At 64.3% G+C, this 56,110-nt stretch carries 54 protein-coding genes and 1 tRNA gene (2 of these 55 only partly in view); 23 read left to right on the top strand and 32 right to left on the bottom strand.

Annotated features, from left to right (window positions below):
• From CJU94_RS08655 to CJU94_RS08630, 6 genes are all read right to left on the bottom strand, one after another.
• Positions 1-142, bottom strand: partial view of an SRPBCC family protein gene (locus tag CJU94_RS08655; protein WP_095418332.1) — the start only. Its footprint begins 608 nt before the window's first position; the window shows 142 of its 750 coding nt (coding positions 1-142); it begins with the start codon at positions 140-142; the stop codon falls past the left edge of the window.
• A gap of 33 nt (positions 143-175) precedes the next feature.
• Complete coding sequence (locus CJU94_RS08650) at positions 176-568, bottom strand: DUF427 domain-containing protein (protein WP_095418331.1); 393 nt, start codon at positions 566-568, stop codon at positions 176-178.
• Positions 569-719: 151 nt separating this feature from the next.
• Positions 720-1,217: a hypothetical protein gene (locus CJU94_RS08645; protein ID WP_095418330.1), complete on the bottom strand. Its 498-nt coding sequence runs from the start codon at positions 1,215-1,217 to the stop codon at positions 720-722.
• Positions 1,218-1,530: 313 nt separating this feature from the next.
• Positions 1,531-3,042, bottom strand: a complete 1,512-nt coding sequence (locus CJU94_RS08640; protein ID WP_095418329.1) for a DegQ family serine endoprotease — start codon at positions 3,040-3,042, stop codon at positions 1,531-1,533.
• Positions 3,043-3,197: 155 nt separating this feature from the next.
• On the bottom strand, positions 3,198-4,499 hold the full coding sequence (locus CJU94_RS08635) for an ATP-binding protein (RefSeq protein WP_095418328.1): 1,302 nt from the start codon (positions 4,497-4,499) through the stop codon (positions 3,198-3,200).
• A gap of 4 nt (positions 4,500-4,503) precedes the next feature.
• Positions 4,504-5,166 (bottom strand): response regulator, encoded by a 663-nt coding sequence (locus tag CJU94_RS08630; protein ID WP_095418327.1) that lies wholly within the window; start codon positions 5,164-5,166, stop codon positions 4,504-4,506.
• Between the two features lie 225 nt (positions 5,167-5,391).
• On the opposite strand from CJU94_RS08630, the gene dacB reads away from it, so the two are divergent.
• From dacB to CJU94_RS08615, 3 genes are all read left to right on the top strand, one after another.
• The gene (gene dacB, locus CJU94_RS08625) at positions 5,392-7,071 is read left to right on the top strand and encodes a D-alanyl-D-alanine carboxypeptidase/D-alanyl-D-alanine endopeptidase (RefSeq protein WP_095418326.1); all 1,680 of its coding nucleotides are present in this window, start codon (positions 5,392-5,394) and stop codon (positions 7,069-7,071) included.
• Between the two features lie 188 nt (positions 7,072-7,259).
• Complete coding sequence (locus tag CJU94_RS08620) at positions 7,260-8,222, top strand: sterol desaturase family protein (RefSeq protein WP_095418325.1); 963 nt, start codon at positions 7,260-7,262, stop codon at positions 8,220-8,222.
• 94 nt (positions 8,223-8,316) lie between these two features.
• Positions 8,317-9,564, top strand: a complete 1,248-nt coding sequence (locus CJU94_RS08615) for an SGNH/GDSL hydrolase family protein (protein WP_095418324.1) — start codon at positions 8,317-8,319, stop codon at positions 9,562-9,564.
• Between the two features lie 85 nt (positions 9,565-9,649).
• Here CJU94_RS08615 and CJU94_RS08610 read toward each other — a convergent pair whose 3' ends face one another.
• From CJU94_RS08610 to CJU94_RS08570, 9 genes are all read right to left on the bottom strand, one after another.
• The gene (locus tag CJU94_RS08610; protein ID WP_095418323.1) at positions 9,650-10,690 is read right to left on the bottom strand and encodes an L-threonylcarbamoyladenylate synthase; all 1,041 of its coding nucleotides are present in this window, start codon (positions 10,688-10,690) and stop codon (positions 9,650-9,652) included.
• 10 nt (positions 10,691-10,700) lie between these two features.
• Positions 10,701-11,897, bottom strand: coding sequence for a 5-(carboxyamino)imidazole ribonucleotide synthase (locus CJU94_RS08605; RefSeq protein WP_095418322.1), 1,197 nt, complete (start codon positions 11,895-11,897; stop codon positions 10,701-10,703).
• Positions 11,898-12,013: 116 nt separating this feature from the next.
• Positions 12,014-12,532: a 5-(carboxyamino)imidazole ribonucleotide mutase gene (purE, locus tag CJU94_RS08600; protein ID WP_095418321.1), complete on the bottom strand. Its 519-nt coding sequence runs from the start codon at positions 12,530-12,532 to the stop codon at positions 12,014-12,016.
• Between the two features lie 220 nt (positions 12,533-12,752).
• The gene (locus CJU94_RS08595; protein ID WP_042321200.1) at positions 12,753-13,643 is read right to left on the bottom strand and encodes a phosphoribosylaminoimidazolesuccinocarboxamide synthase; all 891 of its coding nucleotides are present in this window, start codon (positions 13,641-13,643) and stop codon (positions 12,753-12,755) included.
• Between the two features lie 132 nt (positions 13,644-13,775).
• Positions 13,776-14,840, bottom strand: coding sequence for a class II fructose-bisphosphate aldolase (gene fba, locus CJU94_RS08590; protein ID WP_095418320.1), 1,065 nt, complete (start codon positions 14,838-14,840; stop codon positions 13,776-13,778).
• A 315-nt stretch (positions 14,841-15,155) separates the two neighbouring features.
• Positions 15,156-16,592 carry a pyruvate kinase gene (gene pyk, locus CJU94_RS08585; RefSeq protein ID WP_095418319.1) on the bottom strand — a complete coding sequence of 479 codons (1,437 nt, stop codon included), beginning with the start codon at positions 16,590-16,592 and terminating at the stop codon, positions 15,156-15,158.
• A gap of 454 nt (positions 16,593-17,046) precedes the next feature.
• Positions 17,047-18,240, bottom strand: coding sequence for a phosphoglycerate kinase (locus CJU94_RS08580; protein WP_095418318.1), 1,194 nt, complete (start codon positions 18,238-18,240; stop codon positions 17,047-17,049).
• A 273-nt stretch (positions 18,241-18,513) separates the two neighbouring features.
• Positions 18,514-18,837, bottom strand: coding sequence for an AzlD domain-containing protein (locus CJU94_RS08575; RefSeq protein ID WP_095418317.1), 324 nt, complete (start codon positions 18,835-18,837; stop codon positions 18,514-18,516).
• On the bottom strand, positions 18,834-19,580 hold the full coding sequence (locus CJU94_RS08570; protein WP_095420268.1) for an AzlC family ABC transporter permease: 747 nt from the start codon (positions 19,578-19,580) through the stop codon (positions 18,834-18,836). The genes CJU94_RS08575 and CJU94_RS08570 overlap by 4 nt, the downstream gene beginning before the upstream one ends.
• A gap of 218 nt (positions 19,581-19,798) precedes the next feature.
• Between CJU94_RS08570 and CJU94_RS08565 the strand changes: the two genes are divergently transcribed.
• The 6 genes from CJU94_RS08565 (at position 19,799) to CJU94_RS08540 (ending at position 24,739) form a co-directional block, all read left to right on the top strand.
• The gene (locus CJU94_RS08565) at positions 19,799-20,722 is read left to right on the top strand and encodes a branched-chain amino acid transaminase (protein WP_095418316.1); all 924 of its coding nucleotides are present in this window, start codon (positions 19,799-19,801) and stop codon (positions 20,720-20,722) included.
• A gap of 62 nt (positions 20,723-20,784) precedes the next feature.
• Entirely contained in the window at positions 20,785-20,979 is a 195-nt protein-coding gene (locus CJU94_RS08560) for a zinc-finger domain-containing protein (protein ID WP_064268765.1), read from the top strand.
• 369 nt (positions 20,980-21,348) lie between these two features.
• Entirely contained in the window at positions 21,349-22,374 is a 1,026-nt protein-coding gene (gene waaF, locus CJU94_RS08555) for a lipopolysaccharide heptosyltransferase II (RefSeq protein ID WP_095418315.1), read from the top strand.
• 166 nt (positions 22,375-22,540) lie between these two features.
• The gene (locus tag CJU94_RS08550) at positions 22,541-22,987 is read left to right on the top strand and encodes a nuclear transport factor 2 family protein (protein WP_095418314.1); all 447 of its coding nucleotides are present in this window, start codon (positions 22,541-22,543) and stop codon (positions 22,985-22,987) included.
• A 38-nt stretch (positions 22,988-23,025) separates the two neighbouring features.
• Positions 23,026-24,165: a YheT family hydrolase gene (locus CJU94_RS08545; RefSeq protein ID WP_208645354.1), complete on the top strand. Its 1,140-nt coding sequence runs from the start codon at positions 23,026-23,028 to the stop codon at positions 24,163-24,165.
• Positions 24,158-24,739: a DUF2946 family protein gene (locus CJU94_RS08540; protein ID WP_095418313.1), complete on the top strand. Its 582-nt coding sequence runs from the start codon at positions 24,158-24,160 to the stop codon at positions 24,737-24,739. Before CJU94_RS08545 ends, CJU94_RS08540 begins: the two co-directional genes overlap by 8 nt.
• 74 nt (positions 24,740-24,813) lie before the next feature.
• Here the strand turns inward: CJU94_RS08540 and CJU94_RS08535 are convergent, their stop codons facing one another.
• Complete coding sequence (locus tag CJU94_RS08535) at positions 24,814-26,523, bottom strand: M48 family metalloprotease (RefSeq protein WP_095418312.1); 1,710 nt, start codon at positions 26,521-26,523, stop codon at positions 24,814-24,816.
• Positions 26,524-26,795: 272 nt separating this feature from the next.
• On the opposite strand from CJU94_RS08535, the gene moaC reads away from it, so the two are divergent.
• Entirely contained in the window at positions 26,796-27,269 is a 474-nt protein-coding gene (gene moaC / locus CJU94_RS08530; protein WP_095418311.1) for a cyclic pyranopterin monophosphate synthase MoaC, read from the top strand.
• Between the two features lie 68 nt (positions 27,270-27,337).
• On the opposite strand, the gene CJU94_RS08525 is transcribed toward moaC, so the two are convergent.
• The 8 genes from CJU94_RS08525 to recA all read right to left on the bottom strand — a co-directional run bounded on the left by CJU94_RS08525 (position 27,338) and on the right by recA (position 35,784).
• Entirely contained in the window at positions 27,338-29,122 is a 1,785-nt protein-coding gene (locus CJU94_RS08525) for a PglL family O-oligosaccharyltransferase (protein WP_095420266.1), read from the bottom strand.
• A gap of 147 nt (positions 29,123-29,269) precedes the next feature.
• Positions 29,270-29,905, bottom strand: a complete 636-nt coding sequence (locus tag CJU94_RS08520) for a pilin (protein WP_095418310.1) — start codon at positions 29,903-29,905, stop codon at positions 29,270-29,272.
• 173 nt (positions 29,906-30,078) lie between these two features.
• Complete coding sequence (locus CJU94_RS08515; protein ID WP_095418309.1) at positions 30,079-30,783, bottom strand: TerC family protein; 705 nt, start codon at positions 30,781-30,783, stop codon at positions 30,079-30,081.
• Between the two features lie 143 nt (positions 30,784-30,926).
• Positions 30,927-31,808 (bottom strand): succinate--CoA ligase subunit alpha, encoded by an 882-nt coding sequence (sucD, locus tag CJU94_RS08510; RefSeq protein WP_091799342.1) that lies wholly within the window; start codon positions 31,806-31,808, stop codon positions 30,927-30,929.
• Between the two features lie 127 nt (positions 31,809-31,935).
• On the bottom strand, positions 31,936-33,105 hold the full coding sequence (sucC, locus tag CJU94_RS08505; RefSeq protein WP_095418308.1) for an ADP-forming succinate--CoA ligase subunit beta: 1,170 nt from the start codon (positions 33,103-33,105) through the stop codon (positions 31,936-31,938).
• The gene (locus CJU94_RS08500; protein WP_095418307.1) at positions 33,102-33,842 is read right to left on the bottom strand and encodes a DUF2889 domain-containing protein; all 741 of its coding nucleotides are present in this window, start codon (positions 33,840-33,842) and stop codon (positions 33,102-33,104) included. Before CJU94_RS08500 ends, sucC begins: the two co-directional genes overlap by 4 nt.
• A gap of 150 nt (positions 33,843-33,992) precedes the next feature.
• Positions 33,993-34,700: a recombination regulator RecX gene (gene recX / locus CJU94_RS08495; protein ID WP_095418306.1), complete on the bottom strand. Its 708-nt coding sequence runs from the start codon at positions 34,698-34,700 to the stop codon at positions 33,993-33,995.
• Between the two features lie 7 nt (positions 34,701-34,707).
• Positions 34,708-35,784 carry a recombinase RecA gene (recA, locus tag CJU94_RS08490; protein WP_042321135.1) on the bottom strand — a complete coding sequence of 359 codons (1,077 nt, stop codon included), beginning with the start codon at positions 35,782-35,784 and terminating at the stop codon, positions 34,708-34,710.
• Positions 35,785-36,031: 247 nt separating this feature from the next.
• On the opposite strand from recA, the gene CJU94_RS08485 reads away from it, so the two are divergent.
• The 4 genes from CJU94_RS08485 to CJU94_RS08470 all read left to right on the top strand — a co-directional run bounded on the left by CJU94_RS08485 (position 36,032) and on the right by CJU94_RS08470 (position 40,410).
• Positions 36,032-36,814 (top strand): response regulator transcription factor, encoded by a 783-nt coding sequence (locus CJU94_RS08485; RefSeq protein WP_095418305.1) that lies wholly within the window; start codon positions 36,032-36,034, stop codon positions 36,812-36,814.
• Positions 36,815-36,823: 9 nt separating this feature from the next.
• Entirely contained in the window at positions 36,824-38,371 is a 1,548-nt protein-coding gene (locus CJU94_RS08480; RefSeq protein WP_095418304.1) for a sensor histidine kinase, read from the top strand.
• Between the two features lie 217 nt (positions 38,372-38,588).
• Entirely contained in the window at positions 38,589-40,247 is a 1,659-nt protein-coding gene (locus tag CJU94_RS08475) for an MFS transporter (RefSeq protein WP_095418303.1), read from the top strand.
• An 86-nt stretch (positions 40,248-40,333) separates the two neighbouring features.
• A tRNA-Met gene (locus CJU94_RS08470) sits at positions 40,334-40,410 on the top strand.
• 102 nt (positions 40,411-40,512) lie between these two features.
• Here CJU94_RS08470 and CJU94_RS42395 read toward each other — a convergent pair.
• A complete protein-coding gene (locus CJU94_RS42395; RefSeq protein ID WP_095418302.1) occupies positions 40,513-40,974 on the bottom strand; it encodes a LysR substrate-binding domain-containing protein in 462 nt (153 codons plus the stop codon).
• Between the two features lie 418 nt (positions 40,975-41,392).
• Between CJU94_RS42395 and CJU94_RS08460 the strand changes: the two genes are divergently transcribed.
• Entirely contained in the window at positions 41,393-41,743 is a 351-nt protein-coding gene (locus tag CJU94_RS08460; protein WP_095418301.1) for a hypothetical protein, read from the top strand.
• A gap of 219 nt (positions 41,744-41,962) precedes the next feature.
• Here the strand turns inward: CJU94_RS08460 and CJU94_RS08455 are convergent, their stop codons facing one another.
• Positions 41,963-42,406 carry a MarR family winged helix-turn-helix transcriptional regulator gene (locus CJU94_RS08455; protein WP_095418300.1) on the bottom strand — a complete coding sequence of 148 codons (444 nt, stop codon included), beginning with the start codon at positions 42,404-42,406 and terminating at the stop codon, positions 41,963-41,965.
• 137 nt (positions 42,407-42,543) lie between these two features.
• Here CJU94_RS08455 and CJU94_RS08450 point away from each other — a divergent pair, with 137 nt between their 5' ends.
• Complete coding sequence (locus CJU94_RS08450; protein WP_095418299.1) at positions 42,544-44,082, top strand: DHA2 family efflux MFS transporter permease subunit; 1,539 nt, start codon at positions 42,544-42,546, stop codon at positions 44,080-44,082.
• A 7-nt stretch (positions 44,083-44,089) separates the two neighbouring features.
• Here the strand turns inward: CJU94_RS08450 and CJU94_RS08445 are convergent, their stop codons facing one another.
• Positions 44,090-44,821 carry a FadR/GntR family transcriptional regulator gene (locus tag CJU94_RS08445; protein ID WP_425272185.1) on the bottom strand — a complete coding sequence of 244 codons (732 nt, stop codon included), beginning with the start codon at positions 44,819-44,821 and terminating at the stop codon, positions 44,090-44,092.
• 251 nt (positions 44,822-45,072) lie between these two features.
• On the opposite strand from CJU94_RS08445, the gene dgoD reads away from it, so the two are divergent.
• The 3 genes from dgoD (at position 45,073) to CJU94_RS42495 (ending at position 47,083) form a co-directional block, all read left to right on the top strand.
• Positions 45,073-46,221: a galactonate dehydratase gene (gene dgoD / locus CJU94_RS08440; RefSeq protein WP_095418298.1), complete on the top strand. Its 1,149-nt coding sequence runs from the start codon at positions 45,073-45,075 to the stop codon at positions 46,219-46,221.
• 315 nt (positions 46,222-46,536) lie between these two features.
• Positions 46,537-46,839, top strand: coding sequence for a hypothetical protein (locus CJU94_RS08435; protein WP_095418297.1), 303 nt, complete (start codon positions 46,537-46,539; stop codon positions 46,837-46,839).
• Between the two features lie 13 nt (positions 46,840-46,852).
• Positions 46,853-47,083, top strand: coding sequence for a YodC family protein (locus CJU94_RS42495; RefSeq protein WP_095418296.1), 231 nt, complete (start codon positions 46,853-46,855; stop codon positions 47,081-47,083).
• A gap of 217 nt (positions 47,084-47,300) precedes the next feature.
• Here CJU94_RS42495 and CJU94_RS08425 read toward each other — a convergent pair whose 3' ends face one another.
• Complete coding sequence (locus CJU94_RS08425; RefSeq protein WP_095418295.1) at positions 47,301-48,230, bottom strand: CopD family protein; 930 nt, start codon at positions 48,228-48,230, stop codon at positions 47,301-47,303.
• Entirely contained in the window at positions 48,227-48,604 is a 378-nt protein-coding gene (gene copC, locus CJU94_RS08420) for a copper homeostasis periplasmic binding protein CopC (RefSeq protein WP_095420264.1), read from the bottom strand. Before copC ends, CJU94_RS08425 begins: the two co-directional genes overlap by 4 nt.
• Positions 48,605-48,971: 367 nt before the next feature.
• Between copC and CJU94_RS08415 the strand changes: the two genes are divergently transcribed.
• The 4 genes from CJU94_RS08415 to CJU94_RS08400 all read left to right on the top strand — a co-directional run bounded on the left by CJU94_RS08415 (position 48,972) and on the right by CJU94_RS08400 (position 53,534).
• Positions 48,972-49,703, top strand: a complete 732-nt coding sequence (locus CJU94_RS08415) for a c-type cytochrome (protein ID WP_095418294.1) — start codon at positions 48,972-48,974, stop codon at positions 49,701-49,703.
• 21 nt (positions 49,704-49,724) lie between these two features.
• Positions 49,725-51,023 (top strand): c-type cytochrome, encoded by a 1,299-nt coding sequence (locus CJU94_RS08410; protein ID WP_095418293.1) that lies wholly within the window; start codon positions 49,725-49,727, stop codon positions 51,021-51,023.
• A gap of 120 nt (positions 51,024-51,143) precedes the next feature.
• A complete protein-coding gene (gene trhA, locus CJU94_RS08405) occupies positions 51,144-51,764 on the top strand; it encodes a PAQR family membrane homeostasis protein TrhA (RefSeq protein ID WP_095418292.1) in 621 nt (206 codons plus the stop codon).
• A gap of 213 nt (positions 51,765-51,977) precedes the next feature.
• Complete coding sequence (locus CJU94_RS08400; protein ID WP_095418291.1) at positions 51,978-53,534, top strand: DEAD/DEAH box helicase; 1,557 nt, start codon at positions 51,978-51,980, stop codon at positions 53,532-53,534.
• A gap of 152 nt (positions 53,535-53,686) precedes the next feature.
• Here CJU94_RS08400 and CJU94_RS08395 read toward each other — a convergent pair whose 3' ends face one another.
• The 3 genes from CJU94_RS08395 to ggt form a co-directional block, all read right to left on the bottom strand.
• The gene (locus CJU94_RS08395) at positions 53,687-54,211 is read right to left on the bottom strand and encodes a hypothetical protein (RefSeq protein WP_095420263.1); all 525 of its coding nucleotides are present in this window, start codon (positions 54,209-54,211) and stop codon (positions 53,687-53,689) included.
• A 113-nt stretch (positions 54,212-54,324) separates the two neighbouring features.
• Positions 54,325-55,152 (bottom strand): ferritin-like domain-containing protein, encoded by an 828-nt coding sequence (locus CJU94_RS08390; protein WP_095420262.1) that lies wholly within the window; start codon positions 55,150-55,152, stop codon positions 54,325-54,327.
• Positions 55,153-55,552: 400 nt separating this feature from the next.
• A protein-coding gene (ggt, locus tag CJU94_RS08385; RefSeq protein WP_095418290.1) for a gamma-glutamyltransferase crosses the window boundary here: on the bottom strand, positions 55,553-56,110 show its 3' end. Its footprint extends 1,080 nt past the window's final position; only the last 558 of its 1,638 coding nucleotides appear in the window; its start codon lies beyond the right edge, outside the window; it ends in the stop codon at positions 55,553-55,555.

Genomic DNA, 56,110 nt, shown 5'->3' with positions numbered 1-56,110 from the left:
TGATCAGCTCGTATTCACCATGCGCGAGGCGCGTGAACGACTCACAGTTATCGAGGCTGGCGCGTAATAGCGCGAGGTCTTGCAACGCCTCCCAGACGTCGGACGGCGCAAGCGGAATCCGTAACGCGTCGTTCAGTTCCATGGCAGCCTCCCCGATGAACGCGCGACAGCGGGATCAGGACGTCTGATCGATGCGGTCGACGCGCGATGCGTAAAACGCGAGATACCCTTTGATCTGGACCGCCGACTCGAGCGGCGTTTCATAACTCCACACAGCGTTCTCGATCAAGCCGTCTTCGGTGCGCAGATGGAAGTACGACGCCTCGCCTTTGAACGGACAATGCGACGTGTGCGCCGAGCGTTCGAGGCGGGCCATGTTCACATCCGAACGGGGAAAATAGAACACGTCCGGCAAACCGGTTTCCGCCAGTGTCAGTCCCGCCTGCGTATCGGCCATGGTCACCCCGCCGTGTATCACCCGCACCCGGTGATTGTTCCCGGTGATTACGATGGTGTGTCCGCCCGCACTCGCGCCGGGGCTTTGGTGAGGTGTCAAGGCATCGCTCATGTCTCGGCTCCGTGATGGTGTGCGGTCCCGCAAACAAAAAAGCCACGGGGTGTGCCCGTGGCTTCATTATCGGCCAAAGTCCGGCTGATTGCGCGACGTTCCTGCACGGGGCGCGAAGCTCGTCGCGACGCCGCCTAAAACGGCACCGGGCTTACTGCGTGTTCCAGTAGAAAGCGGCCTTGGCCGTGCCCTTGGCCGGGATCGTCACCGCTTTGGACTGGTCGCGGTCCTTGTATTGCGCATGCACCGTGTAGTGGCCCGGGCGCAGCTTGACCAGCATGTAGGGGCCACGCGACGTGGTGCTGAGCACCTCGCCGTTGTGCGCATCGACCACGCGCACATGCACGTCGGCGAGAAAGTCGGCGCCGGGACCGGTGAAGCGCAGCGACAGCGGCCACTGGCTCTGCGCCTGCTGCAACGCCTTCGATTCGTCGAGGCCGACGCCGCCCGATACGAACGAGACGTCGCCTTGCTGCTGGATTTGCGGCAGGCCGCCACCATTGGCGTTGCCCGCGCTGGTTTGATCGGCGGTCGTGCCGCCGGTCGTATCGCTTGCCTGCTGTGCATACGCGCCACCCGCCAGACCGAGCGTGAGCGCTGCGCATACCGCAGCGGCTACGATCCTTCGCTGATTGCGTTGGGTTTTCATCGGTTCGCTCCTTGTTGAGGTCTTATCCCTGCTTCTCCGGCATCCCGAGTCGGACCCGGACCAAGGCTGACGCAACCTGCGTGCCAAGCTGCCGGCGCGTCGTCGGGGAAATCGCTGCGCGCCAAGCCCGGTGGCGCGCCAGACCCGTCGCCGAGAATCGGCTGCAAATGAAAATTGCCGGTCCGTTGGCAGTAAATGCAACGGGACCGGCAAGCATTACTTCAATTCCCGGACGAAGCAGCCGGGCAGTCGGTCAAACCGCCAACCGGACGCCGCCTGGCCGCCGCCCGCTTCGTCCGCCCCGCCAGCCGGATCAGCCGAGATCCACCGGCACGAAGATCTGCGCGTTGTCGCGCTGAATCAGCAAGGCGATGCTGTTGCCGGCACCGGCGATCATCTGCTTCAACTGCTCCACACTCGAGATGGGCCGGCCGTTGACGGCCAGAATCACGTCGCCTGGCTGGATGCCGGCGCTTTCCGCCGCGCCGCCCGACTGCTGCACCAGCAGACCGTGAGAGACCGACGCACCGCTTTTCTCTTCCGGCGTCAGCGGCCGAACCGCCACGCCGAGGCGGCCTTGCAGCTGGGTCGGCTGATCGGCCTTGTCCGAGGCCACCTTCGCATCCGACAGCGAGCCGATGGTCACCTTCAGGTCCTTGGTGGCCTTGTCGCGCCACACCTGCACCGTCGCCGAGCTGCCCGGCGCCAGACCCGCGACCTGCGACGGCAGATCGGACGAGTCGCTGACCGGTTCGCCGTTCACCGACAGAATCACGTCGCCCGGCTCCAAACCGCCCTTGGCCGCCGGACCGCCCGGATCGACCGAGCTGACCAGCGCGCCTTGCGGCTTCTGCATGCCGAACGAATCGGCAAGCGTCTGGTTCATGCCCTGCACCGCCACGCCGAGACGGCCGCGGCTCACGTGGCCGGTCTTGACGATGTCGTCCTTGACCTTGATCGCCTCATTGATCGGGATAGCGAACGAAAGGCCCTGGAAGCCGCCCGTCTGCGAATAGATCATCGAGTTGATACCGATCACTTCGCCTTGCAGATTAAAGAGCGGGCCGCCCGAGTTGCCGGGGTTCACCGGCACGTCGGTCTGAATGAACGGCGTGTAGTTTTCGTTAGGCAGCGAGCGCGACTTGGCGCTGATGATGCCCGAGGTCACCGTATTGTCGAATCCATACGGCGAGCCGATCGCGACCACCCACTGGCCGACCTTGCTCTGGCGCGGGTCGCCGATCTTCACGGTCGGCAGATTGCTTGCGTCGATCTTCAGCACCGCGACGTCGGACTGCTTGTCGGCGCCGACCACCTTCGCGCGGAATTCGCGCTTGTCGGTCAGCTTCACCGTGACGACGTTCGCGCCATCCACCACATGGGCGTTGGTCAGGATGTAGCCATCATTGCTAACGATGAATCCCGAGCCGAGGCTCGCGCTCGGCTGATCGGGCGCATCGCCGCCGTCGCCGCCCTGCATGCCCGGCGCGCCGCCGAAGAAGTGCTTGTAGAACTGGTAGAACGGATCGCTCGGATCGATCGGCAACTGGTTGCCGCCGCCATTGCCGGGATTGCCGCGCAGCGCCGCCTGCTTCACGACGTGCTTCGCGCTGATGTTGACGACGGCCGGACCATAGGTCTCGACGAGGCCGGAGAAGTCGGGAATGCCGGTTTTGGCGGCGGCTTCGGCGGGCATCATCGCGGCTTGCGCCGGCGTGATCACCTGCGGCGCGGGCACGTCGCGATGCCCCGCCACATAGCCGGCGGAGAGCGCTACGGCGACAGCCACTGCAACAGCGCTGCGGGACAAGGTTTTCGCGTTCATCGTGTACTCCTGACTGGGAGAAAGAGACTTTGGATGTCTCGAAGCGTACGTGGCATCGCTTAAAAGAGTCTTAAGCAGCGACCGATCGCTTCCATCCTGTTTTTGAGGCCTTTTAAGCCGCGTTTAAGTCTCTTTACGAACCGAAAACCCCGCCTTCAAAAGCGCACGCCGACCTGCAAGCCGCCCGCCGGCGATTCGTCGAGCGACACGGCGGCATGATGCTGCACGGCGATGCGCCGCACGATCGCGAGACCCAGGCCGCTGCCTGCCACGTCGGTCCGCGTGCGGTTCACGCCGGCGCCGGCGCGGTAGAAACGATCGAACACGCGATCGCGTTCAGCCGGATCGATCCCCGGCCCACTGTCGGCGATCCGCACGACCGGGTGTCCCTCTTCCACACGCAGGCTGACATCCACTCGTCCGCCGCGCGGCGTGTACTTGGTTGCGTTGTCCACGAGATTGTTGAACATCACGCGCAGCGCGTCGGCGTCGCCGATCACGGTGGCGGAGTGCGCCGCCTCGATGCCGAGATCGACGCCGCGATTCTGCGCGAGCGGCGCGTAAGCCAACACGCACTCCTCGAGCAGCGCGCGCAGATCGATCGCATTGGTGGCGGCGAGTCCGTCCGGTTCGGAGCGCGCGAGCGCCAGCAGTTGCTCGGCAAGACGCGTGGCGCGGGTCACGCCCGCTTGCAGGTCGGCGAGCGCCTCGCCGCGGCCGGCTTCGTCTTTCGCGCGCGCCACCAGTTGCGCCTGGATCTGCACGGCGGCCAGCGGCGTGCGCAATTCGTGCGCCGCGTCGGCGACGAATGCTTTCTGAATATCGAGCGCGGTGGCGAGCCGTTCGAGCAGGCCGTTCAGTGCGCGCACGAGCGGCTGCACTTCGAGCGGCAGACGCTGGTCGGGCAGAGGATCGAGCGCCTCGGGATGGCGCGCGTCGAGTGCGCTCGTCACGCGCCGCAGCGGCCTGAGCCCGCGGCCGACGATCACCCACACCGCGAGCCCGAGCAACGGCAGCAGCACGATCAACGGCCACAGCGTGCGCAGCGCGACGTTCGCGGCGAGCCGGTTGCGCACGGACACCGGCTGGGCCAGCTGCACCACGTTATCGCCGACGATCGCGCCATACACGCGCCATTCGCCACGATCCGTGTGCTCGGTCGAAAAGCCGAGTTCGGCGCGCGGCGCGAGCGGCGCGCGCGGACGCGAGTAGTACATCAGCACGCCGTTGCGATTCCAGATCTGCAGCACGATGCCCTCGTCGCCGGTGTCGCGTGAACCGAGCACCTGCGAGAACGGTTCCGACGGCAGCGCCGCGGCGATCTGCTCCAGCTGGTAATCGAACAGTTCGTTGGCTTCGGCAAGGGCTTGCCGGTAGATCAGCCAGCCCGCAATGCCGACGCCGAGCAGCACCAGCGCGAGCAGCCAGACCAGCAATTGACGGCGGATCGAACGCATCGGCTCAGGCGTCCTTCGCGATCATGTAGCCCAGACCGCGCACGTTGCGGATCAGCTCCGCGCCGAGTTTCTTGCGCAGCGCGTGAATATAGACCTCGACGGTATTGCTGCCGATCTCCTCGCCCCAGCCGTACATTTTTTCCTCGAGCTGGCTCTTCGAGAGCACGGCGCCGGGGCGCGCGAGCAGCGCCTCGAGCAGCGCGAATTCACGCGCCGACAACGCGACCGGCGCGCCGTCGAGCGTGACCTGATGCGAGGCGGGATCGAGCGTCAGGTTGCCGAGGCGGATGGTCGAATCGCTGCGCCCGGATTGACGCCGGATCAGCGCGCGCATGCGGGCGCCGAGTTCGTCGAGGTCGAAAGGTTTGACGAGGTAATCGTCGGCGCCGGCGTCGAGGCCTTTGACGCGATCCGCCACGGCGTCGCGCGCGGTGACGATCAGCACCGGCAGCGCGTGGCCGCGCGCGCGCAGCGTGCGCAGCACGTCGAGGCCGTCGCGCTTGGGCAGGCCCAGGTCCAGCAGTACGAGATCGTAAGGCTGGCTGGCCGCCGCGCTGAGCGCGGCTTCGCCGTCCTCCACCCAGTCGACCGCGAAGCCTTCGCCGCGCAGCGCCTTGCGCACGCCTTCGGCGATCATCCGGTCGTCTTCGACTAGCAAGATGCGCATGGTTATCCGTTCCGAATCGTTCGATGATGCCGCATTCTAGCGCCCGCCCCCGGCATGTGCGGCGCGTGGCGCATTTTCCACCGCAGCCTCGCGGCATGTCTCTACAATGGGCGCTTTGCGTCGGCGCCGCGCGGCCGGCGATTTGTCCGCGCACGAGGCGACGCACTGCCGCAGCCCGGATTACCGCGTGCCCCACGCACTGACATTCTGCATTTTTGCCCGTCCATGACGCACGCTTTTCTGTCTTCTCTCGCACGCCGCGTGCAACTTGCCGCGCGGCGTCCGGGTTTCCCGTCTGCTTTCACCTCCTCCTCCGCCTGCGCACCTGTCCTGCGTCGCCGGTTCGCGCCGCGCGCGAGCGCATGGCTGCTCGCCTGCGTCGCGCTCGGCTGCGGTGCGACGTTGCCGCTTGCCGCGCAGGCTCGCGTCAAGGCCGCTCATCCGAGCGTCAACGTCACTACCGTATTGCCGCCGCAGGTGATGGCCGGCTTGCAGCGCGCACACGTGCCGTTGACGTCGATCAGCGTGGTCGTGGAGAAAGTCGGCGACCGTACGCCGATCGTCGCGCTCAACGCGGGCAAGCCGATGATGCCCGCCTCGACGATGAAGCTCGTCACCACGTACTCGGGCCTGTCGATACTCGGCCCCGAGTACCGCTGGCGCACCAGCGCCTACACGGAAGGCACTGTCGACGCCAACGGCGTGCTGCACGGCAATCTCTACATCCAGGGCACGGGCGATCCGAAGCTCGTGCCGGAGGAACTGATCGACCTCGTGCAGAAGATCCACAAGGCGGGCATCAATGGCATCGACGGCGCGCTGGTGCTCGACAAGCGCTACTTCGATCCGTCCACGCGCGACCTGCCGCCGTTCGACGACGACGCCACCGCGCCGTACAACGTCGGCCCCGATCCGCTGCTCTATGCGTTCAAATCGCTGTCCTTCACGCTGACGCCGTCGCCCGACGGCAGCGTCGCGATCGACGTGCTACCCGCGCTCGCGCAATTGCAGATGGACAACCACCTGCACGCTGTCAACGGCCCGTGCCGCGGCGACGCGGCCTCCGCGTCGCCCACCGTCACGCCGCAGCCGAACGGTACCGTCGTCGCCTCGTTCGACGGCGACTATGCGGTGCGCTGCGGCCCGCGCACGATCAACGTCGCGGTACTCGATCACTCGGCGTTTTTCGCGGGCGGGTTTCTCGCGCTGTGGCAGCAGACCGGCGGCACGTTCAGCGGCGCGACACGCGAAGGCGCGGTGCCGGTGGGCGCCAGACTGGTGGCGACACACCAGGGGCCGATGCTGTCCGACATCGTTCGCGACATCAACAAATTCAGCAACAACACGATGGCGCGCAACCTGTTCCTGACGATCGGCGCGACCGAGGAAAAGGGACCCGCCACGCCCGCCAAATCGGCGCGCGCGATCGAAGCGTTTCTGCGCCGCGACAGCATCAACATGGAGTATCTGACGCTCGACAACGGCTCGGGCCTCTCGCGCGACGAGCACATCACCGCGCTCGCGCTCGCCGATCTGCTGCAGCGGGCCAACGCGAGTCCGGTCGCGCAGGTGTTCGTGGAGTCGCTGCCGATCGCGGGTGTCGACGGCACCATGCGCAACCGGTTGACCAACCAGGGCGCGGGCGGCAATGCGCACATCAAGACCGGCACCTTGCGCGACGTGCGGGCAATCGCGGGGTATGTCGCCTCGGCGGACGGCAATAGTTACGTGGTCGTCAGCCTGATCAACGATCCGCATTCGGAAGCCGCGCGCGCCGCGCACGATGCGCTGCTCGAATGGGTGTATCAGGGTCCGTCTCAGGGCTTGACCAAGGTTTCGGATCCCGTCGACCAACCGCGCAGCAGCAAGCCCAGGAAAAACCCGCACCAGCGCGGCGCTCACTGAGTGTTCCTTCTAGCGAAGCCGCGCGCGGCAACGGCCTAAGCGTGTACGCTGTCGGGCAGTGTTCGAGGCGCGCGTAAAACGCTGGACGTTGCGCCGGGACCGCGCACCGCCTACGGTCCCGCTCGAACCATAACGACAACACCCGCTCGCGCACGGCGCGGCGGCCAGGGACCACGGAGGAAGACACGATGCAATTCGATGCCGAATTGCTGCTGCTCGCCATGGCGCCAGTCTTTCTCGCATGCATCGGCTGGGAGGCGTGGCACCTGAAACGCACGCGCCCGGGCGCGCAACTCTATAGCTGGCGCGACACGCTCTGCAACACAGCGCTCGCGCTGATGCACCAGGCCGCCGACAAGCTCGCGTGGCTCGCCATCATCCCCGTCTACACGTTCTTTTACGATCACTACCGCATCACCACGTGGCCGCCGAGCTGGGGCTCGTTCGTCGTCCTGTTCGTCGCTCAGGATCTGCTCTACTACGTGTTCCACCGCTGTAGCCACCGCGTGCGCTGGCTGTGGGCCGCGCATGTCGTGCACCATTCGTCGGAGCGCATGAATTTTTCGACCGCGTTCCGTCAGAGCCTGATGTATCCGGTTGCGGGCATGTGGCTGTTCTGGATTCCGCTTGCCGTGCTCGGCTTTGCGCCGAAGGTGATCGTCGCGATCGTGCTGATCAATCTCGGCTTTCAGTTCTTCGTGCATACGCAGGCCATCGGCAAACTCGGCTGGCTCGAATACGTGTTCAACACGCCGTCGATCCATCGCGTGCATCACGCGCGCAACGACCGCTATATCGACCGCAACTATGCCGGCGTGCTGGTGATCTGGGATCGCCTGTTCGGCAGCTATGTCGAGGAAGACCTGGGCGAAGCGCCGGTCTACGGCATCGTCGAGTCGCTGCACACGTATAACCCGCTGAAGGCGACGTTTCATGAATGGGCGTCGCTGGCCGCCGACTTCGCAAGCGTGTCCGGCTGGCGCAACAAGCTGCGCGCGCTGTTTGCGCCGCCCGCGTGGGCTGCGGATTATCATGCGCGGCGCGCCGCCGGTTCATCGGTGCCGCGCGCGGGTTCAACCGAAGATTCAAGCGAAGCGATTCGCGCGAAGCAAGACCATACGGCCGCGTTTCAAACACCGCGCAGGCCGTAGAAGATTCTGTAAGCTGTCGTCACGCCGCTTAAGCGGCGGGCGCTGCCTGCAACACATGGCATAAGGGCCACACATACGAGGAGATGTAGTCAACATGAAGCAAACAGCATCGAGGAAACAACATTGGCTGCGCGTGACGCAGATCGCCGTTGCCAGCACGGCATTCGCCCTGCTCGCGGCCTGCGGCGGGGGTAGCGACAATAACAACACCAGCAGCACGCCCGCGGGCGGCGTCAAATTGCAGGTCGTGTCGTTCGGCGACAGCCTCTCGGACGTCGGCACATACGCGCCGGTGATTCAGGGAAGCTTCGGCGGTGGCCGCTTCACGACCAATCCGGGTGAAGTGTGGACGCAGAAAGTCGCGGAGTACTACGGCGACACGCTGAAGCCGGCGTACCTCGGCGGCTTCGGCCAGCCGCTGGTCGCGGCGGGCGGCTACGGTTACGCGCAAGGTGGCTCGGATGTCGTCAACGCTCAAGGTCAAGGTTGGGCGCCCAACAACATGGCCGCGACCACTGTGCCGGTCGTCACGCAAGTGGCCAACTACCTGGGCGCGCATACGAGCTTCAACGCCAACCAACTCGTGCTGATCAACGGCGGCGCGAACGACATCTTCCAGTTCGCGGGGAGTTCCGCCAATCTGACGGCACTCGGCGCGGCGCTTCAGACGCAATACCCGCAACTCGTGCAGGCCGGCAAACTGCCGAACTCGCAGGCGGGCCAGGTGGCGTTTATCGTCGGCTACCTGCAGCAACTGGCCAACCCGCAGATCGCGCAGGCCGCCACGCAACTTGCCGCGCAGGTCCAGACTATCGTCAACTCCGGCGCGACGCACGTGGTGGTGTCGACGGTGCCGGACATCGGCAATACGCCGCTGGGTGTCGCAGCAAACGCGAGCACGCCCGGCACGGCCGCACTGCTGTCCGGGATTACCGCGGCGTACAACTATATGCTGGTCCAGAACCTGACGACCCGCGGCCTGGTGGGGACGGGCAAGGTCATCGTGGCCGATGCCTTCACGTGGCTGGATCAACAGCTGCCGAACTATCAGGCGCTGGGCTTCACGGTGTCCAACACCGGCACGGCGTGTAACCTGACGTCGATGCAGAACAACGCAACCGCCTACGCCACCGCCAATCCGAGCGCAACGAACGGGCTGACTCCGGCCCAATATGGCGCCCAATTCGGCTCGTCGTTGTTCTGCTCGCCGCAGACTTACACAGTGGCTGGCGCCGACCAGACCTACATGTTCGCGGATACGGTTCACCCGAGCACGCACCTGCACGCCTTGTTCGCGCAGTACGTGCAGCTTCAGATCGCGGCAACGGGGTTGGGCAAGTAATCAGGCGACGCAGCGGACCCAGCGGTCCGCCGCTTCACCTTTGGTGATGCAAGGCCCGGCTGGGTCCAGCCGGGCGCTCTGGACGCTATCCCTGAGCTTCGAACGCCGCAGCCGCCCGGCCGAGCCGGTCATTCACCGCGATCCACTCGATGGTATCCGGCAGCTTCTCGATGAGAATTCGCGAGACGTTCGCGCGATCGAGAGCCCTCAGCAACCCATACAGTTCACGCGCGTAGACATGCGGATCTTCAGGCGCCGCAATGAAATGCACACCCTCGGTATCGGCCCAATGTCCCGCACGGGAAACGCGCGCCACCAACGCCACGCGCTCACCCGCTTGCCGCGCGGCGAGCAACGGTTCCAGCGCGCCGAACGGCAATAGCGACAACGGCGTGCGCGGCGCGTAGTGCGCCTTCAACGTGCCCGAAGCGCGCGGCGCCGTCGCATCCGAGCCGTCGGGCAAGCGCGGCGCCTCGCCCAGCACCTCGGCGATATCTTGCGGCGTGACGCGCCCCGGCCTCAACAATGCCGGAAAGCCGCGCGACAAATCCAGAATGGTCGATTCGATACCGACGTCCGACGCGCCGCCGTCCAGCACATGAACTGCGTCGCCGAACTCGTCTCGCACATGTTGCGCCGTGGTCGGGCTCACATGACCGAAGCGGTTCGCCGACGGCGCCGCGACACCACCGTGTCCGTCGCGCAATGCACTGAACGCCTCGAGCAAAGCTTGCGCGACGGGATGCGACGGGCAGCGCAGCCCCACGGAATCCTGGCCGCCGCTCACCGCCGCCGGAATGCGCGCGGCGCGCTTCAGGATCAACGTGAGCGGGCCCGGCCAGAACGCGTCGATGAGCCGTTGTGCCTCGGCGGGCAAATGCTCGACCCAATAGTTCGGATCGCCTTGCGGCGCGAGATGCACGATGACCGGATGATTCGCCGGCCGGCCCTTCGCCGCATAAATGCGCGCGACCGCGTCAGGATTTTCCGCGTCGCCGCCGAGACCGTACACCGTCTCGGTCGGAAACGCGACCAGCTCGCCCACGTCGAGTAGGGCCGCCGCGTGTTCGATCTGCGCCGCGCTCACCGGCAATGCGCCTTCGGCGGGTTTCTGTATATCCGGCATGGTGCTCGTATCAGCCCGTGACGATGTGCAGGAGCCGCGCGCAATCGCGCGCAGCCGTGCGGGCTTCGTCGAGCGTGGGCGCCGTGAAGTTAACATGGCCCATCTTCCGGCCGCAACGCGCCTCCTCCTTGCCGTACAGATGCAAACGCGCCGCCGGCATGGCGGCGACCTCCTGCCAGGGCGGGGTGACCGACGGGCGCTTCGGGCCGTCCGGAAACCACACGTCGCCAAGAATGTTCAGCATCACCGCCGGCGAGTGCTGACGCGTGTCGCCCAGCGGCATGCCGGTCATGGCGCGGACCTGTTGCTCGAACTGACTGGTCGCGCAGGCGTCCACGGTGTAATGGCCGGAATTGTGCGGACGCGGCGCCATTTCATTGGCCACCAGCGAACCGTCTTCGAGAATGAAGAATTCGACGCACAGCACGCCCACGTAGCCGAGCTTGTCGGCGATTTGCAGCGCGGCCTGTTGCGCTTGCTGGACCAGTGTCGGGCTCGCGTCCGGCGCCGGGACGATAGTGTGCGACAACACACCGTCGCGATGCGTGTTCTGCGCGAGCGGATAGACCACCGAGGCGCCGCTCGCCGCTCGCGCGATCAGCGCGGACACTTCGAACTTCAACGGCAAGCGCTTTTCCAGCACGCAGGGCACGCCGGCGAGCGAAGCGTGCGCTTCGCGCACTTCCTCGGCGTTGCGCACGCGAATCTGGCCTTTGCCGTCGTAGCCCATGCGGGCCGTCTTGAGAATGCCCGGCAGCACGGCTTCGAGTTTGGCGTCTTCGAGCGCGGCCAGCGCATCCGACGATTCGATCACCACATGCGGCGCGACCGTCACGCCCGACGACGCGATGAAGCGCTTCTCGGCAATGCGGTCCTGGGCCACGGCGACGCAGCGGCCAGCCGGACTCACGAAGGTGGTCCGCGCGAGGAAATCGAGGCTCGCGGCCGGCACGTTCTCGAACTCCGTGGACACCGCCGCGCACAGCCGCGCGAGCTCGGTCAGCGACGCTTCGTCGTTGTACGCGGCGCGCAGATGGCGATCGGCGACGGCGCCCGCCGGACTGTTTTCGTCCGGATCGAGCACGGCAACGCGATAGCCCATGGCCTGAGCGGCAAAACAGAACATGCGGCCGAGCTGGCCGCCACCGACCATGCCAAGCCATGCGCCGGGCAGAATCGGTGAAACCGGTGTGTTGTCTGGGTTCATCTTAGTGGTCGGTCGCGGCCCGGTGCTGTCTGCAATGCGTGCGTGCAATGCGATGGCAGGCACCCGGCCGGGGGTCGGACAGGGGACATCTTCAAGCAATCAAACAGTCCGCGCGTTTACAGCGCCGGCAGCACCATAGCGTGGGCCGCTTCATTCTGGCGCACGCGGAACGCAGCCAGCTTCTCCGCGTATTCGGCGCTCGTGCCGCTCAGGAGCGACACCGCGAACAGCGCCGCGTTCGCCGCGCCGGCTTCGCCGATCGCAAAGGTGGCGACCGGCACGCCCTTGGGCATCTGCACGATCGAATGCAACGAATCGACGCCCTTCAGGTACTTGCTCGCCACCGGCACGCCGAGCACCGGCACCGTGGTCTTGGCGGCCAGCATGCCCGGCAGATGGGCCGCGCCGCCCGCGCCGGCGATGATCGCGCGAATGCCGCGCTCACGCGCGCTTTCAGCATAGGCGAACATTTCGTCGGGCATGCGGTGCGCGGACACGACCTTGGCTTCGTAGGGTACGCCGAACTCCTGCAGAATGGCCACGGCGTTCTTCATGACTTCCCAGTCGGAACTGGAGCCCATCAGCACGCCGACAACCGGCGCGCCATGCGTATGGGCGGTTTGAACTTCACTCATCTTACGGCTTCCTTGTTTCTTGAGAGCGCCCCCGGACCTGCGGCTCGCGCCAGGTCCCGAGAGGATGATTCCCCAACCCTTGACGGACTTCCTTCGGGGCGAGGGGTTTTTCCTCGCGAAGGAAATCCTGCGAGGGAACCCCTTCCTGCGGAGCGGAACCCTTCAGGCGGCCTTTTCAAGCGGCCTTCTCAGGCGACGCGAATCCAACCGGTGCGCGTAATCAGGCGAGCTTATGCCCGGTCAGGCGTTCGAGCGCTTCCTGGTACTTCTCGCCTGTCTTCGTGACCACGTCGTCCGGCAGCTTCGGCGCCGGCGGCTCTTTCTTCCACGGCTGGGTTTCGAGCCAGTCGCGCACGAACTGCTTGTCGAACGACGGCGGGTTGGTGCCGACCTGATACTGGTCGGCCGGCCAGAAGCGCGACGAATCCGCGGTCAGCGCCTCGTCCATCAAATACAGCTTGCCGTGGTTGTCCAGCCCGAACTCGAACTTCGTATCCGCGATGATGATGCCGCGCGTGGCCGCGTAGTCAGCGGCTTCCTTGTACAGCTTGATCGAGATGTCGCGGATCGTGGCCGACAGTTCGGTGCCGATGCGGCGCTCCATCTCGTCGTAGGTGATGTTTTCGTCGTGGTGGCCCATTTCGGCCTTGGCCGCCGGCGTGAAAATCGGCTCGGGCAGTTTCTGCGCGTTCTGCAGACCCGGCGGCAGTTCGACGCCGCACACCGAACCGGTTGCCTGGTAGTCTTTCCAGCCGCTGCCGGCCAGATAGCCGCGCACCACCGCTTCGACAAGGATCGGCTCGAGGCGCTTCACGACGACCGCACGGCCCTTGACCTGCTCGACTTCGTCTGCCGCCACCACGGATTCGGGCGCGACGCCCGTAAGGTGGTTCGGCACCACGTGCTTCAGTTTTTCGAACCAGAAGTTCGCCATTTCGTTGAGCACGCGGCCCTTATTCGGAATCGGCTCGCCCATGATGACGTCGAACGCCGACAGACGGTCGGTCGTGACGATCAGCAACTGGTCGTTGCCCACCGCATAATTGTCGCGGACTTTACCGCGGCCGAGCAGCGGCAGCGAGCGGAGCGTGGATTCGTAAAGGGTAGACATCGTCGTGGTTCGCTAAAAATGGGGCAAAAAAGTGTGACCGGAACAAAAGGGAAACGCCGTTCCCCGGATGATGCGGGAACGGCGATCTAACGACAACCTGGCCAAACGGCCAGGCGCAGACATAGTGATAGCTTAGCGGACGACTTGCGCGAGCTCGCCCGATTTGTACTTCTCCGCGATTTTATCAAGCGTGACCGGCTTGATCTTGCCGGCCTGGCCTTCGCAGCCGAACTGCGTGTAGCGCTCGATACAGATCTTCATCGCCGCTTCGCGCGCCGGCTTCAGGTAATCGCGCGGGTTGAACTTGCCCGGGTTGGTCGCCATGTAGCGGCGAATCGCGCCGGTAATCGCCAGACGCAGGTCGGTGTCGATATTGACCTTGCGCACGCCGTTCTTGATGCCTTCCTGGATTTCCTCGACCGGCACGCCGTAGGTTTCCTTCATGTCGCCGCCGAATTCGCGGATTTCAGCCAGCAGTTCCTGCGGCACCGACGACGAACCATGCATCACCAGGTGGGTGTTCGGAATGCGCTGGTGGATTTCCTTGATGCGCTGGATCGACAGAATGTCCCCCGTGGGCTTCTTGCTGAACTTGTACGCGCCGTGCGAGGTGCCAATCGCGATGGCGAGCGCGTCGCACTGGGTCAGCTTGACGAAGTCGGCAGCCTGCTCCGGATCGGTCAGCAGCTGCTCGCGCGTCATCGTGCCTTCCGCGCCGTGGCCGTCTTCCTTGTCGCCCTTCATGGTTTCCAGCGAACCCAGCACGCCCAGTTCCGCTTCCACCGTGATGCCGATCGAATGCGCCGCTTCCACGACCTTGCGCGACACGTCGACGTTGTACTCGTACGACGCGACCGTCTTGCCGTCGGCTTCGAGCGAACCGTCCATCATCACGCTGGTGAAGCCGCTGCGGATGGCCGCCATGCAGACCGCCGGCGACTGGCCGTGATCCTGGTGCATCACCACCGGAATATGCGGATACGACTCGACCGCGGCTTCGATCAGGTGGCGCAGGAACGCCTCGCCCGCGTACTTACGCGCGCCGGCCGATGCCTGCATGATCACCGGTGCGTTGACCTTGTCGGCCGCCGCCATGATCGCCTGCACCTGCTCCAGGTTGTTCACGTTGAATGCCGGAAGGCCGTAGCCGTTTTCAGCGGCATGGTCCAGCAGTTGACGCATTGATACGAGAGGCATGCTTAACTCCTTAGATTGAAACGAATTCTTGTGCCGTCGGCATCTTTTGGGCGATTTTATCGCGAAGCAAACCACATACCCGTTCATACCTTCCCTAACACGCGGAGCGGTCCTGTCCGCTGCAACGCGCGTGGAGCCTGTGCGCCGCCTCTCGCGGGGCATGGGCGGCCTGCTTCGCTCAATCCGGCCTGTGTCGACCGGTGTTAGCGCTTGAGTGCTTACTCCGGTTCCACGCAGGGCGTGCCGATCGAGCCGTTTGCCGACCGGAGCGAGTGCTTCAGCACCGACTCCGGTCCTACGCAGAGCGCTACGCGATCAATACGGTTCGCCCACCCGCACGATCTTCAGCGTATTCGTGCCGCCAGCCTGCCCCATCGGCTCGCCGACGGTCAGCACCACCATATCGCCGCGCGACGCGTAACCCTTGCTCACCACGGTTTCCAACGCCTGCTGCAACGCCGTGTCGCGGTCGGTGTTGGTGTCGAGGTGCAGCGACGTCACGTTACGATACAGCGCCATCGCCCGTTCACTGCCGACGCGCGGCGTGAGCGCGAAGATCGGCACGTGGGTCCAGTGACGCGACATCCACAACGCGGTCGAACCGGATTCCGTCAACGCCACGATCGCCTTCGCGCCGAGATGAAACGCGGTGAAGAGCGCGCCCATGGCGATCGACTGGTCGATCCGCGTGAACGTGCGGTCGAGGAAATCCTTGTCCAGCTCCGACTGCTCCGACTTCTCGGCTTCGATACAGATCGCCGCCATGGTCTCGATGGTCTGCACCGGATACTTGCCCGCCGCCGATTCCGCTGACAGCATCACCGCGTCCGTGCCGTCCAGCACGGCGTTAGCCACGTCCGACACCTCGGCGCGGGTCGGCACCGGCGCGTGGATCATTGATTCCATCATCTGCGTGGCGGTGATCACGAACTTGTTCGACTCGCGCGCCATACGAATCATGCGCTTTTGCAGCGCCGGAACTGCGGCATTCCCCACTTCCACGGCCAAATCGCCGCGCGCCACCATGATGCCGTCCGATGCGTCGAGAATCCCTTGCAGCGCCGGAATGGCTTCCGCACGCTCGATTTTGGCGATCATCTTCGGCTTGATGCCGAACGGCGCGCCGGCGATGTTCGCCAGCTGGCGGGCCATTTCCATGTCGGTGGCGTTCTTCGGGAACGATACTGCGACATAATCCACGCCGAGCGACATGGCGGTGCGAATGTCTTCCATGTCCTTGGCGGTCAGCGCGGGCGCGGACAAACCGCCGCCCTGGCGGTTGATGCCCTTGTTGTTCGACAGTTCGCCGCCGATCTTGACGACCGTGTGGATCTCGTTGCCGATCACGCGCGAGACGTTCAGCACGATCAGGCCGTCGTTGAGCAACAGCACGTCGCCCGGTTTCAGGTCGCGCGGCAGGTCCTTGTAGTCGAGACCGGCGCGTTGCTCGTTGCCGAGTTCGCAGTCGGCGTCGAGCACGAACGGTTCGCCGGCAACCAGCATGATCTTGCCGTTTTCAAATTTGCCGACCCGGATCTTCGGGCCTTGCAGGTCCGCCATGATGGCGACCTCGCGGCCGGCCTGGCGGGCCGCCTCGCGCACGAATTCGGCGCGCTGGCGGTGGTCGTCGGCGGTGCCGTGCGAGAAATTGAGCCGCACCACGTCCAACCCTGCCTGAATCATTTGCAGCAGGATTTCCGGCGTATTGGAAGCCGGTCCGATGGTGGCGACAATCTTGGTGGCGCGATGCATGAGTCTCCTCGTCTGGGTGAGATCGCTGGAAAGAGCGCTGCGAGTCGGATGCGGAGGCTGCGCACCGAAGGATGCTGCCGGGGGCTGCGCGCCGGTTGAAACCAGCGTCGCTTTATGGGGTGAAGCGGTGTTCGACACCAGCACGGGGGGTGCCGGTGGAGGGGCGAGTTCTTCGTCGGGGAGTTCTGCGGATGGCGAGGCGGTCTGCACAGCATCTGCGCTGGACGACTTCCCTGCCTCACTGACAGTGGTCAACTCCGCGAGCGCGAGGGACGCCCCGGATACTTCTTGCTGCCGGCTAGCTGAACCGACCGTGGCATCGACTGCGGATTCGAGCGCTGCCGGCGTGGCGGCGGAGCGCGCCGCGCGCTCCCCTGCCGTTGCTGCTGCCCCGCTGCGCGGCTTGCCGCCGCGCGCTTTTGCAGACTTTGCCGTGGGGGAGCGCGTCGCCACGTTAAGCCCGCGATTCCAGAATTTCGACCGCCGGCAGCTTCTTGCCTTCGAGGAATTCGAGGAAGGCGCCGCCACCTGTCGAGATATAGCTGACCTTGTCGTGGATGCCGTACTTGGCGATCGCCGCGAGCGTATCGCCGCCACCGGCAATCGAAAATGCCGACGATTTGGCGATGGCGTCCGCCAACGTCTTCGTGCCGTTGCCGAACTGGTCGAATTCGAACACGCCGACCGGACCGTTCCACACGATCGTGCCGGCCTTTTCCAGTTGTGCGGCGAGCACCTTGGCGGTTTCCGGCCCGATGTCGAGGATCAGGTCGTCGTCTTGAACGTCGGCGACGGCCTTCACTTCGGCCTTGGCGGTCGGCGAAAACTCCTTGGCCGTGACCACGTCGGTCGGGATCGGCACGGACGCGCCGCGCGCTTTCGCGGCGTCGATGATGGCTTTGGCTTCGTTCACCAGATCGGCTTCGGCGAGCGACTTGCCGATCTTAAGGCCCGCGGCCAGCATGAACGTGTTGGCGATGCCGCCGCCCACGATCAGCTGATCGACCTTGTCGGCGAGCGACTTCAGAATGGTCAGCTTGGTCGATACCTTGGAGCCGGCGACGATCGCCACCAGCGGACGCTTCGGCGCGCCCAGCGCCTTGCCGAGCGCTTCGAGCTCGGCCGCCAGCAGCGGGCCGGCGCACGCCACGGGCGCGTATCTGGCGATGCCGTGCGTGGTGGCTTCGGCGCGGTGCGCGGTGCCGAACGCGTCGTTCACGTAGATGTCGCAGAGCTTCGCCATTTTTTGCGCGAGCTCGTCGGAATCTTTCTTTTCGCCCTTGTTGACGCGGCAGTTTTCCAGCAGCACGACCGAGCCCGGCGCGACGTTCACGCCGTTTTCGACCCAGTTCGCCACCAGCGGCACGTCGCGGCCGAGCAGTTCGGCCAGACGCTTCGCGACCGGCGCGAGCGAATCTTCCGGCTTGAATGCGCCTTCGGTCGGACGGCCCAGGTGCGACGTGACCATCACGGCGGCGCCTGCGTCGAGCGCGGCCTTGATGGCCGGCACGGAGGCGCGGATGCGGGTGTCTTCGGTGATGTTGCCTTGATCGTCCTGCGGCACGTTCAGATCGGCGCGGATGAACACGCGTTTGCCGGAAAGCTTGCCTTCGGCGATCAGATCGGAGAGACGCAATACCTTGTTCATGGGCGTGTGTGTGCGAGTTGATGGGAAGGCGGTGGCGGACGACGCGCGGCACGCGAGCGCGGTGAACTCCAGCGCTCAGGCACGGTAGCGGCTCCGCAGAATCGGGTGCCGGCGGCCGGGCCGCGGCTTCGCGCGCCTTGCACCGGCGCGCTCATCCCGGAAACAACCATTTTAACTGATCCACACTGCCTTCTGACCCGCGGCCGGGCGAATGTCCCGTATTTGAAGGATGCGGCGCGCATGCCGCAATGCACCATTTCTCCTCTCATCCCGTCACATGAAGAGGCGCAACAGGGTGAACACGACCATTCCGACGACAATCGTGCCGAGCATGGTGCGCCGCCACAAAAACCATCCGAGACCCGCGAGCGTGGCGTAGAACTCATGGTTCGAGAGCGCGAACGAGAGCCCTTCCGGGGTCGCCAGCACGTCCGGCAACACCACGGCGGCGAGCGCCGCGGCCGGCGCGTAGCGCAGCATTCGCTGCACGCGGGCCGGCAAAACGGTGCGCTCGCCGCCGATCAGAAACATGGCGCGTGTCACGGCGGTGACGAAGGTCATGCCGAAAATGGCCAGCCAGATCTGCGTGGACGTCATCGCGAACCTCCGGCGCTGTTGCGGATGCGGCGCAAGTCGGCACGTTCGACCATCAGGTCGGCCGCGCTGCCGGCGACGATTGCCGCGATCACCGCGAGCGGCAGCGCGAGCCGGTACGGCAGGTCGAAGGCGAGCAGCGAGACCACGCCGGCGATCGTGACCGCGACCAGCGTGGAGCGCGTCGCGATCGCCGACACCATGATAGGCAGCAAGGCCAGCGTGCCCGCGAGCGCGAGGCCCCAGTTGTCCGGAATCAGGCTCGCCAGCAGAATCCCGGCGATCGACGACACCTGCCACGACAGCCAGCTGCACACCGCCATGCCCCAGTAGTACGCCTCCTTGCCCGGCACATAGCCGGTCGGGAAGCTCTTCTTCTGGAACAGCAGGTAGATCACGTCGCCGTTGAAATAGCCGAGCACGATGCGCCGCCACATCGACAGATAGGAAAAGTGCGGCGCCAGACCGACGCTAAATATCACGAAACGCGTATTGACCATCGCGGCGGTTAGCAGCACGGTCCAGACCGGCAGCTTGGCGGCGAGCAGCGGCAGCACCGCCAGTTGCGACGAACCGGCGTAGCACAGCAGCGACATGGTGAGCGCCTGCGGCAACGTGAGCACCGATTTGCTCATGGCGATGCCGGTGACGAGCCCCCAGGAGAAAATCGCCATTAGCGTGGGCGAATAGTCACGCGCGCCCTCGCGGAAGGCACGGCGATCAGTAGCGGACAGACGAGCGAGCATGCAGCGAAACGCGGGCGCCAAGGGCGTCGCAATGAAGGGAAGTCGGCGCCAGGTCGTCAAGCACCCGCTGGCGCATCCGGATTTGATTTATGCGTGTGCCGGATTATAGCGTCCGGAATGCGGCCAAATGCCCGTTCCGCGTGCAAAAGACGCTAAAATGCCGGTCTTGGCTATGCCTGTCATAGCTATGCCTAACAACGCACCTGCTGGAGAATCGTATGTCAATGGCCGACCGCGACGGCAAGATCTGGATGGATGGCAAGCTCATCGACTGGCGCGATGCCAAGATCCATGTGCTCACCCATACGCTGCATTACGGCATGGGCGTCTTCGAAGGCGTACGCGCCTACAAGACGGTGGACGGCAGCACCGCCATCTTCCGCTTGCAGGAACACACCAAGCGTTTGCTGAACTCGGCCAAGATTTTCCAGATGGACGTGCCATTCGACCACGAAACGCTCGCCGCCGCGCAATGCGAAGTGGTGCGCGAAAACAAGCTCGAGTCCTGCTACCTGCGCCCGATCATCTGGGTCGGCTCGGAAAAGCTCGGTGTGTCGGCCAAGGGCAACACCATTCACGTGGCGATCGCCGCCTGGCCGTGGGGCGCTTACCTCGGCGAAGAAGGCATCACCAAGGGTATCCGCGTGAAGACCTCGTCGTTCACGCGCCATCACGTGAACGTGTCGATGGTCCGCGCCAAGGCGTCGGGCTGGTACGTGAACTCGATCCTCGCCAATCAGGAAGCCGTCGCCGACGGTTACGACGAAGCGCTGCTGCTCGACGTGGACGGCTATGTGTCGGAAGGCTCCGGCGAGAACTTCTTCCTCGTGAACAACGGCAAGCTGTACACGCCGGATCTGGCCTCGTGCCTCGACGGCATTACGCGCGACACCGTCATCACACTGGCGCGCGACGCCGGCATCCAGGTGATCGAAAAGCGCATCACGCGCGACGAGGTCTATACCTGCGACGAAGCGTTCTTCACCGGCACCGCCGCCGAAGTCACGCCGATCCGTGAACTCGACAACCGCACGATCGGCTCGGGCGCACGCGGCCCGATCACCGAGAAGCTGCAATCGGGCTTCTTCGACATCGTGAACGGCAAGAGCGAAAAGTACGCGCACTGGCTGACCAAGATTTAACGCGCGCCGCGCCGGGGTGTCCCGGCGCAACGCACGCCCCCTGCATACAAAGAGAACCCCTCATGAGCGAAATCAAGGAAATGCCGCTGGTCGAACTGTCGGCAAAAGACCTGCCGGCTTACTGCCCGAACCCGGCCATGCCGCGCTGGAGCGCCCATCCGCGCGTCTTTATCGACGTCACGCACGGCGAAGCCAGGTGCCCGTATTGCAGCACGCGTTACAAGCTGCGCGACGGCGAAGTGGTCAAGGGTCATTGAACACAGCGCACTGAGCATCGATTGCCGGTGGCACCGCTTGCGGAACGCCTGCCCGCCTGGTTGCGGGTTGGCTCCGGAGAAACCGTTGCCAGGTTCGCTGCGTGAGCGGCTACGTGAGCGCCTGCCCGCCGCGCGGCCTGGTTCGTCGCTCCACGGGCCGGCGCCGCGCACGCAGCAGACGGTGATCAGGCCGGCAAGAACGCGCAGTCCGGCCCGCGCGCAGGCACGCCACAGCAGGGCCGCCAGCGCGGCGCATCCGGCCACGCCGGAATCGCGCCACGCGGCTTGCGGCTGTTCCCTTTTTACCTATCCGAACGCCACGTGCATGACTCGCGCGGGGCTTCGTTTCGACACCGGACACTCATTCTGATGCGTCGCGCGTTGGTTATCGCACCGAACTGGATCGGTGACGCATTGATGGCGCAGCCGCTGTTTGCGCGCCTCGTGAAATTGCATCCGCGCATCGTCATCGACGCGGTCGCGCCCTCGTGGGTCGCGCCCGTGCTCGAACGCATGCCGGAAATCCGCGACGTCTACGCCACGGATCTCGCGCACGGCAAGCTGCAGATGCTGCGCCGCTGGCAGTTGGCGAGCGACCTGCGCGACGTCGGCTACGACGCCGCCTACGTGCTGCCGAACTCGCTCAAGTCGGCGCTGATTCCATGGATGGCGGGCATCCGGCTGCGCATCGGCTACACCGGCGAAAGCCGCTACGGCTTGTTGAACGTGCGTCACGCGAATCCGCGCAAGGACGAGCGCCCGCCGATGGTCGGCCAGTACGCCGCCCTCGCCTACGCGCCCGGCGCCAAGGTGCCCGACGACCTGCCGATGCCGCGCCTCGACGCGGACCTGAACGAAGCGTCGCGGGTCTCGGCGCGCTTCAATCTGGACACGCGCGTGCCGCTGCTGGTGTTCTGTCCGGGCGCCGAATACGGCCCCGCCAAGCGCTGGCCGCCCGAGCACTTCGCGGCGCTCGCCCAGATGGTCGGCCAGTCGTTCCCGTACACGCAGATCGTCGCGCTCGGTTCGCCCAAAGATGCGCCGCTCGCGCAGGCCATTGCCGAGAAAGCGCCGAACGTGCGCAACCTGTGCGGCCAGACCGCGCTGGGCGAGGCATGTGCGCTGATCTCGCGCGCCAATGCGGTCGTCACCAACGACTCCGGGCTGATGCACGTGGCCGCCGCGCTGCGCCGGCCGCTGGTGGCGGTGTACGGTTCGACCGATCCGCGCCACACGCCGCCCTTGTCCGAGCTGGCGAAGGTACAATGGCTTCATCTCGAATGCAGCCCCTGTTTTGAGCGCGAGTGTCCTCTCGGTCATCTGAACTGCCTGAAGCAGTTGAGCGCCGAGCAGGTATTCGGCGATTTGCGCGGCATGTTGCTCGCGCAACGCTGAAGCCGCTGATACACGCACGCAACACCGCACGCCCCTGAGCGCGTCGCGTCATGTTCGCGCCTTGCGGCGCGGGCATTCTGGCGCTCGGGTGCGATTGTCCGGTTCCGGGCTGTCCCGCTGACCGCTGCCTTGCAACCGCGCGCCGCGCACAAGAGACTGACGAGCCATGCCACGTTTTGCCCATATCTTCGAAGCCGCCGCCGATACCCTGAACGCCTATTACCAGGCCGTCGCCGAGGTCAATATCGACAGCTTGATGGGCCTGTGGATCGATGAAGAGTTCGTGAGTTGCATCTGCGCCGACGGCTCCCACCTGCACGGCCTCGACAGCATTCGCGCCGGCTTGCAGATCCAGCTCGAAACCGCGCCTGTGTCCATCGAACCGCTCGACATCCGCGTCTACGACAGTCTCGGCACCGTGGTCTACGCGATTGCCGAGGCGCACCGGCCGGCCGATCCGAAGGCCACGCCCGCCATGGTGTTCACCACCTACGTGATGGTCCACGAACGCGGCGAATGGCGCATTGCGCACATTCACGCGAGTCCGATGCCCAACGAGGCCGCCAGCCAGTTCGCCACGAAAATGCGGCATGGCCAGGGGTCGTTGCACTGACGCGCGCCGCGCGTCTCATTTTTGGTTGTGAAGCAGGCATGAGCACGCCCCACAGGCAGTCCCCCAACGCGAAGGAAATCCTCTCGCCGAATTCCGGGACGACGCACGCTACATCCGCCTCCTCCGGCACGGCACGCGCCGCGGCCGCCGTCGACGCCACCGTCGAGCTGCTCTACCGTGCGCCGCTGTGGTTGCCGAACCGCCATGTGCAGACCATCGTCCCGTCGCTGTTCGCACGCCGCCCCGCGGTCTCGTTTCGCCGCGAACGCTGGGATACGCCCGACGGCGACTTCATCGATCTCGACTGGGTCGAGCACGACGGCGAGGCCCAATCAGCACTCACGCCCGACGCCGCGCCCCGGGTGCCCGCCGACACCGCTCCGCTCTTCGTGCTGTTTCACGGCCTGGAAGGCAGTTCGGGCTCGCACTACGCCGCCTCGTTGATGGCTGCCGCGCGCGAGTACGGCTGGCACGGTGTCGTGCCGCACTTTCGCAGTTGCAGCGGACCGTTGAACCGGATGCCGCGCTTCTATCATCTCGCCGACAGTAACGAGGTCGACTGGATCCTGCGGCGTTTGCGCGCCGCGCATCGCGGGCCGATCGTCGCGGCCGGCGTATCGCTCGGCGGCAATGTGCTGCTGCGCTGGCTGGGTGAGCGGCGCGAGGGCGCGGCGTCGGTGGTCTCGGCCGCCGCGGCGATCTCGACCCCCATCGACGTGCATGCAGGCGGCCGCGCTTTGTCGCAAGGCTTCGGACTCGTCTACACGCGCAGCTTTCTCAAGACACTCAAGCAGAAGGCCGAGCAGAAGCTGACTCAGTTTCCAGGCCTGTTCGACCGGGAGGCGATGCTGGCGAGCCGCACCATGTACGAGTTCGACAACGTGGTGACCGCACCGCTGCACGGCTTTCGCGATACCGACGAATACTGGAGCACGGCGACCACGCGCCCGCTGCTGCCGCACATTCAGGTGCCGACGCTGGTGCTGAACGCGCGCAATGACCCGTTCCTCCCGGCTGAAGCCTTGCCCTCGCGGCATGAAGTTTCGGCGGCGGTGGAGCTCGACCAACCCAGGCACGGCGGCCACGCCGGCTTTATGACCGGGCCGTTCCCGGGCCGCATCGACTGGCTGTCGCGGCGCGTGTTCGGCTATCTGGAGCGGCACGTCGATCATGGATGACATCGTCAAGCAGGCCCTGGCCAAGTGGCCGAACGTACCGAGTTGCACGGGTTGGCTGATGCTGGACAGGCGCGGCAACTGGCGCATGCGCGACGAGGCCGCGCAGGCAGGCGGAACGCCGGGCACGCCGATTCGCCACGAAGCGTTGCTCGGGTTCATCAACCGGAATTACGACGCCGACGAGCGCGGGCAGTGGTATTTCCAGAACGGCCCGCAGCGCGTGTACGTCGAACTGGGCTATACGCCGTGGGTCGTGAGGCTGTCGGCCAATGCCGATGCCGGCGGCACGCTCGCTTTGCAGGACCAGGCCGGCGGCGCGTTCGAGCCCGCAGCCGTGTTCGTGGATGAAGAAGGCGGGATTCTGCTGACCGACGGCTCGGCGCCGCCGAGAGTCGCGGTCTTGCACGATCACGATCTGGAGGTCTTCTCCGATCATGCAACGCTGGCGGAGGATTCGATGAGCGGCGAGTTTCGCTGGAACAATCAGGTCGTGTTGCCGCTGCAGGCTATCCGGCGAAGCGATGTGGCAAGGCGCTTCGGGTTCGTGCCGAGTCCCGCGGCCGCGGGCGCTTAAACCCTGCACCTGCCCGCGCCGCGGCATATTCCTTCGAAGCCATGCCGGCCAACGCAGCCAAGCGCGAGCAAGACCTAACTCTTTTCGTCCAGCCGCTCCTCCTTATAGCGGTTTTCCATCTCATGCAGCCTCGCGTCGACGGTCGCGAGGTCGTAGTAGCCAATCGCCTTCAGATCGCGCGCGTCCTTTAGCTGCCGGATCGCCGACGGCCACGCTCCTTCCAGCGCGAACTTCTCAGCCATCGCCCGATGCTGCGTCAACGCATCGCCCGTGCCGGCGCTGGCCTGCGCGAGATACAGCCACCAGGCAGGCTGATCGGGCTGGGCACGCGTTTCCTTCTGCGCGAGCGCCTGGGCATCGGCAAAGCGGTGCAGAGTCAGCAAGGTGCGGATATGCATGTCGATTGCGGCGTTCGACTGCGGCCAGCGCTTCTGCGCGAACTCGGCGAGCCGCGCGGCCTCGTCGTCGCGGCCGGCGCGCCGCGCGATGTCGGCGGCCAACACGTCGAGGCTCGGCGAACTCCGCGCGGCTCCTCGTTCGGCCTGCTCGCCGGCTGCGAATGCCGCGCGACACGACGCCAACGACGCCGCCGCATCGTCGTAACGCTCGAGCAGCATCTGCCCGTAAGCAATGCCATACCAGTTCGCCGCGACGTTGACCGCCGTGCGGTCCTCGATCTCGGAGCGCAGGCGCGAAATCTCATCCCCATACTCGCTGCGCGACTGGTCCTGCAGCAGGCGAGCGCGGGCGCGCACAAACCCATATTCGGCCGATTGATGCGGTTGCCGGTAAGGGGCGCGGCGCGCGCGGTCCTCCATGTCGGCGATCCGTTCGCCGGTCAGCGGATGGGTCCGCGCGTAAGCCGGCACGCCCGTGTCGCTCATCGCGGCGCGATCGAGGCGGCCGAAGAAGGTCGTCATCGCGTAGGGATCGTAGCCGGCGCCGGCGAGCAGCAGAAAACCGACGCGGTCCGCCTCGTGCTCGGCCGAACGCGAGAAACGCAACTGGTTGTCCACCGCATAGGCCTGGCCGCCGATCGCAATCGCGCTGCCCAGATCGCCGCTATGCGCGAGCACGCCGGCGAGCACGCCGAACAACATGCCGGCGAGCGCCGCATAGGTGCTGCGCTCGCCGGCCGTGATCATGCGTGAGATGTGGCGCTGCAAGACGTGTCCCATTTCGTGACCGAGCACCGACGCCAGTTCGGATTCCGTCTGCGTCGCCACGATGAGGCCGGTGTTCACGCCGATAAAACCGCCCGGCAGCGAGAAGGCGTTGATCTGCGTATCGCGCACCGCGAACAGATCGAAGTCCGGACGGTAGCCGCCGATGTAGAGCGCGCTCGCCGCCGCGGCAAGTTTCGCGGCGACCGAGTTCAGATAATCGCGCACCAGCCAGTCGTCGAGATAGTCGGGGTCGTGGCGCAGTTCGCGCATGACGCGCTCGCCGAGCTTGCGCTCGGCCTGCGGCGTAAGCGAGCCTGAACCGCCGTTGCCGAGATCGGGCAATTGTTGCGTGACGATCGGCGCCCGCCAACCGGTGTTCGCACCGGAATTGCCGGACAAGCGGCTCTGTGCCCCGCCGTACACGCCGAACACGCCTTGTGCGATATCGGAAGGGATCAGCGGATCGGCGTAGGCATCGGCCGGACCGCTGACCAGCGGCGGCTCCGCGGATAGTGTGCTGGGCGCCGTGCCCGACACACCCTGCGCTTGCGCGAACGGGCCTGGCGCCGTCGCCAGCGCGACAGACAGCAACGCAGCAAGGAACCGTTTCGGACGCATCGCGAGGTCGATATGACGATGTCGAAAAGCGAAGCCCGCCGCCCGGACTAAGATAGCGGGGATAGGGCAATTGTAATCAGTCGTCGCGCGAATTCGTGTGATTCACGTCAGGGCGATTCGGGTGTCTGAGGCGAGCGCCGCGCCGCAGACGCCGCAGGGCCCCGCGTCGCCGCCAGCCGGCAACGCACTCGCGAACGGTCCGCGCAAACGCACGGCTGCCGCCGTCCGGCTGCGCCGCTGCTATGATAGGCGCCCTCTTAAGGAGCCCAACCATGCCTGAACTCACTCATTTCGACGCCGCCGGCCAGGCGCATATGGTGGACGTTGGCGACAAGCAGGAGACCAAGCGCATTGCGGTGGCGCGCGGCTCGATTCGCATGCTGCCGGAGACGTTCGCGCTGATCCGCGACGGCAACGCCAAGAAGGGTGACGTGATCGGCATCGCGCGGATTGCCGCGATTCAAGGTTCGAAGCGCACCGCGGATCTGATCCCGCTATGTCATCCGCTCGCGCTCACGCGCGTCAAGGTGGATTTTGAACTCGACGAAGCGCTGCCGGGCGTGCATTGCACCGTTCAGGTCGAAACGCTCGGTCGCACGGGCGTGGAGATGGAAGCGCTGACCGCCGTGCAGGTCGGGCTGCTGACCGTGTACGACATGTGCAAGGCCGTGGATCGCGGCATGACCATCACCGATGTAAAGGTGATGGAGAAGCACGGCGGGAAGTCGGGGGATTGGGTGGCTTGATGACCGCCTGAATCATCGCCCCTCTTCACGATTAAAGCCTCGAAGCGAACACAGCGACTCCCTTCGGTTCATTCCTCGTCGCTGTCATCGTCCTCATTGACGTCGCCCGCTGGCATACCGTAGCGCTTGACCAGTTCCGCCTTGAAGCCGGTCAGCGTCTTCTGCTCATCGCAGAGCTGGTAGAGATAGCCCAATTGCGACGGCCAGTCCTTCAACTCCGTGGCGAAGATCTTCAGGCGTTCGACGGTGTCGAACGCCGCCGCCTGATCTCCGTTCAGCGCCTGCAGCACCGCATAGCGACGCAACACGGTCTCGCCGGGCAGCAACGCGATCGCCTGTTTATGCATGGCGAGCTTGTGTTGCAAGTCCATCGAATTCATCGGCAAGAGCGTCGCCATTCCGTACTCGCCCCACGCCTGGAACAGGAACGACGGGTCAGCACGATACTGCTCGGCAGGACGCGATCCGTAGTAGAGCACCTCGGCGCGCGCGTAATCGCGATACACCGGATACAGTGCGGCCAGCCCGCCGAACACCACCACGGCAAACGCGCCGAACGACACGCGTGCCGGCACGAGGCGCAGCGGCCGCGTCTCCAGCAGGCCGAACACGAACATGGCCGGCAACAGGAAGAACATGTACTGCTGCGGGTATTCGACCAGCGCGTGCATGACCAGCACACCGATCAGCGCAATGCCGAACACGCGCGCCGAGCTTTGCGGTGCGCGCACCACGCGCACGAGCCACGTGATCAGACCGAACAGCACGATCGCCAGACCGATCAGGCCGGTCTTCGCGAGCAGGTCGATAAAGATGTCGTGCGAATTGTTGGCGATTTCGACGGCGCCGAGCGACTTCACAAACTCGTACTGGTGGCTCGGAAATTCGCCCCAGCCGACACCCAGCAACGGATGCGTCTTGAACATCGTCCAGCCGTACTTCCATAACGCGAGACGCGGCGCGATCTGGCCGGCGTCCTTGAAGCGTTCCGCCGCGGACTGTCCGAGCTCCAGGTGATAGCGCACATTGGCCCAGCGAATCAGCGCGTTGACCACGAAAAACAGCACGGCCAGCACGATTGGAATGACCCACTCGCGATTGCTGCGACGGAACTGCACCTGATTGCGGGTCTGCGCGAACGCCATCCAGAAACCCGCCACCACGATTACGCCCATCTGCAGCCACGGGCCGCGCGAGACAGTCAGCGCGAGGCCGACCGCGAAAATCGTCGACACGAGAAACCAGATGCTCACGGCAATGCGCCGCGTCTGCACGAGGAACAGTGCGCCCGCCATCGCGAACGCAATATAGGTGGCGAGGTGATTGGCCTGCGCCATATTGCCGAACGGCCGGCGCTCGACGGTCACGTTATAGGCGACGACGAGCGGCGACACGCGCGTTTCTAGGTGAAACAGCTGGATGACCTGACAGAACACCGCAAACAGCCCGCCGACGACCAACGCGCCGGCCGCCCAGCGCAACGCGGTCTCGTTGAGCTTGGCGCGCGCGAAACCATAACCGGCATGCGTCGCCATGAAGGCCGCCAGCAGATAGCCGCCGCCGAGCCAATTCATCGACGGCTGCGAGACCGGCAACACCACCGACTGCGCCACCAGCAGCAGCCCGAACAGCAACGGCACCAGCGCGACCACCGGCGAGGCGAACGTCACGCGCGGCCTTGCGCTCGCCACCAGCAGCACGACGCCCGCGCCGGTCAGCAGATACAGCGCGAGTGCGGTGAATTCAGCGTAAAAGGTCGGAATCGGATACGTATGGTTGACAACTGCATAAGGCAGCACCAACGCGAGAGCCAACAGAATGAAAGACAGGTAGCGCGCAAAAGGGGTGGGCATCGAGTAACCGGTGGGCGTCAGCAACCGGCGCACTATACAAAAAAATTCTCCTGCTGTGCGCCGGCCGGGCTGAAATATCCCGAAAATCAGCGTTTTACGTGTGGACGACTACGACTTGCCCCGCTCTAGCGGTCATCTCGCCATCCTTCACGAACGGCACTCCGGCGGGGCGAGATTCGACGCCAGGCTGGGGGCTTCCGCGGGTGCCGGCCCGGCGCCAGGCGCCGGCAGCGAGGACGCCGTTTTGCCACCGGCGAAACATTCCCACGTGAGCGCGCCCGCCTGCACCGCGCCCTTGCTCAACGCCACGCGCGCAGTCGGCGCGTCCACGTTGTCAGGAACCGACGGCACGAGCGTGAGCGTGTTCGAACCCGCGGGCGCGACGCGCGTCGTAAAGGCGACGGTGATCTGGCCGGTGTCGTCGTCGACACGAATGGACTCGACGTTGCGGGTAGCGGGCGGCGACGCATAGCCGCCACTGAACGCATTGCCGCTGGCCGCGTTTTCAGACACGGCCAGCCGCGCGGAAGCCGCCAGCGACAGCCCTTCGCCGACGCGGCTGCGCGCCAGATAGTCCTGATAAGCGGGGATCGCATAGGCGGCGATCACGCCGACGATCGCCAGCACGATCATCAGTTCGATCAGCGTGAAACCGGAACCGAGCCTACGACAGGCGCGCGCTAGCTGCGCGGACCAGGCCGCGCGGCTGAATCTCGTTCGTGAGGACGGCAAGGACTGGGAGTAAGCGGAGTACGGCAGGAAATACGGCAAAGTAACGATCATCGACAGCCTCCTGAAACGAAAAACGCCTGTCCCGCGAATCGGGAACAGGCGTTTCCATCGTAGCCAGCAGCGCTCGCGTCACACAGTCAGCCGAACGGCTAACGTTGCAGCGTGGGTTCGCTCAGATCGACGCCGAGGCTGGACACGCAAGTATGTCGACGCCGGATGCAAGCTCAAGCCGCCGCACGACTGGCATTGCGGCGCTTGAGCAGATAACCGAGTACCACCACGAACAATGCGCCCGCAATGCTCATGCCGTATTCGGCCAACGGCGTATCGAGGATCGGCCAACGGTCGCCGGCCGGGTCGTTGATGATCAGGCCGCCCGCGATCCAACCCAGCAACGCGGCGCCGAGCGTGATGACGATCGGAAAGCGATCGAGCAGCTTGAGAACCAGCTGGCTGCCCCACACGATCAGCGGAATGCTCACCACCAGACCGAAAATCACCAGCGCGAGCCGGTGTTGGGGATCGGCGGCTTCAGCCGCGCCCGCAATCGCGATCACGTTGTCGAGGCTCATCACCGCATCCGCGACGATGATGGTCTTGATCGCCGCCATCAGCTTGTCGGCCGGCTTGACGTTCTCATGCGCGTCGTGCGCCGGCGCCATCAGACGCACACCGATCCACAGCAGCAGCAGGCCGCCCGCGAACTTCAGCAGCGGCACATCGAGCAGCACGACTGCGAACGCGATCAGCGCCACGCGCAGCACGATCGCGCCCGCCGTGCCCCACAACACGCCCTTCGTGCGCTGCGACGGCGGCAAATTGCGGCACGCCAGCGCGATCACGACGGCATTATCGCCACCCAGCAGGATGTCGATAACGATGATCTGAATGACTGCGCCCCAATGGAGCGTGGCGAAGAACTCGAGCATGTTTGAAAGAATAAGAAGAAGTCCGGCGCACGGCCAATAAAAAAGCGGAGGAGTCTGCACTCCCCCGCTTTTTGAACCGCATGCTCACGAAAGGGTTTCGTAAGCGTATCAAAAACACGCGCTGACTGCGCGCGAAATTCGATTTACAGCATCGCCTTCAGAAGACGCGCCATTTCCGACGGGTTCTTCGTGACCTTGATGCCGCACGCGTCCATGATTTCCAGCTTCGCTTCAGCGGTGTCAGCACCGCCCGAGATCAGCGCGCCAGCGTGGCCCATGCGCTTGCCCGGAGGCGCCGTCACGCCAGCGATGAAGCCGACCACCGGCTTCTTCATGTTGTCCTTGATCCACTCAGCCGCGTTGGCTTCGTCCGGACCGCCGATCTCGCCGATCATGATGACGGCGTCCGTTTCCGGATCGTCGTTGAACATCTTCATCACGTCGATGTGCTTCAGACCGTTGATCGGGTCGCCGCCGATACCGACTGCCGACGACTGGCCGAGACCGATCGCCGTCAATTGGCCGACTGCTTCGTACGTCAGCGTGCCCGAACGCGACACGACGCCGATGCGGCCCTTGCGATGGATGTGACCCGGCATGATGCCGATCTTCAGCTCGTCCGGCGTGATCGTGCCCGGGCAGTTCGGACCGAGCAGCAGCGTCTTGCGGTTTTCGGCACGCATGCGAGCCTTCAGCTCGATCATGTCACGCACAGGAATGCCTTCCGTGATACAGATCGCCAGATCCAGGTCGGCTTCGACCGCTTCCCAGATCGCGGCAGCAGCGCCTGCCGGCGGCACGTAGATCACCGACACGGTCGCGCCCGTTTCAGCCTTGGCTTCAGCGACGCTAGCGTAGATAGGAATGCCTTCGAAGTCTTCGCCGGCACGCTTCGGGTTCACGCCCGCAACGTACGCTTCGCGGCCGTTTGCATATTCACGGCAAGCACGCGTATGGAACTGACCGGTCTTGCCGGTGATGCCCTGCGTGATGACCTTGGTGTCTTTGTTAATCAGAATCGACATGTATTGACCTCTGTTCGTTTGGCGTCATGCAGTGGCGCCGCGAGGCGGAATGTTCCTCGCCCGCGTCGCGCTTGCGCCGCTGTCCCGCCGCCATTCGTAATTCTGGTAAACGCGCTCGGGGTCTGGCTTACGCCTTGCCCGAAGCAGCCGCGACGACCTTCTGAGCCGCTTCTTCCATGCTGTCAGCCGCGATGATCGGCAGACCGGATTCAGCGAGCATCTTCTTGCCGAGGTCTTCGTTCGTGCCCTTCATGCGGACCACGAGCGGCACCTTCAGCGAGACGGCCTTCGACGCCGCGATCACGCCTTCCGCGATCACGTCGCAGCGCATGATGCCGCCGAAAATGTTGACCAGAATCGCGGTCAGGTTCGGGTTCTTCAGCATGATCTTGAACGCTTCCGTGACCTTCTCGGTCGTGGCGCCACCGCCCACGTCCAGGAAGTTCGCCGGTTCGCCGCCGAACAGCTTGATGGTGTCCATCGTTGCCATGGCGAGGCCTGCGCCGTTCACGAGGCAGCCGATGTTGCCGTCGAGCGAGATGTACGCGAGGTCGAACTTCGAGGCTTCGACTTCAGCCGGATCTTCTTCGTCCAGATCGCGATACGCGACGATTTCCGGGTGGCGGAACAGTGCGTTCGAATCGAAGTTGAACTTGGCGTCCAGCGCGATGACCTTGCCGTCGCCGGTCAGGATCAGCGGGTTGATTTCGGCCAGCGATGCGTCGGTTTCCCAGAATGCCTTGTACAGGCCTTGCAGGATCGCGCGCGCTTGCGGGATCGATGCGTCGGGCACGCCGATTTTCTTCGCGAGGTCGTCAGCTTCGGCGTCCTTCAGGCCGGTCGACGGGTCGACAGCAACCTTGTGGATCAGCTCAGGCGTCTTTTCCGCGACTTCTTCGACGTCCATGCCGCCTTCGCTCGATGCCATCACGACGATCTTCTGCGACACGCGATCGATCACGAGGCCGACATACAGTTCCTTCTTGATGTCAGCGCCTTCTTCGATCAGCAGACGATTCACCTTCTGGCCTTCCGGGCCGGTCTGGTGCGTGACGAGCTGCATGCCGAGGATCTGGTTCGAGTACTCGCGAACCTGATCCAGCGACTTGGCGACTTTCACGCCGCCGCCCTTGCCACGGCCACCCGCGTGGATCTGAGCCTTCACGACCCATACCGGGCCGCCGAGCTCTTCCGCGGCCTTGACCGCATCATCCACCGAGAAGACCGGCTTGCCGCGCGGTACCGCGACGCCGAATTTCCGCAGGATTTCCTTACCCTGGTACTCGTGAATCTTCATGCGTGATTCCCTTCAGTCTGAGAGTTGGATTGAACTTCGTTTCCGCTGCCGTCATTCATGCCGGACGGGTTGCCGCCCTCGCCTGTCTGGCGGACTGCCCCGTCGGCTGACGATGCCGCGCGATCCGCTGTATACGGAGCGCGGCCATACCAGCGCGGATAAAACTGCTGCACCGCCTCGCCGTCGAAACGCAGCGCGTGGCAGCGTCCGAGCTGGAATGGCGGTTTGTCGTTGGAATGCTCGCCTGTGCTGTTAGACGATTCGTCTCCCGAACCCGCGTTCGCGCCCGGCGTGCTGTCACCGGTGTTCCACACGTCGCCGGCGAATGCCTGAATCGCGGCGGTCGGCAGGATGGCGCACAGCTCGGTGAGATGCGTGCAACCCACCGTGCCGCCGAGCAAACGGGCAGATTCACGACGGAAGTTTTGGCGGAGATTGAGCCCGATGAGGGCACGGTAGGCGGGATTGCTGGCTTGGCACAACCCAGGATAGGGCACCCAGTCGGACGACGCCTCGGCGTCGACGACATTGAGCTTGCGATCGATGGTGATGCGAAGCCAGAGTTCATGGATCGGCTGACCATTGGACCGGACGCCCGACGCAAGCACCACATCACGCGGCTTTTCGTCGGTCAAGCACGCTTCCACGTCCCACAGGCCATCGGCTCGCTCATAGGCTTCCGCTCTGATTGCGCGGCGATGGCGCAACTGACGGGACACTGGCGGGGAGAGCGGCATGCGGGAAGGAAAGGCCGGATTGGAAAACCGACGAATTTTAGCATACTGGGTATTTGAGACAGGTCGGAATGCGCGGCGCCACGCCACAGGCGGCTGAGCGCGCCAGACGCCGTCCCGACGGGCTTGTGCGCGCGGCACAGGACGACGCGGCTAGTTGCCGGCCCACTCCTCGTCGATGCCCTTGAGGATTTTGCCGATCGTGGCGCCCGAAAATCCGCGTGAGGCCAGAAAACGGGCCTGCTTGGCCCGTTCGGCAGGCGTTTCGGGAAGGTGGCCGAATTTTTTGCGCCAGACGGCTTGCGCACGCGCGAGTTCGGTTTCGCGCAATTGCGCGCTCGCTTCTTCAACGAGGGTCCGGTCAACCGCATGCTGCTTCAGTTCGCCGACGATCCGGCTCGCGCCCAGCCGCGACGAGCGGCGATGAATCAGGCTTTCCGCGAAACGCGAATCGGACAGCCAGTTTTCCGCTTCGAGCGAATCGAGCAAGGTGTCGAGCGAATCGGTTTCCTCGACGAACGGCTTCAGCTTGCGCGCGAGTTCGGTGCGGCTGTATTCACGGCGGGACAGATAGCCGAGCGCTCGCCCTTTCAGCGACCGTGCCGGGCGTTGGGATTTTTTGGTTTCGTCTTGCCCCGGTTTCGCTTCGCCAGGGACGCGACGCGAGCGGGTGTAGGTGGTTTCTGAAGGATCCGAATCGGACAGCGGGGAGGATTCAAACTGCGCGCGCTGCGGGCTCCGGCCCGCAGCGCGATCGTGAGCGTCGAACGATTCGAATGGATCGAACGATTCGTCGTCTTCATCACGCGGGCCGTCCGCGTGGCGTCCGGTATCGGACAACGGCCGGCCCTTGCGTATCACGTGATGGTTACTCTTCTTCGTCCGCGACTTCTGCGCCTGCGCCGGTCACGGCTTCAGCCATGGCATTCACGCCCAGCGATTCGCGGATGCGGTTTTCGATCTCGCGAGCGATATCCGGATTTTCGCGCAGGAATTCACGCGCGTTGTCCTTGCCCTGACCGATACGTTCGCCGCTGTAGCTGTACCACGCGCCGGCCTTGTCGACGATCTTGGCCTGCACGCCCAAGTCGATGATTTCGCCCTGACGCGAAATACCTTCGCCATACAGGATGTCGAAAATCGCTTCCCGGAACGGTGGCGACACCTTGTTCTTGACGACCTTCACGCGCGTTTCGTTGCCGATCACTTCGTCGTTCTTCTTGATCGAACCGATACGGCGAATGTCCAGACGCACCGACGCGTAGAATTTCAGCGCGTTACCGCCCGTGGTGGTTTCCGGATTGCCGAACATCACGCCGATCTTCATGCGGATCTGGTTGATGAAGATCACGAGGCAGTTCGTGCGCTTGATCGTGCCGGTGAGCTTGCGCAGCGCCTGCGACATGAGACGCGCTTGCAGACCCGGCAGCGAGTCGCCCATTTCGCCTTCGATTTCAGCCTTCGGCACGAGTGCCGCGACCGAATCGATCACGATCATGTCGATCGAACCCGAACGCACCAGTGCGTCGGCGATTTCGAGCGCCTGCTCGCCGGTGTCCGGCTGCGACACCAGCAGGTCGTTCACGTTCACGCCGAGCTTGCCCGCGTACTGGATGTCCAGCGCGTGTTCCGCGTCGATAAACGCCGCCGTGCCGCCGATCTTCTGCATTTCGGCGATGACTTGCAGCGTCAGCGTGGTTTTACCGGACGATTCCGGGCCATAGATTTCGACCACACGGCCACGCGGCAAACCGCCGACGCCCAACGCGATGTCGAGGCCGAGTGATCCGGTTGAAACCACCTGGATGTCTTCGACTACCTCACCTGCGCCGAGCCGCATGACCGACCCTTTGCCGAACTGCTTTTCGATCTGCGCGAGTGCGGCAGCGAGTGCCTTGCTCTTTTCAGCAGTCAGTCCAGCCGAGCCTTTCTTGCTTTCTTCCATGAATCGTCCTTTGCTATGATGAACGGCGTCTGAGGCAGATGTGCAGCCCCGAGTTTCAACCTACTCGTAAAGGACAGCACACGAAACCCAGACACTGTATAAAAAAACAGTAGTTTTGGCAAGCGCGATTCTTATGCGAACACGCATTTTTACCGTCGCGCCCGCCCAACTACCCACAATAATTTTCGGAGACCGCTGTGCGCCGGGGGCACACCCCGCGGTGCCGGCAAGGCCAGGCTTGCGCACCATGCGAATTCTGATTGCCGAAGACGACAGCATACTCGCGGACGGTCTGGTTCGATCACTCCGCCAATCGGCCTATGCCGTCGATCACGTGAAGACCGGCGTCGAGGCCGATACGGCGCTGTCGATGCAGACTTTCGACCTGCTGATCCTCGATCTGGGCCTGCCGCGCATGTCCGGCCTGGAAGTGTTGCGCCGCCTGCGCGCCCGCAATTCCAACCTGCCGGTGCTGATCCTCACCGCCGCGGACAGCGTCGACGAACGCGTCAAGGGTCTCGACCTCGGCGCCGACGATTACATGGCCAAGCCCTTCGCACTGAACGAACTCGAAGCGCGCGTGCGCGCGCTCACGCGGCGCGGCGCCGGCGGCGGTCCGACGGTCGTGCGGCACGGCTCGCTGTCGTTCGATCAGGTCGGCCGGATCGCCTATGTTAACGAGCAGGTCATCGACCTGTCCGCGCGCGAGCTGGGATTGCTCGAAGTGCTGCTGCAACGGATCGGCCGGCTGGTCTCGAAGGAACAGCTCGTCGATCACCTGTGCGAATGGGGCGAGGAAGTCAGCAACAACGCGATCGAGGTCTACGTGCACCGGCTGCGCAAGAAAATCGAACCGAGCGGCGTGCGCATCATCACCGTGCGCGGTCTGGGCTATTGCCTCGAGAAAGCGGCGGCGCCGGCCAACGCGGGCACGAATGCGAATACCGTGGCGGCGCCCCCGCCCGCCGAGCCCGAGCCGCCCGCCTCGCCGCCGTCCGGCGCGATGCCGGCGAGCCACCACTACAAATAGAGGCCGCCCATGTCCGCGCGCGCAGACCGCGCCCCGGCGCACGCGGCGGACCTCGACGAGGCGCGCGACGAGCGCTACGCCAACCCGTTCGCCCCGCCCGACGAAACCGAGGCCGCCGCCGCGGCGCGCCCGCGTTCGCTGTTCGGCGAGATTCTCGACTGGATGCTCGCGCCGCTGCTGCTGCTCTGGCCGATGAGCCTCGCCGTCACGTATCTGGTCGCCAAATCGATCGCGAACGGTCCGTTCGACCGCGCGCTGGAAACCGACGCCTACGTGCTCGCCCGGCAAATTCATCCGGTCAACGGCGTGGCGGAGTTGTCGCTGCCCGATTCCACCCGCGACTTTCTGCGCGCCGACAATGTGGACAGCGTGTTTTACCAGGTGCTCGGCACGCGCGGCGAACTGGTGGGCGGCGAACGCGACATGCCGCTGCCGCACGAGGAAGACCGCCCGCAACCGGGTCTCGTCGAATTCCGTGACGACGTGCTGCGCGGCAATGACATCCGCGTTGCCTACACGACCGTCGAGTTTCCGCAGACGCCCGGCGCGCAGCCCGTGCTGGTGCAGGTCGCCGAAACGCTCGACAAGCGCAGCCAGCTTGCCAACGACATCATCAAAGGCGTGATCCTGCCGCAGTTCGTGATCCTGCCGCTCGCGATCCTGCTCGTATGGTTCGGCCTCTCGCGCGGCCTCGCGCCGCTGCACGCGCTGCAGGCGCACATCCGTGCACGCCGCCCGGACGACCTTTCGCCGCTGGAAGCGCGCCGCGCGCCGCCCGAAATCGAGCCGCTCGTGACCTCGTTCAACGACCTGCTGACGCGCCTCGAACAGAACATGGAACTGCAAAAGCGCTTTATCGCCGACGCCGCGCATCAGATGAAAACGCCGCTGGCGGGCCTGCGCACCCAGGCCGAACTGGCGCTGCGTCAGGACGCCTCCGCCGAAGTGCACCGCTCGCTCGAGCAGATCGCCACCAGCTCGGAGCACGCCGCGCGGCTCGTCACACAGTTGCTGGCGCTGGCGCGTGCGGAGAACCGCATGTCGGGGCAGATTTTTACGCGGGTCGAGGTGACGGAAGTGGCGCGCAGCGCCGTGCGCGACTGGGTTCAGGCCGCCCTCGCCAAGCATATGGATCTGGGCTACGAGGGGCCTGAGGAGCCCGTCGAAGTCGACGGCAATCCGGTCATGCTGCGCGAAATGCTGTCGAATCTGATCGACAACGCCATCCGCTACACGCCGCCGGGCGGCCGCATCACCGTCAGGGTTCGGCATGACGCGCCTGCGCGGCGCGTGCATCTGGAAGTGGAGGATACGGGGCTCGGCATTCCGGTCGCCGAGCGTTCGCGGGTGGTCGAGCGCTTCTACCGGATTCTCGGACGCGAAGGCGACGGCAGCGGCCTCGGGCTCGCGATCGTGCGCGAGATAGCGACCATGCATGGCGGCGAACTGACGATCGACGACAACGTCTATCAAACCTCGCCGCGGCTCGCAGGCACGCTCGTACGCGTCAGCTTGCACGTCCCCGAGCGGGGCGGGACTTACCCTAACGCCGCCTGACAGCGCCCACGCATCATCTCGATATTAGTGAAACTTGACGGCATATTAGGAGGCGTTAAGATCAAATCGACGCTTTTTGCGTGAAATTTCAGCTCGCGGGTCAAACCACGATTTCACCCCGCCACGTCAGTACACCGTAAGTTTCCACTCCAATAATCGGTTTCACGGGAACGCCCTTACCGGCAGACCGCGTGCATTTCAATATTGGAGACGACATATGGCTACCGTTGGCGGGCAAATCTCGCACGTGCCGATGACGAACGAAGAGAAGCGGGTCATCTTCGCATCGTCGCTGGGTACGGTTTTCGAGTGGTACGACTTCTATCTGGCCGGCTCGCTCGCGGCCTTCATCAGCAAGAGCTTCTTCTCCGGAGTCAATCCGACCGCCGGCTTCATCTTTACCCTGCTCAGCTTCGCGGCCGGCTTCGCGGTGCGGCCTTTCGGCGCGATCGTGTTCGGGCGGCTCGGCGATCTGGTCGGGCGCAAGTACACGTTCCTCGTGACGATCGTGATCATGGGCCTGTCGACGTTCCTCGTCGGTTTCCTGCCCGGCTACGCGGCGATCGGGATTGCTTCGCCGGTGATCTTCATCGCCATGCGGATGCTGCAAGGTCTCGCGCTCGGCGGCGAATATGGTGGCGCGGCGACGTACGTGGCCGAACACTCGCCGCCGGGACGCCGCGGCTTCTACACGGCCTGGATCCAGACGACCGCCACCCTCGGGCTGTTCCTGTCGCTGCTGGTGATTCTCGGCGTGCGCACGGCCATGGGCGAAGACGCGTTCGGCGCATGGGGCTGGCGCATTCCGTTTGTCGCGTCGATCATCCTGCTGGGCGTGTCGGTGTGGATTCGTCTGCAACTGCACGAATCGCCGGTGTTCGAACGCATCAAGGCCGAGGGCAAGACCTCCAAGGCGCCGCTGACCGAAGCATTCGGCCAATGGAAGAACCTGAAGATCGTGATTCTCGCGCTGATCGGCCTGACCGCCGGCCAGGCCGTGGTGTGGTACACGGGCCAGTTCTATACGCTGTTCTTCCTGACGCAGACGCTGAAGGTGGATGGCAGCAGCGCCAACATCATGATCGCGATCGCGCTTCTGATCGGCACGCCGTTCTTCCTGTTCTTCGGCTCGCTCTCTGATCGCATCGGCCGCAAGCCGATCATCATGGCCGGCCTGCTGATCGCCGCATGCACCTACTTCCCGCTGTTCAAGGCGCTGGCGCACTACACCAACCCCGCGCTGGAAACCGCAACCGCGAAGGCGCCGATCATCGTGATCGCGAATCCGGACGAGTGCTCATTCCAGTTCAACCCGGTCGGCACCTCGAAGTTCACGAGCTCCTGCGACATCGCCAAGAGCGCGCTCTCGAAGGCCGGCTTGAACTACGAGAACGTCGCCGCGCCGGCGGGCACGGTGGCGCAGATCAAGGTCGGCGACGCGGTGGTCAACACGTATGACGGCAAGGCCGCCGACGCCAAGGATCAAGGCAAGGTGTTCGACAAGACTCTCGCTACGACGCTGAAGACCGCGGGCTATCCGCCGAAGGCCGATCCCTCGCAGATCAACTGGCCGATGAGCGTGGTGATCCTGACGATCCTCGTGATCTACGTGACGATGGTCTATGGACCGATCGCGGCCATGCTGGTGGAAATGTTCCCGACGCGGATTCGCTACACCTCGATGTCGCTGCCGTATCACATCGGCAATGGCTGGTTCGGCGGCTTCCTGCCGGCCACCGCGTTCGCGATCGTGGCGGCGAAGGGCAACATCTATTCGGGCCTGTGGTATCCGATCGTGATCGCGCTCATTACCTTCGTGATCGGCATGCTGTTCGTCAAGGAAACCAAGGACTCGGACATCTACGCGAAGGACTGAAACGCCTGATGGCCACGGCAACTTGAAAAAGTTGCGCGCCGGGGGTTGACAGCTCCCGGCGGGATCCGCATAATCTCGCTTCTTTCGGCGAATTAGCTCAGTTGGTTAGAGCGACGGAATCATAATCCGCAGGTCCGGGGTTCGAGTCCCTGATTCGCCACCAGTTGCAAGAAAAAGCCGCTGCTTCTCACGAAGCAGCGGCTTTTTTGTTTCGCCACGGCGAATTGCGCCCGCCCGGCAGCTTTCGGCATTCCGGTGCGAGAAGTCAGCCGGCCGGACGCGTCGACATGCTTTCCACCATGAGCCCGGTCGTCGCGTCGAGTTCCTTGCCTTGCCGGGTGATGACGCCAAATACCGACGAATAGGAGAACGCGGCCTGCGCACGTGCGAACAACTCCTCGTCGTCGACCCAGCGCTGGACGTGGTGACACGGCAGGTAACCAATGTACGTTCCAGTGAGAAGCATGGTGAGGATCGCCTCCATGGAGAACGCGGTCGCCGCGCGGTTCAGCGTCATATGCCGCGGCTTGTTGCTCTCCAGCATGTAGTCGCGCTCGACGTAGTGGGCTCCAGCGCGATTGGTCGTGCCGCCATCCCACGGCACGCCGACAAGCGCGATGTCGACGGATGCGAGGCTGGTCACGGCGGGCAAACGCATGAAGGTCGGGATGCCGGCAAATCGCGGCACGAGACCCGCGTCGAGCGGTTGAGGCAGATTGCTGGCCATGGAAGCTCTTTGAAGAGGATCGGGCACCCGTGAAACGTAGCGTCACGCCGCGCCTGAAAAATTTTGGAAGAGGCAGCCCGGCTTTCGCTATTGCGCAACTTCGTGGACGCTTTCTCGAGTCGATAAGTTGACTTTATGCCGGCGAAATTGATGAGGTTTTGGGTCTTTCCAAAGTGGCGTCAACCTATGCCGACTGGTTGCGCAAACACCCATATCGAAGGGCAAGACGGTGGAAGCGCGGCCTTGAATAACCTTCGCTTCGGTCTATAGCCGTCGCTGAAAAAAGAGCGCTCAGTGACCGGCTTCAACCTCCTTCCAGACGCGGCGTGCACATCGGACGCGAGAGCACGCGCGGTATAGTGGCCGACAGTTCCGTGTACCTATACCGTCCAAACCGCAACTTCAAGGAGGTTTCCTGGTGACGTTCCGCACCGCCACGCTCGCCGTGGCCACCGCTTTCATCGTGCTTCTCGGCGGCGCTGCCGCGTCGGCCGTTCAGGCCCAGACACCGTCCGACAGCCAATGGCGCACGAGCGCGACCACGCTGTCCACGCTGCTGCAGAACGGCTACAAGATCGTCGCCGTCGTCAACGGCACGCAAGGCAGCACCGGCCCGGCCGACACGATCTTCGTCCAGCGCGATCAGAGCGCCTTCAAATGCATCGATCCGCAGCAACCCGACGCGAAGGCGAGAGCGGCGGTCGCGCCGCCGGCATGTTTCGAACTGGTGCCGCCGTCTGGCGCGACTGGGGCTTCTGAATCGAAGTAGTCGGGACGCGGTCGACCGCACGCACTGCGCCACCTCTGCGCGAAAAAAAGCAATCGCCTGATTCGAGCGCCGCCTGCGATCCTCGAGCCATCGCGGACGCGGCCATCACTTCCCCGAGCAAGGCCGTGTCCCGCCGCGTCCTGCCGTTGCTCCACGCGATAGCCTGGTCGACCTGCTCGACGCCGCGGCTCTGTTCGTTCGAGTCGCGACATCAATGCATCAGCGATCCACCAGCCGGCTCAGATTGCCCCGCACCCGTTGCAACAGTGCGATCAGCTGGTTCGCTTCTTCGTCGCTGAAGCCGTTCAGCGCTTCGAGCGCGACTTCGTCACCGACCTTGCGCGCCTTGCCGAGCGTGCGCTCGGCCTTCGGCGTCATGCGCACCTGGCGCTCGCGGCGATCCTGCGGGTTGGCGGTCCGCTCGATCCAGCCGCCCTCTTCCATCCGGTCGAGCAAACGACCCGCCGAAATGGGCGCGACCTCGAGCAGGTCGGCGAGCCGCGCCTGATTGGTGTCGCCGTAATGCGCAAGATAGGCGAGCACGCGGCATTGCGCGCGGGTCAGGTCGACTGAAGACTTCGCGAGGTCATCGAAACGCTTGCCGGTCAGACGGCCGACGTCGGAAATCAGAAAGCCGAAGCGCTCATCGAGTTGGGTTTTCATGGGCGGATTATACGAAAGGCTTTCGTTTCCCAGCGCCGAAACCGGCGCAATTCAGGCTCCGCATAATTCCCGATGGCGCGCACTCGCGCAGCCGATATAATAAGCATGCTTATTATATCGACGACCCTCGCCCATTCATGTCATCCGACACCCCGGTGGCCGGCGCCGCCGCGCCGCTCAACCGCCCGATGATCACCGTCTCGATCATGCTGGCAACGTTGATCCAGACGCTCGACAGCACGATCGCCAACGTGGCGCTGCCGCACATGCAGGGCACGCTGTCGGCGTCGCAGGATGAGATCACGTGGGTGCTGACCTCGTACATCGTCGCCGCCGCGATCGCCACGCCGCTGACGGGCTGGCTCTCGGACCGGCTGAGCGTCAAGCGCCTGCTGATCGTCGCGATCGGCGGCTTCACGGTGTCGTCGGCCCTGTGCGGATTGTCGGAAACACTCACGCAGATCGTGGCGTCGCGTCTGCTGCAAGGCGTTTTTGGCGCGTCGCTGGTGCCGCTCTCGCAGTCCATCCTGCTCGATATCAACCCGCGCGAAAAGCAGGGCCAAGCCATGGCGATATGGGGCATGGGCGTGATGGTCGGGCCGATTCTCGGCCCGACGCTCGGCGGCTGGCTCACCGACAGCTACAACTGGCGCTGGGTGTTTTTCATCAACGTGCCGATCGGCGCGTTCGCGCTGTTCGGCGTGGCGACCTTCCTGCCCTCGCGCGAGCCGAAGCACGACGTGAAGTTCGACGCCTTCGGCTTCGCCACGCTCGGTCTCGCCATCGGCGCATTGCAGGCCATGCTCGATCGCGGCGAGCAACTCGACTGGTTCGGCTCGAACGAAATCGTCATTGAGGCACTGCTCGCGGCGATCAGCTTCGCGTTCTTTCTCGTGCACACGGCAACGGTCGGCAAGAAGTCGTTCTTCAAATACGAGTTGTTGAAAGACCCGAACTTCGCCACCGGCACATTCTTCATCTTCGTGATCGGCGCGGTGATGTACGCCACGCGCGCATTGTTGCCGCCCATGCTGCAAAACCTGATGAACTATCCGGTGGCGACCACCGGCCTCGTCACGGCGCCAAGCGGCGCGGGCACGATGGTCGCGATGCTGTTCGCAGGGCGGCTGCTCAAGCGCATCGACGCGCGGCTTCTGCTGCTCGCCGGCTTTCTGATCTCGGCCTTCGCGCTTTGGCAGATGATGCATTACACGATCGTGCTGTCGGCGTCGGACATCGTTTGGCCCGGGGTGATTCAAGGCTTCGGGCTCGGCCTCGTGTTCGTGCCGCTGAGCGCGTTGACCTTCTCGACGCTCAGCCCCGAACTGCGCGCGGACGGCACCGCGACGTACAGCCTGATGCGCAATATCGGCAGCAGTATCGGCATTTCGATCGTGCAGACGCTGATGACGCGCAACACGCAGGTCTCGCACGCGGACCTCGCGGCGAATATCACGCCGTTCAATCCGGCGGTCCAGCCGATGCTCACGAGCGGCTCGAACTACGACATGGCCGCACTGAACGTATCGATCACGCAGCAGGCGTCGATGATCGCTTATCTGAACGACTTCAAGCTGATGTTCATGGCGACGCTGCTGGTCATTCCGCTCCTGCTGCTGATCCGCCCTTCGCACAAGGCGTCGGATGCGTCGGTGGCGCACGCCGCGATGGAATAAAGCACGCCTAGCCCTCGATCCGCGCGCGCGTCACACCCAACAGTCCCGCCATCGCCGCGCGCGCCGCCGCGGCATCGCGATCGCGAATGGCTTCGAATACCGCCGTATGCTCGGCGAGCGATGCATTGAACACGTCCGCGCGTCTTGCGTTCAGACGCAGTTGCGCTTCGAGTGTCCGCTCGATCAGCGTGCCGAGCGGGATCAGCAATTCATTGCTGCACGCAATCAGCACGCTCAAATGAAACTGCAGATCGGCGCGCACCCATGCGTCGACATTGCGCGCCGCCACCATGGCCGCGTGAGCCGCGGCCAGCGCGTGGAAGGTATCGTCGGTGTGCGAGTCAGCCGCCAGACCTGCCGCATACGGCTCGATCATCTCGCGCATTTCCTGCAGCTTGAGTGCGAACGCCATCGGCTCGGCGACCCGCGAGTACCAGTCGAGCACGTCGACATCGAGCAGATTCCACGCGTGCTTCGGCCGCACGCGCGTGCCCACGCGCGGGCGCGATTCGATCAGCCCCTTCGAAGTGAGCGTGCGCAACGCCTCGCGCAACACCGTGCGGCTCACGCCGAACCGCTCCATCAACTCCGCTTCGCGCGGCAGGATCGAATCGGGCGCGTAGTCGCCGCGCAGAATCGCGGTCGCCAGCAAATGGGCCACACGCCCGTGCAGATCATGCTGAATAGCTTTCTCCCAGCGGCCTTGCGGCGCTATTGATATTGAAACTGAGCCCGGCACGGGCGCGATTATCGGGCATCTCAACCTCGATACCCATTCTTTCGACTCCGTGTACCGGATTGGGTCACGCCACTATGTGGTCAATAGTACTATTAATAGTACTTAAATGCGCTTTTGTTGTAGCATGTGAATCCTCGAAATATTCCGCATGGGATGAGTGAGCGCCTTCGCGCTCACCCAGCCGATGCTTTGCATGGGGCCGGCGTAAGCGCTAAAAGCGCCAAGTCCGGCCGACACAGGAGACGCACGCCATGAAAATCACCAAGCTCGAAACCTTCATCGTTCCGCCGCGCTGGTGCTTCCTGAAAATCGAAACGGACGAGGGCATCGTCGGTTGGGGCGAGCCGGTGGTCGAAGGCCGCGCGCATACGGTGGCGGCCGCCGTGGAAGAGCTGTCCGACTATCTGATCGGCAAAGACCCGCTGCTGATCGAAGACCATTGGCAGGTGATGTACCGCGCGGGCTTCTATCGTGGCGGCCCGATCACCATGAGCGCGATCGCCGGCGTCGACCAGGCGCTGTGGGACATCAAGGGCAAGCATCACGGCGTGCCGGTTCATGCGCTGCTCGGCGGCCAGGTGCGCGACAGGATCAAGGTGTATTCGTGGATCGGCGGCGACCGTCCGAGCGACGTGGCCAACAACGCGCGCGCCGTGGTCGAGCGCGGCTTCAAGGCCGTGAAGATGAACGGCTCGGAAGAACTGCAGATCATCGACACCTTCGACAAGGTGCAAGGCGTCATCAACAACGTGGCGGCGGTGCGCGAGGCGGTCGGACCGAACATCGGCATCGGCGTGGACTTCCACGGCCGCGTGCATAAGCCGATGGCCAAGGTGCTGGCAAAAGAACTCGACCCGTACAAGCTGCTCTTCATCGAAGAGCCGGTGCTGTCGGAAAATGCCGAAGCGCTGCGCGACATCGTCAACCAGACCAACACGCCGATCGCGCTGGGCGAGCGGCTGTATTCGCGCTGGGACTTCAAGCATATTCTGGCGGGGGGCTACGTCGACATCATTCAGCCGGACGCGTCGCACGCGGGCGGCATTACCGAGTGCCGCAAGATCGCGTCGATGGCCGAAGCCTACGACGTCGCGCTCGCGCTGCATTGCCCGCTCGGCCCGATCGCGCTGGCAACCTGCCTGCAGATCGATGCGGTGAGCTACAACGCGTTCATCCAGGAGCAGAGCCTCGGCATTCACTACAACCAGGGCAACGACCTGCTGGACTACATCAGGAATCCGGAAGTCTTCAAATACGAAGACGGCTTCGTGTCGATTCCGCAAGGTCCGGGCCTCGGCATCGAGGTCAACGAAGAGAAAGTGCGGGAGATGGCGAAGGTAGGCCACCGCTGGCGCAATCCGGTGTGGCGCCATGAAGACGGCAGCGTCGCCGAGTGGTAAGAGCCTGATTGCGTGATGGAACGCCGCCCGCGGGCGGCGTTTTTATTTGCGCGGACGTTCCCGGTCTGATGCGTGCGGTTTCATGGGATGCGGCAGGCGCGTTACGGTGACGTGACGCGCGGGGTCGTCGCAGTAACGTAACGTCCCGGACCAAACGGACTGAAACTGGCTTTCCCGAGCCCTTTTCCCGCCTTGGCCCCATCCTCGAAAAGCCTTGCCCAGCAAGGCTTTCAGACCATGTGTTCGGCATCGGACATACGCATGGCCCACTCCTTGCTCAAATGCATTCAAACGACACATGCATCGGGGCACATCATGGGCGAATTCCTTCCTGACTATCTGCTGCGCGAACAGGCGGCCGTCGGCGCGCTGGTGGTGTTCGGCGTGCTGCGCATCATCGGCGCGGCGCTGGCGTTCGAGCGCGGCTGGCGCATCTCGATCGTCGAGAAATGCTTCATCGGCGCCGCGGTGGTCTACTGCCTGCCGCAACTGTTCGATCTGCTGACGCATACGTATGGAATGCGCGCCGCGGGCGCCGAACTCGAAGGCAAAGCCGCCGGCTGCGCCATCGCGCTCTTTTTTGCGCCGATCCTCGGACATCGGCTTGGCCTCGAATAAGCGGGGGCTCACCATGCGGCTGGGCAGACGGCTCACGAGGCGCGCGAAACCCACCTATCGAGCGGGCGACGTCCTGAAGCTCAAATCAGGCGGCCGCCCGATGACCGCGACCTGGAGCGGGCCAGTTCTGTTCGCCTCGGGCAACTGGCTGATCTGCCAGTGGTTCAACGACGCCGGCGAGTTGCAGCAGGAGATGTTTCCGGAGGAGACCCTGGAACGGGCGAGCCACGCGCTCGCCGCCTGAAGCGCAGTAACGGATTGCCGGCCACCGCTGGGCGACCGTGTGTATTGCGCCGCACGCGTTTGCCGTGCGGCGCTTTTTTTGCGTATCCGGCGCGCGCGGGTCGTTGCGGACCTCTGCCGCTGCGAATACGCCTACCGCTCAGGTGACGCTCGGCAGGTGATGGCAGTCATGCCGCTCGTCTTGCGGCTCTTCTCACCGCCCGTCTCACGCCGACGCGTCAACCGAGCGCGGCAAACGCCGGCACGCTATGCGACAGCGCGGCCGCCGCGACGAACGCGCCGATCATCGCCAGCGCTTCCAGATACAGCACGTTGACGAAGGTGTGGGCGTCCATTGTCGAGGCCGTGCGGCGCAGACGCGGCAGCGCCGAAAAGCGGTTGAGTCCGCCGAGCACGAGCGCGAGCGCGACGAGCGCGAGCTTGAGCATCAGCACATGACCCCAGGTGCTCAGTTCGATCGCCTCGAACGAGCCGCCCGAGCCGCGAACCGCGTTGAAGATGCCCGAGATCAGCACCAACGCGACCGCCACCACCGAGACGTTCGACACCTGAGTCGCCGTACGGATCAACATGCCCCGCGCGGTCGACGTGCCGAGCGCCGGCAGGACCGCAAGCCCCGCCGCCATGGCCAGCCCGCCCCACACGGTGGTGACGAGCACGTGCAGCGTTTGCATGGCGATCGCGGCCGACATGGGCCCGGCATCGGCCGCGTGTCCGAGCGACGCCTTGCCCACGGCGACCGCGATCACCGCCAGCCACAGCAGCGCATTGCGCAGCATGCCGGTATGACTGGCCATGGCGGTGCCGAGCAACACCAGCGAGCCGGCAAACGCTAGGCTCCAGCCATAACCGACGTGGGTTTGCGTGAGCACGGTCGGCACCACGCCGATCGCGGCCGGCAAGGCGACGCCGCTCATCGACGCCGCCTGGTACCACAGCCAGCCGAGATCCGCGAGCACCAGCACGACCGTGGCGGTCAGCATTGCGCGTTGCGCGCGCAACCAGGCGGCACGCGCGGGCGAGACCTTCTGCTGGGCGTCCTTCGCGAGCCACGCGCCGAGCAATGCCGAGCCGACGGCAAACGCGAACGCGACATTCATGAGCGCGGCCATGGCGACCTGCCCGATCCAGAGTCCGTCGATGCTCATTTGACGATGAACGCAAAGTCGCCTTGGGTCCGGTGGCCGTCCGTGGCTACCGCCGTCCAGTGCACCGCATAGCGGCCGGCGCTCAATTGCGGCAGCGGCAGATGCATAACCCTGGCGTCGCTCGCGTCGACCTGCGACGCAGCCGGCGCGGCGGCGTGACCGCTCGCGTCGGCGAGCGCGATCTTGCTGAAAGCCGGCTCGAGTGGCTCGGTGAAATGAATCGTCACTTCGGTGGGCGCGACGACTTCGGCGTTTGCCGCCGGCTCGCTCGACGCCAGGTGCGCATGGGCGAATGCCGTGGATGTCGCAACCAGCGCCGCGGCGCCGAGCATCGACGCTCGCAGCGCCGGACGGGAAAAATGGAATAGCTTCATGTAAGGCCGATAGCGGGTCATCAGGAGAACGGTGGGCGTCGGACCGGGCACATCCGGGCCGGATAGGAACCGGCGCGCCCGGAAGTGTACGCTTCGATGGTTCGCGCAGGCGTCGGTTCAACCTGCTTTATAGATAGAACGCCCGCATCAGGCGCTTGCCCCTTGATTGCGCGGGCAAAATTGAGATGGTCGACGAGTCGCCCAGGCAGCGCCGCGCGTCAAACTGTCGCATGGTGGTGACAGCCGGAACCTTCTCTAATGAGGCAAATAGTCACCATCACCCTTCGATGATAGAATGCTGCGTCGCCGCAGCGCCGGCTGCCCTTCACACCGAGCCGCTCGAAGTTCGGTCAGGTCCCCGATTTTGATGGAGTTACGCGTGTCTTCAAGACGCATTTTCCGCCCGTTGCTTGCCCTTCTGCTGATCGGCTCCGCGGGTGTCTATAGCGCTGCGAAAGCGCAGACTCAACCGAAGGCCCCCGACACCATGGAAGCGCGCGTGCAAGGCTGCACGGCCTGCCACGGCACTCACGGCCAAGGTACCGACAACGACTACTTCCCACGCCTCGCGGGCAAGCCGGCCGACTATCTGTACAACCAGTTGCAGAACTTCCGCGAAGGGCGCCGCAAGTATCCGCCCATGAATTACCTCGTCACGTATCTCTCGGACGACTACCTTCATCAGATCGCCACGTACTTCTCGCAGCAGCGTCCTCCGTATCCGCCGCCGGCCAAGCCGACGGTGTCGTCGAGCACGCTTGCGCGCGGCCAGCAGATCGTGCTGAACGGCGACGCCTCGAAGCAGATTCCGGCTTGCGCGGCTTGTCACGGCAAGGGCCTGACCGGTATGGAACCCGCTATTCCGGGTCTGGTCGGCCTGCACTCCGACTACATCAGCGCGCAGCTCGGCGCATGGCGTTCGGGCTCGCGTCACGCCATTGCGCCTGACTGCATGCACACCATCGCCACGCGTCTGACTGACGAAGACGTGAACGCCGTTGCTGCATGGCTTTCCACGCAACAGGCTCCACAAAACCCCGTGCCGGCTCCGGCCCGCTCGATGAAGACTCCGCTTGCCTGCGGCAGCGAACCGCAATAAGGCACCGGGAGAGACACTCAAATGAAACGCAAGTCTTTGTTCGCCCTCTCGGCAGTCGTCGTCGTTGCGGCTGCCGCTCTCGTTCCCGTCCTGTGGTCGGGCGGCGACAACCTGCATAACGGCACGGCCATGGCGGCAACGCCCGCCGACCAGGCCGCGCTGATCAAGAAGGGCGAGTACCTCGCCCGCGCCGGCGACTGTATCGCCTGCCACACGGTGCGCGGCGGCAAGCAATTCGCCGGCGGCCTGCCCATGGCCACGCCGTTCGGCACGATGTTCACGCCGAACATCACGCCTGACGACCAGTACGGTATCGGCAAGTGGACGCAGGACGACTTCTACCGCGCCATGCACACCGGCCGTTCGAAAGACGGCAGCCTGCTGTATCCGGGCTTCCCGTTCACCAGCTACACGAAGGTCACGCGCGCCGACTCGGACGCGATCTACGCGTACCTGCGTTCGGTCACGCCGATCAACGTGCCGAGCCGTCCGCACGAACTGAAATTCCCGTTCAACCAGCGCAACATGCTGATCGGCTGGCGCACGCTGTTCTTCCGTGAAGGCGAGTACAAGCCGGATCCGACCAAGTCGGTCGAATGGAACCGCGGCGCGTACCTGATCGAAGGCCTCGGCCACTGCGGCATGTGCCACACGTCGATCAACGCGATGGGCGGCCCGGTCAGCTCCGCGGCGTTTGCCGGCGGCCTGATCCCGCTGCAGAACTGGTATGCGCCGTCGCTCACGTCGAACAAGGAAGCCGGCCTCGGCGACTGGGAAACCAAAGACATCGCCGATCTGCTGAAGACCGGCGTGTCGAACCGCGGCGCGGTGTTCGGTCCGATGGCTGAAGTGGTTCACAACAGCCTGCAATACATGTCGGACGAGGACATCAACGCGATGGCCACGTACCTGAAGACGATTCCGCAAAAGAGCGAAGCACCGGAACCGCTGCAGCTCGAAACGTCCGAGAAGTTCGGTGGCGAACTGTTGAAGCAAGGCCAGAAGATCTACGCTGACAACTGCGCGAAGTGCCACGCGGAAAATGGCCTCGGCATGCCGCCGGCCTTCCCGCCGCTCGCGAACAACCAGTCGATCCAGATGCCTTCGGCGGTCAACCCGATCCGTATGGTGCTGAATGGCGGTTACCCGCCGAGCACGGACGCCAACCCGCATCCGTACGGCATGCCGCCGTTCGCGCAAGCGTTGTCGAATCAGGAAGTGGCAGCCGTTGTGACGTACATCCGCATGTCGTGGGGCAACCACGGTACGGCCGTGTCGCCGCAGCAAGTGTCCGATCTGCGCTCGGCGCCGCTCGACTAAGCAGCGTTCGTCGCACCCGGGGCGCGGCCAGCGAAATTCGCGGCCGCGCCCTTCGTTTTTTCAGGACCGGTATCATGTGGACGTACTTGTCCGTATGAAACCGCGCAGGAGGAAAGAGTCGTGCATGTCGGTGAGCGTTTCAACAGCATTACCCACCTCGTCGGCGCCGTGCTGTCGGCGGCGGGTCTTGCGACGCTCGTCACGATGGGCGCGCTCGACGGCGACGCATACAAGGTCGTCAGCTTCAGCGTGTACGGCGCAATGCTGTTCGTGCTGTATGCTATCTCCACGCTTTACCACAGCGTGCGCAGTCCGCGCGTGAAAGCCGTTCTGCAGAAATGCGACCATTCGGCGATCTACCTGCTGATCGCCGGCAGTTACACTCCGTTCACGCTGGTTACCTTGCGCGGACCGTGGGGCTGGTCGCTATTTGGCGTAAGCTGGGGGCTTGCCGCTCTTGGCATCGTGCAGGAACTGACGCTCGGGCGACGCACCCGCAGCGTTTCGATGGTGTTGTATGTGTTGATGGGATGGCTCGCGCTCGTTGCCGTCCGCCCGCTGGTGCAAGCCTTACCGGCAGCGGGTACCGCCTGGCTCGTGGCCGGCGGAGTCATCTACAGCGCCGGCATCTACTTCTTCATCAACGACGAGCGCATCCGGCACGGACATGGTATCTGGCACCTGTTCGTACTGGCGGGCAGTCTGTGTCAATTCGTCAGTGTCGCGCGCTACGTCGCGTGACACCCCACGGCGGCGAAATGCAACTTAAGGCCAGTCAACGTGTCTTCATAGCGCGTTGAAGCATTCGGCACGCGTTTCCCGCGTGCCGCCGATTTCTCTGCGACCGGGAACTGGGCTTCGGCCTCGAACACGCCATGCGGTGTGTTCATGCCGCGTTGATGCCTGCGTGGGCCCATGTGTGCCGTTCGCGAAACTGCATTGCAAAGAGCTTTTATGTCTTTTGATTCTCTCGGCTTGTCCGAACCGTTGGTCCGCGCTGTCCACGAACTTGGCTACACCACGCCGACTCCGATCCAGACGCAAGCGATTCCCGCCGTGCTCAACGGCGGCGACCTGCTGGCCGGCGCACAAACCGGCACCGGCAAGACCGCCGGCTTCACGTTGCCCATCCTGCAGCGTCTTAACTCCATGCCCGCCGCTGCAACCGGCTCGGGCAAGCGCGTCGTACGCGCGCTGATCCTCACGCCCACGCGTGAACTGGCCGCACAGGTCGAAGAAAGCGTGCGCGCCTACGGCAAGTATCTGAAGCTGAAGTCGACCGTGATGTTCGGCGGCGTCGGCATCAACCCGCAGATCGGCGCGTTGCGCAGCGGCGTGGACATCGTCGTCGCGACGCCGGGCCGTCTGCTCGACCACATGCAGCAGAAGACCATCGACCTGTCGCATCTCGAGATTCTCGTGCTCGACGAAGCCGACCGCATGCTCGACATGGGCTTCATCCACGACATCAAGCGCGTGCTGGCCAAGCTGCCGCCGAAGCGTCAGAACCTGCTGTTCTCGGCCACTTTCTCCGACGAGATCAAGACGCTCGCGGACAATCTGCTCGACTCGCCGGCACTGATCGAAGTCGCACGCCGCAACACCACGGCGGAAACGGTCGCGCAGAAGATTCACCCGGTGGATCGCGACAAGAAGCGCGAACTGCTCACGCATCTGATCAAGCAATACAACTGGTTCCAGGTGCTGGTGTTCACACGCACCAAGCATGGCGCCAACCGCCTTGCCGAGCAGTTGACCAAAGACGGCATCAGCGCGTTGGCCATTCACGGCAACAAGAGCCAGTCCGCCCGCACCCGCGCGCTCGCCGAGTTCAAGGACGGCACGCTGCAGGTGCTGGTCGCGACCGACATCGCCGCGCGCGGCATCGATATCGATCAGTTGCCGCACGTGGTGAACTACGATCTGCCGAACGTGCCGGAAGACTACGTGCACCGCATCGGCCGCACGGGCCGCGCAGGTGCGACGGGCGAAGCGATCTCGCTGGTGTGCGTCGACGAACTGCAATTGCTGAAGGACATCGAGAAGCTGATCAAGCGTCCGGTGCCGCAGGAAGTGGTGGCCGGTTTCGAGCCGGACCCGACTGCGAAGCCGGAGCCGATTCTGCGTCGTGGCCAGGGTGGTGGTGGCGGTCGTTCGCCGCGTCAGGGTCAAGGCGCACCGAAGCGTGACGGTGCTCGGCGTGATGGCGAAGGCGCCGCGAAGCCGGCGCAGCGTTCGGGTCAACGGCCGTCGAACGGTCAACAGCAGCCGAAGCCGCAGGGTGCGAAGCCGGCCGGCAACGGCGGCCAGCCGCGTCGTGACGGTCAGCGCCACGACGACCGGCCACGCGCCGTCGCGCATGAAGGCAGCGCCGCGCAGCATGCGCCACGCAAGGCGCAGGCCGCGAAGCCGCAAGGCGGCAATCCGGGTGCGTTGCTGGGTGGCGCGAAGCCGCGCAACGACGCGCCGCGCGGTGGCCAGCCCACGCGTAGCGGCCAGCGCGGCCGTTGAGGGTTTGTGTTGAGTCTCTGTGTTGAGTCTCTGCGTTGAGTCTCTGCGTTGAGCTTCTGCGTTGAGCTTCTGCGTTGAGCTTCTGCGTTGAGCCTCTACACTGAGTTCCCACGCGGCCGGCTCGCCGGCCGCCATCACCGCGCGATAAACGACTAGCGACCGGCAGCCGCCGCAGCTTGCTTCAGGTGCTCGATCTGCCGTTCCCATCGGTCGAGCACTGCTTCCCCCTCCCCTTCCAGAGCAAACGTAATGCCGCTCGTCAGGCGCGCATAGCGGACGCTTTGCGCCTCGGCCGTATCGATCGACCCGTGCAGATACACGAGCCCACTGGCATCGCCGGCGACGCTCGCTAGCGGAGTCATCAGCAACTGCACCTGATAGAACGCCTCGTCGCAGACAAAGGTAAGCGCCGCCCGGCCGCTTTGCGCAATGGCGCGTGTCGCCCTCGCCTGCGGCCACAGCGCGATGCATAGCGTGCGCGAATCGGGCGCGTACAACTCGCCGACACCGAGCAGCGACGTACGCACATGGCCATTCGTATCGACACTCAGCAGCGACGCCGTGAAACCTGTCTTGCTAGCCAGCGACGAGCCGTCGAACAACGCGCGCACGGCATCGGGCCATTCATCGAACACGTGGTGTTCAAGAGGACGTTCGGGGGCGGAGGAATCGCTCATCATGTCGACCCGGTTGGAAGTTGGTCAATCACGCATCATGCCTTGAAAAGCAAATGGCCCGCACGCGCGGGCCATTCGGGCCATTGCAACGCCGGACATCGACCCCAAGGCGATCAGCGGAAGAACACGTGCTGCGTGATCTTGGCTAGCGGGTAATGCACGCCCGGCTGAATCCTCGCCGGCAGATCAAGCGGCTTGAGCAGCATCTTCACGCACATGTCGGCCGACAGATTGCGCCGCACCAGCGCGTTGATGCGCGCCGCGCGTTCGCGGTTATAGGCGGAGTCGTGCACGCGCTCCGGATAACGAACCGCGAAGACATGCCGCAACGCGATTTCGGAGTCTTCATTCTTGATCTCCATCACGCGGCGCATCAGCGCACCCAGAACGGCGAGCCGTCCGTTGCCTTCAATCTTGTTGTACTTCTTGAAATACTTGAAAAAGTGCTTGTAGTGGCGGACTTCGTCGGTGCGGATGTTGTCGGTGATCTGCTTGAGCACGGGCTCGTCCGAGCATTCGCCAATCGCGCGATACAACGTTGCGGTGCCGGTCTCCACCACGCAGCGCGCGACCATTTCGAGCGCGCGGGTCTTTTCGAAGTCTTCCACGGAACAGGTCAGCGAGTACTCTTCCATGAAATTGCGAAATGCCGTGTCCCAGTCGAATTCGGGCCACACGTAAGCGATATACGTCTTGAGCGCGCGGCCGTGCTGCAACTCTTCCGGCTCCCACTCCTGATTGAGCCAGGCCGAGACTTCGGGATCGCCGTTAAAAAACGTGCTCAAATTGCTGGTGTACAGATCGGATCCGCTTTCAATAAACGAAGACGCGCAGAGCAGCAACAGCAAATCTTCGTTAGCAACGGCCTTTTGCCGATCAATGCGGGTGAGGTCGATATCCTCGATCCGCCAGGGCATGACATGGTTCAGCTCTGTGTGCATCGTGTCTTGCTCCGAAAACTGTATCGACTCGTGGAGCATGCTCGAAACAGCCCGCTCTCGCCCGAGCGGCCCGCCGTGTCAGATACAGCGCCTTGAATTAGAGTTAACCCCTTGTATCTTGCATCTTAGCCGGTGTTTCGCAACTCTGCAGATAACCCAGCACAGACCATGCCGAGCCGTTGCAGTTCCAACCTCCGCATAGTCGAAACATTCGGTCGGACAAAGCGCCGCGCACAGGACGCAAAAAAGCCAGCCCGGAGAGCTGGCTCGTGTGTGCGACAAAGTCTCGCCGAACCGGGCCGGCCGGACTAGCGGCGGCACATCAGGACACCTCGCGCGAACGCATTCGCACGCAGCGCAGCACCGCCTCGTCAGGCGGCCGGCTCGCGCGTGAAGGCTTTCAGAACCCTGCGGCGAGTCCGTCCCGGCGGGTGTCGCTCGCCGCCACATAGCCGCGCTCCGGATCGTCGCGATCGAGCTTCCAGATGTACTGGCCGGAGCCGAAGTCCATGTACGGATCGTCGACCGACTTGATCGTGTGGCCGTGCTTCTGCAAGGCTTCGGCGGTGCTCGGATCGAGCGTCGACTCGATGTCGATCGTGAAATCGCGATTGACCTTCCAACGCGGCGCGTCGCACGCGGCCTGCGGTTGCTGGCCGTAGTCGAGCATCCGCACGATCGATTGCAGATGCCCTTGCGGCTGCATGTCGCCACCCATCACGCCGAAGCTCATCACGGCTTCCTGCTGGCCATTCACCCGTTGCGTGAGGAACGACGGAATGATGGTGTGGAACGGCCGCTTGCCGCCTTCCACCACGTTCGGCGACTTCGGATCCATCGAGAAACCGCAACCGCGGTTCTGCATGGCAATGCCGCTCTCGGGCACCACGATGCCCGAGCCGAAGCCCATGTAGTTCGACTGGATGAAGCTCACCATCATGCCGCGCTCGTCGGCTAC

Origin of the sequence: Paraburkholderia aromaticivorans (genome assembly GCF_002278075.1) — a bacterium.
GTDB lineage: Bacteria > Pseudomonadota > Gammaproteobacteria > Burkholderiales > Burkholderiaceae > Paraburkholderia > Paraburkholderia aromaticivorans.
Note: the sequence above shows the minus strand (reverse complement) of the source record. Positions and strands in the feature narration are given on the sequence as shown.

Excerpts from the sequence above, each read along its gene's own strand:
- CJU94_RS08570 (WP_095420268.1), bottom strand. The coding sequence starts at position 19,580 with ATGCTCGCTCGTCTGTCCGCTACTGATCGCCGTGCCTTCCGCGAGGGC.
- CJU94_RS08425 (WP_095418295.1), bottom strand. The coding sequence starts at position 48,230 with ATGAGCATCGACGGACTCTGGATCGGGCAGGTCGCCATGGCCGCGCTC.
- CJU94_RS08500 (WP_095418307.1), bottom strand. The coding sequence starts at position 33,842 with ATGCCGCTCTCCCCGCCAGTGTCCCGTCAGTTGCGCCATCGCCGCGCA.
- waaF (WP_095418315.1), top strand. The coding sequence starts at position 21,349 with ATGCGTCGCGCGTTGGTTATCGCACCGAACTGGATCGGTGACGCATTG.
- pyk (WP_095418319.1), bottom strand. The coding sequence starts at position 16,592 with ATGCATCGCGCCACCAAGATTGTCGCCACCATCGGACCGGCTTCCAAT.
- moaC (WP_095418311.1), top strand. The coding sequence starts at position 26,796 with ATGCCTGAACTCACTCATTTCGACGCCGCCGGCCAGGCGCATATGGTG.
- CJU94_RS08410 (WP_095418293.1), top strand. The coding sequence starts at position 49,725 with ATGAAACGCAAGTCTTTGTTCGCCCTCTCGGCAGTCGTCGTCGTTGCG.
- CJU94_RS08515 (WP_095418309.1), bottom strand. The coding sequence starts at position 30,783 with ATGCTCGAGTTCTTCGCCACGCTCCATTGGGGCGCAGTCATTCAGATC.
- copC (WP_095420264.1), bottom strand. The coding sequence starts at position 48,604 with ATGAAGCTATTCCATTTTTCCCGTCCGGCGCTGCGAGCGTCGATGCTC.
- purE (WP_095418321.1), bottom strand. The coding sequence starts at position 12,532 with ATGAGTGAAGTTCAAACCGCCCATACGCATGGCGCGCCGGTTGTCGGC.
- recA (WP_042321135.1), bottom strand. The coding sequence starts at position 35,784 with ATGGAAGAAAGCAAGAAAGGCTCGGCTGGACTGACTGCTGAAAAGAGC.
- CJU94_RS42495 (WP_095418296.1), top strand. The coding sequence starts at position 46,853 with ATGCGGCTGGGCAGACGGCTCACGAGGCGCGCGAAACCCACCTATCGA.
- CJU94_RS08395 (WP_095420263.1), bottom strand. The coding sequence starts at position 54,211 with ATGAGCGATTCCTCCGCCCCCGAACGTCCTCTTGAACACCACGTGTTC.
- CJU94_RS08620 (WP_095418325.1), top strand. The coding sequence starts at position 7,260 with ATGCAATTCGATGCCGAATTGCTGCTGCTCGCCATGGCGCCAGTCTTT.
- CJU94_RS08390 (WP_095420262.1), bottom strand. The coding sequence starts at position 55,152 with ATGCACACAGAGCTGAACCATGTCATGCCCTGGCGGATCGAGGATATC.
- CJU94_RS08535 (WP_095418312.1), bottom strand. The coding sequence starts at position 26,523 with ATGCGTCCGAAACGGTTCCTTGCTGCGTTGCTGTCTGTCGCGCTGGCG.
- CJU94_RS08475 (WP_095418303.1), top strand. The coding sequence starts at position 38,589 with ATGGCTACCGTTGGCGGGCAAATCTCGCACGTGCCGATGACGAACGAA.
- CJU94_RS08560 (WP_064268765.1), top strand. The coding sequence starts at position 20,785 with ATGAGCGAAATCAAGGAAATGCCGCTGGTCGAACTGTCGGCAAAAGAC.
- CJU94_RS08450 (WP_095418299.1), top strand. The coding sequence starts at position 42,544 with ATGTCATCCGACACCCCGGTGGCCGGCGCCGCCGCGCCGCTCAACCGC.
- CJU94_RS08635 (WP_095418328.1), bottom strand. The coding sequence starts at position 4,499 with ATGCGTTCGATCCGCCGTCAATTGCTGGTCTGGCTGCTCGCGCTGGTG.
- CJU94_RS42395 (WP_095418302.1), bottom strand. The coding sequence starts at position 40,974 with ATGGCCAGCAATCTGCCTCAACCGCTCGACGCGGGTCTCGTGCCGCGA.
- CJU94_RS08480 (WP_095418304.1), top strand. The coding sequence starts at position 36,824 with ATGTCCGCGCGCGCAGACCGCGCCCCGGCGCACGCGGCGGACCTCGAC.
- CJU94_RS08645 (WP_095418330.1), bottom strand. The coding sequence starts at position 1,217 with ATGAAAACCCAACGCAATCAGCGAAGGATCGTAGCCGCTGCGGTATGC.
- CJU94_RS08605 (WP_095418322.1), bottom strand. The coding sequence starts at position 11,897 with ATGAACCCAGACAACACACCGGTTTCACCGATTCTGCCCGGCGCATGG.
- CJU94_RS08615 (WP_095418324.1), top strand. The coding sequence starts at position 8,317 with ATGAAGCAAACAGCATCGAGGAAACAACATTGGCTGCGCGTGACGCAG.
- CJU94_RS08565 (WP_095418316.1), top strand. The coding sequence starts at position 19,799 with ATGTCAATGGCCGACCGCGACGGCAAGATCTGGATGGATGGCAAGCTC.
- fba (WP_095418320.1), bottom strand. The coding sequence starts at position 14,840 with ATGCCTCTCGTATCAATGCGTCAACTGCTGGACCATGCCGCTGAAAAC.
- CJU94_RS08540 (WP_095418313.1), top strand. The coding sequence starts at position 24,158 with ATGGATGACATCGTCAAGCAGGCCCTGGCCAAGTGGCCGAACGTACCG.
- CJU94_RS08520 (WP_095418310.1), bottom strand. The coding sequence starts at position 29,905 with ATGATCGTTACTTTGCCGTATTTCCTGCCGTACTCCGCTTACTCCCAG.
- CJU94_RS08455 (WP_095418300.1), bottom strand. The coding sequence starts at position 42,406 with ATGAAAACCCAACTCGATGAGCGCTTCGGCTTTCTGATTTCCGACGTC.
- CJU94_RS08630 (WP_095418327.1), bottom strand. The coding sequence starts at position 5,166 with ATGCGCATCTTGCTAGTCGAAGACGACCGGATGATCGCCGAAGGCGTG.
- sucD (WP_091799342.1), bottom strand. The coding sequence starts at position 31,808 with ATGTCGATTCTGATTAACAAAGACACCAAGGTCATCACGCAGGGCATC.
- CJU94_RS08575 (WP_095418317.1), bottom strand. The coding sequence starts at position 18,837 with ATGACGTCCACGCAGATCTGGCTGGCCATTTTCGGCATGACCTTCGTC.
- CJU94_RS08580 (WP_095418318.1), bottom strand. The coding sequence starts at position 18,240 with ATGAACAAGGTATTGCGTCTCTCCGATCTGATCGCCGAAGGCAAGCTT.
- CJU94_RS08650 (WP_095418331.1), bottom strand. The coding sequence starts at position 568 with ATGAGCGATGCCTTGACACCTCACCAAAGCCCCGGCGCGAGTGCGGGC.
- dacB (WP_095418326.1), top strand. The coding sequence starts at position 5,392 with ATGACGCACGCTTTTCTGTCTTCTCTCGCACGCCGCGTGCAACTTGCC.
- CJU94_RS08400 (WP_095418291.1), top strand. The coding sequence starts at position 51,978 with ATGTCTTTTGATTCTCTCGGCTTGTCCGAACCGTTGGTCCGCGCTGTC.
- CJU94_RS08550 (WP_095418314.1), top strand. The coding sequence starts at position 22,541 with ATGCCACGTTTTGCCCATATCTTCGAAGCCGCCGCCGATACCCTGAAC.
- dgoD (WP_095418298.1), top strand. The coding sequence starts at position 45,073 with ATGAAAATCACCAAGCTCGAAACCTTCATCGTTCCGCCGCGCTGGTGC.
- CJU94_RS08485 (WP_095418305.1), top strand. The coding sequence starts at position 36,032 with ATGCGAATTCTGATTGCCGAAGACGACAGCATACTCGCGGACGGTCTG.
- CJU94_RS08610 (WP_095418323.1), bottom strand. The coding sequence starts at position 10,690 with ATGCCGGATATACAGAAACCCGCCGAAGGCGCATTGCCGGTGAGCGCG.
- CJU94_RS08545 (WP_208645354.1), top strand. The coding sequence starts at position 23,026 with ATGAGCACGCCCCACAGGCAGTCCCCCAACGCGAAGGAAATCCTCTCG.
- CJU94_RS08415 (WP_095418294.1), top strand. The coding sequence starts at position 48,972 with ATGGAGTTACGCGTGTCTTCAAGACGCATTTTCCGCCCGTTGCTTGCC.
- CJU94_RS08435 (WP_095418297.1), top strand. The coding sequence starts at position 46,537 with ATGGGCGAATTCCTTCCTGACTATCTGCTGCGCGAACAGGCGGCCGTC.
- CJU94_RS08595 (WP_042321200.1), bottom strand. The coding sequence starts at position 13,643 with ATGTCTACCCTTTACGAATCCACGCTCCGCTCGCTGCCGCTGCTCGGC.
- sucC (WP_095418308.1), bottom strand. The coding sequence starts at position 33,105 with ATGAAGATTCACGAGTACCAGGGTAAGGAAATCCTGCGGAAATTCGGC.
- CJU94_RS08525 (WP_095420266.1), bottom strand. The coding sequence starts at position 29,122 with ATGCCCACCCCTTTTGCGCGCTACCTGTCTTTCATTCTGTTGGCTCTC.
- CJU94_RS08640 (WP_095418329.1), bottom strand. The coding sequence starts at position 3,042 with ATGAACGCGAAAACCTTGTCCCGCAGCGCTGTTGCAGTGGCTGTCGCC.